This is a genomic window from Mycobacterium sp. KBS0706, assembly GCF_005938675.2.
GTDB lineage: Bacteria > Pseudomonadota > Alphaproteobacteria > DSM-16000 > Inquilinaceae > Inquilinus.
This window is the reverse complement of record NZ_VCCH02000020.1, coordinates 55,883-107,380: the sequence shown is the minus strand read 5'-3', so window position 1 is coordinate 107,380 and position 51,498 is coordinate 55,883. Positions and strand designations below refer to the sequence as shown.

General features: G+C 70.4%; 55 protein-coding genes and 1 tRNA gene (1 of these 56 running past the window's edge). 31 read left to right on the top strand and 25 right to left on the bottom strand.

The genetic code is table 11. The annotated features are described in order from the left end of the window. On the bottom strand, positions 1 to 848 hold an 848-nt coding region (locus FFK22_RS13620), incomplete at its 3' end, for a helix-turn-helix domain-containing protein (RefSeq protein ID WP_143956819.1). Positions 849 to 977: 129 nt separating this feature from the next. Here FFK22_RS13620 and FFK22_RS13615 point away from each other — a divergent pair. After that, on the top strand, positions 978 to 1,874 hold the full coding sequence (locus tag FFK22_RS13615; RefSeq protein WP_138893126.1) for a DMT family transporter: 897 nt from the start codon (positions 978 to 980) through the stop codon (positions 1,872 to 1,874). A 3-nt stretch (positions 1,875 to 1,877) separates the two neighbouring features. On the opposite strand, the gene FFK22_RS13610 is transcribed toward FFK22_RS13615, so the two are convergent. Both FFK22_RS13610 and FFK22_RS42935 read right to left on the bottom strand, forming a co-directional pair. Beyond that, positions 1,878 to 2,309, bottom strand: coding sequence for a GFA family protein (locus tag FFK22_RS13610; RefSeq protein ID WP_221938575.1), 432 nt, complete (start codon positions 2,307 to 2,309; stop codon positions 1,878 to 1,880). After that, a complete protein-coding gene (locus FFK22_RS42935) occupies positions 2,306 to 2,470 on the bottom strand; it encodes a hypothetical protein (RefSeq protein WP_186002454.1) in 165 nt (54 codons plus the stop codon). Before FFK22_RS42935 ends, FFK22_RS13610 begins: the two co-directional genes overlap by 4 nt. Positions 2,471 to 2,568: 98 nt before the next feature. Here FFK22_RS42935 and gcvA point away from each other — a divergent pair, with 98 nt between their 5' ends. The 4 genes from gcvA (at position 2,569) to FFK22_RS13590 (ending at position 6,289) form a co-directional block, all read left to right on the top strand. Then, on the top strand, positions 2,569 to 3,495 hold the full coding sequence (gcvA, locus tag FFK22_RS13605) for a transcriptional regulator GcvA (RefSeq protein ID WP_138893125.1): 927 nt from the start codon (positions 2,569 to 2,571) through the stop codon (positions 3,493 to 3,495). Positions 3,496 to 3,741: 246 nt separating this feature from the next. Continuing rightward, positions 3,742 to 4,041, top strand: a complete 300-nt coding sequence (locus FFK22_RS13600) for a hypothetical protein (RefSeq protein ID WP_138893124.1) — start codon at positions 3,742 to 3,744, stop codon at positions 4,039 to 4,041. Between the two features lie 26 nt (positions 4,042 to 4,067). After that, positions 4,068 to 4,982, top strand: coding sequence for a hypothetical protein (locus FFK22_RS13595; protein ID WP_138893123.1), 915 nt, complete (start codon positions 4,068 to 4,070; stop codon positions 4,980 to 4,982). Positions 4,983 to 5,281: 299 nt separating this feature from the next. After that, entirely contained in the window at positions 5,282 to 6,289 is a 1,008-nt protein-coding gene (locus FFK22_RS13590; protein WP_138893122.1) for a MerR family transcriptional regulator, read from the top strand. On the opposite strand, the gene FFK22_RS13585 is transcribed toward FFK22_RS13590, so the two are convergent. The 3 genes from FFK22_RS13585 to FFK22_RS13575 all read right to left on the bottom strand — a co-directional run bounded on the left by FFK22_RS13585 (position 6,264) and on the right by FFK22_RS13575 (position 8,697). After that, entirely contained in the window at positions 6,264 to 7,244 is a 981-nt protein-coding gene (locus tag FFK22_RS13585) for a DMT family transporter (RefSeq protein WP_138893121.1), read from the bottom strand. The genes FFK22_RS13590 and FFK22_RS13585 overlap by 26 nt on opposite strands. A gap of 127 nt (positions 7,245 to 7,371) precedes the next feature. Next, complete coding sequence (locus FFK22_RS13580) at positions 7,372 to 8,493, bottom strand: murein transglycosylase A (protein ID WP_138893120.1); 1,122 nt, start codon at positions 8,491 to 8,493, stop codon at positions 7,372 to 7,374. After that, positions 8,494 to 8,697: a DUF4169 family protein gene (locus FFK22_RS13575; protein WP_138893119.1), complete on the bottom strand. Its 204-nt coding sequence runs from the start codon at positions 8,695 to 8,697 to the stop codon at positions 8,494 to 8,496. A 171-nt stretch (positions 8,698 to 8,868) separates the two neighbouring features. Between FFK22_RS13575 and FFK22_RS13570 the strand changes: the two genes are divergently transcribed. Together FFK22_RS13570 and FFK22_RS13565 are read left to right on the top strand one after the other, a co-directional pair. Continuing rightward, entirely contained in the window at positions 8,869 to 12,012 is a 3,144-nt protein-coding gene (locus tag FFK22_RS13570; RefSeq protein ID WP_186002453.1) for an AsmA family protein, read from the top strand. Positions 12,013 to 12,198: 186 nt separating this feature from the next. Beyond that, positions 12,199 to 13,023, top strand: a complete 825-nt coding sequence (locus FFK22_RS13565) for a cytochrome c (protein WP_221938574.1) — start codon at positions 12,199 to 12,201, stop codon at positions 13,021 to 13,023. Positions 13,024 to 13,044: 21 nt separating this feature from the next. Here FFK22_RS13565 and FFK22_RS13560 read toward each other — a convergent pair whose 3' ends face one another. Together FFK22_RS13560 and FFK22_RS13555 are read right to left on the bottom strand one after the other, a co-directional pair. Beyond that, positions 13,045 to 13,995, bottom strand: coding sequence for an alpha/beta fold hydrolase (locus FFK22_RS13560; protein ID WP_186002452.1), 951 nt, complete (start codon positions 13,993 to 13,995; stop codon positions 13,045 to 13,047). A 201-nt stretch (positions 13,996 to 14,196) separates the two neighbouring features. Further along, positions 14,197 to 14,682 carry a hypothetical protein gene (locus FFK22_RS13555; RefSeq protein ID WP_143956818.1) on the bottom strand — a complete coding sequence of 162 codons (486 nt, stop codon included), beginning with the start codon at positions 14,680 to 14,682 and terminating at the stop codon, positions 14,197 to 14,199. A 412-nt stretch (positions 14,683 to 15,094) separates the two neighbouring features. Between FFK22_RS13555 and FFK22_RS13550 the strand changes: the two genes are divergently transcribed. Beyond that, positions 15,095 to 15,904, top strand: a complete 810-nt coding sequence (locus FFK22_RS13550) for a hypothetical protein (protein ID WP_138888000.1) — start codon at positions 15,095 to 15,097, stop codon at positions 15,902 to 15,904. On the opposite strand, the gene FFK22_RS13545 is transcribed toward FFK22_RS13550, so the two are convergent. Continuing rightward, positions 15,882 to 16,439 (bottom strand): cupin domain-containing protein, encoded by a 558-nt coding sequence (locus FFK22_RS13545; RefSeq protein ID WP_138887999.1) that lies wholly within the window; start codon positions 16,437 to 16,439, stop codon positions 15,882 to 15,884. The two genes, FFK22_RS13550 and FFK22_RS13545, sit on opposite strands and share 23 nt — an antisense overlap. 143 nt (positions 16,440 to 16,582) lie before the next feature. Between FFK22_RS13545 and FFK22_RS13540 the strand changes: the two genes are divergently transcribed. The 4 genes from FFK22_RS13540 to FFK22_RS13525 are packed head-to-tail and all read left to right on the top strand — an operon-like array spanning position 16,583 to position 20,047. After that, positions 16,583 to 17,356 carry an ABC transporter substrate-binding protein gene (locus FFK22_RS13540; RefSeq protein ID WP_138887998.1) on the top strand — a complete coding sequence of 258 codons (774 nt, stop codon included), beginning with the start codon at positions 16,583 to 16,585 and terminating at the stop codon, positions 17,354 to 17,356. An 8-nt stretch (positions 17,357 to 17,364) separates the two neighbouring features. Beyond that, positions 17,365 to 18,018 (top strand): amino acid ABC transporter permease, encoded by a 654-nt coding sequence (locus FFK22_RS13535; protein WP_138887997.1) that lies wholly within the window; start codon positions 17,365 to 17,367, stop codon positions 18,016 to 18,018. Next, positions 18,015 to 18,746: an amino acid ABC transporter ATP-binding protein gene (locus FFK22_RS13530; protein WP_138887996.1), complete on the top strand. Its 732-nt coding sequence runs from the start codon at positions 18,015 to 18,017 to the stop codon at positions 18,744 to 18,746. Before FFK22_RS13535 ends, FFK22_RS13530 begins: the two co-directional genes overlap by 4 nt. Positions 18,747 to 18,760: 14 nt before the next feature. Then, positions 18,761 to 20,047, top strand: a complete 1,287-nt coding sequence (locus FFK22_RS13525) for an FAD-binding oxidoreductase (RefSeq protein ID WP_138887995.1) — start codon at positions 18,761 to 18,763, stop codon at positions 20,045 to 20,047. Here the strand turns inward: FFK22_RS13525 and FFK22_RS13520 are convergent. Continuing rightward, the gene (locus FFK22_RS13520; RefSeq protein WP_138887994.1) at positions 20,044 to 20,919 is read right to left on the bottom strand and encodes an SMP-30/gluconolactonase/LRE family protein; all 876 of its coding nucleotides are present in this window, start codon (positions 20,917 to 20,919) and stop codon (positions 20,044 to 20,046) included. The two genes, FFK22_RS13525 and FFK22_RS13520, sit on opposite strands and share 4 nt — an antisense overlap. A 62-nt stretch (positions 20,920 to 20,981) precedes the next feature. Then, positions 20,982 to 23,174, bottom strand: coding sequence for a peptidoglycan-binding protein (locus FFK22_RS13515; protein WP_138887993.1), 2,193 nt, complete (start codon positions 23,172 to 23,174; stop codon positions 20,982 to 20,984). Between the two features lie 168 nt (positions 23,175 to 23,342). Between FFK22_RS13515 and FFK22_RS13510 the strand changes: the two genes are divergently transcribed. Together FFK22_RS13510 and FFK22_RS13505 are read left to right on the top strand one after the other, a co-directional pair. Beyond that, positions 23,343 to 23,416: transfer RNA gene (locus FFK22_RS13510), tRNA-Gln, on the top strand. A 112-nt stretch (positions 23,417 to 23,528) separates the two neighbouring features. Next, positions 23,529 to 23,729, top strand: a complete 201-nt coding sequence (locus FFK22_RS13505; protein WP_138887992.1) for a hypothetical protein — start codon at positions 23,529 to 23,531, stop codon at positions 23,727 to 23,729. Positions 23,730 to 23,733: 4 nt separating this feature from the next. Here FFK22_RS13505 and FFK22_RS13500 read toward each other — a convergent pair whose 3' ends face one another. Beyond that, complete coding sequence (locus FFK22_RS13500; RefSeq protein WP_138887991.1) at positions 23,734 to 25,863, bottom strand: CHASE2 domain-containing protein; 2,130 nt, start codon at positions 25,861 to 25,863, stop codon at positions 23,734 to 23,736. 4 nt (positions 25,864 to 25,867) lie between these two features. Next, positions 25,868 to 26,584: a Crp/Fnr family transcriptional regulator gene (locus FFK22_RS13495; RefSeq protein ID WP_186002451.1), complete on the bottom strand. Its 717-nt coding sequence runs from the start codon at positions 26,582 to 26,584 to the stop codon at positions 25,868 to 25,870. A gap of 137 nt (positions 26,585 to 26,721) precedes the next feature. Here FFK22_RS13495 and FFK22_RS13490 point away from each other — a divergent pair, with 137 nt between their 5' ends. Further along, positions 26,722 to 27,351 (top strand): FecR domain-containing protein, encoded by a 630-nt coding sequence (locus FFK22_RS13490; RefSeq protein ID WP_138887989.1) that lies wholly within the window; start codon positions 26,722 to 26,724, stop codon positions 27,349 to 27,351. A gap of 15 nt (positions 27,352 to 27,366) precedes the next feature. Here FFK22_RS13490 and FFK22_RS13485 read toward each other — a convergent pair whose 3' ends face one another. Further along, complete coding sequence (locus tag FFK22_RS13485; RefSeq protein WP_138887988.1) at positions 27,367 to 27,624, bottom strand: hypothetical protein; 258 nt, start codon at positions 27,622 to 27,624, stop codon at positions 27,367 to 27,369. Positions 27,625 to 27,771: 147 nt separating this feature from the next. Here FFK22_RS13485 and gpt point away from each other — a divergent pair, with 147 nt between their 5' ends. Continuing rightward, the gene (gene gpt / locus FFK22_RS13480) at positions 27,772 to 28,266 is read left to right on the top strand and encodes a xanthine phosphoribosyltransferase (RefSeq protein WP_138887987.1); all 495 of its coding nucleotides are present in this window, start codon (positions 27,772 to 27,774) and stop codon (positions 28,264 to 28,266) included. Positions 28,267 to 28,279: 13 nt separating this feature from the next. Next, on the top strand, positions 28,280 to 29,440 hold the full coding sequence (locus FFK22_RS13475) for a Xaa-Pro peptidase family protein (protein ID WP_138887986.1): 1,161 nt from the start codon (positions 28,280 to 28,282) through the stop codon (positions 29,438 to 29,440). On the opposite strand, the gene FFK22_RS13470 is transcribed toward FFK22_RS13475, so the two are convergent. The 5 genes from FFK22_RS13470 to FFK22_RS13450 form a co-directional block, all read right to left on the bottom strand. Beyond that, the gene (locus FFK22_RS13470) at positions 29,437 to 30,054 is read right to left on the bottom strand and encodes a glutathione S-transferase (RefSeq protein WP_138887985.1); all 618 of its coding nucleotides are present in this window, start codon (positions 30,052 to 30,054) and stop codon (positions 29,437 to 29,439) included. The two genes, FFK22_RS13475 and FFK22_RS13470, sit on opposite strands and share 4 nt — an antisense overlap. 95 nt (positions 30,055 to 30,149) lie before the next feature. After that, complete coding sequence (locus FFK22_RS13465) at positions 30,150 to 30,980, bottom strand: ABC transporter permease (RefSeq protein WP_138887984.1); 831 nt, start codon at positions 30,978 to 30,980, stop codon at positions 30,150 to 30,152. A 2-nt stretch (positions 30,981 to 30,982) separates the two neighbouring features. Beyond that, a complete protein-coding gene (locus FFK22_RS13460) occupies positions 30,983 to 31,930 on the bottom strand; it encodes an ABC transporter permease (protein WP_138887983.1) in 948 nt (315 codons plus the stop codon). A gap of 334 nt (positions 31,931 to 32,264) precedes the next feature. Beyond that, positions 32,265 to 33,737 carry an ABC transporter substrate-binding protein gene (locus FFK22_RS13455; RefSeq protein WP_221938573.1) on the bottom strand — a complete coding sequence of 491 codons (1,473 nt, stop codon included), beginning with the start codon at positions 33,735 to 33,737 and terminating at the stop codon, positions 32,265 to 32,267. A gap of 96 nt (positions 33,738 to 33,833) precedes the next feature. After that, a complete protein-coding gene (locus tag FFK22_RS13450; RefSeq protein ID WP_138887981.1) occupies positions 33,834 to 34,853 on the bottom strand; it encodes a P1 family peptidase in 1,020 nt (339 codons plus the stop codon). A gap of 106 nt (positions 34,854 to 34,959) precedes the next feature. Between FFK22_RS13450 and FFK22_RS13445 the strand changes: the two genes are divergently transcribed. Further along, positions 34,960 to 36,147, top strand: coding sequence for a class I SAM-dependent rRNA methyltransferase (locus FFK22_RS13445; protein WP_138887980.1), 1,188 nt, complete (start codon positions 34,960 to 34,962; stop codon positions 36,145 to 36,147). Positions 36,148 to 36,214: 67 nt separating this feature from the next. Beyond that, positions 36,215 to 37,474 carry an ABC transporter substrate-binding protein gene (locus FFK22_RS13440; RefSeq protein ID WP_138887979.1) on the top strand — a complete coding sequence of 420 codons (1,260 nt, stop codon included), beginning with the start codon at positions 36,215 to 36,217 and terminating at the stop codon, positions 37,472 to 37,474. 39 nt (positions 37,475 to 37,513) lie between these two features. On the opposite strand, the gene FFK22_RS13435 is transcribed toward FFK22_RS13440, so the two are convergent. Next, positions 37,514 to 38,032 carry a DinB family protein gene (locus FFK22_RS13435; protein WP_138887978.1) on the bottom strand — a complete coding sequence of 173 codons (519 nt, stop codon included), beginning with the start codon at positions 38,030 to 38,032 and terminating at the stop codon, positions 37,514 to 37,516. A 189-nt stretch (positions 38,033 to 38,221) separates the two neighbouring features. Between FFK22_RS13435 and FFK22_RS13430 the strand changes: the two genes are divergently transcribed. Next, positions 38,222 to 38,497: an AbrB/MazE/SpoVT family DNA-binding domain-containing protein gene (locus FFK22_RS13430; protein ID WP_138887977.1), complete on the top strand. Its 276-nt coding sequence runs from the start codon at positions 38,222 to 38,224 to the stop codon at positions 38,495 to 38,497. Continuing rightward, positions 38,484 to 38,873, top strand: a complete 390-nt coding sequence (locus FFK22_RS13425) for a type II toxin-antitoxin system VapC family toxin (protein WP_138887976.1) — start codon at positions 38,484 to 38,486, stop codon at positions 38,871 to 38,873. The genes FFK22_RS13430 and FFK22_RS13425 overlap by 14 nt, the downstream gene beginning before the upstream one ends. 24 nt (positions 38,874 to 38,897) lie before the next feature. Here the strand turns inward: FFK22_RS13425 and FFK22_RS13420 are convergent, their stop codons facing one another. After that, a complete protein-coding gene (locus FFK22_RS13420) occupies positions 38,898 to 39,662 on the bottom strand; it encodes a methyltransferase domain-containing protein (RefSeq protein ID WP_138887975.1) in 765 nt (254 codons plus the stop codon). Between the two features lie 149 nt (positions 39,663 to 39,811). Here FFK22_RS13420 and rpmH point away from each other — a divergent pair, with 149 nt between their 5' ends. The 6 genes from rpmH to argB all read left to right on the top strand — a co-directional run bounded on the left by rpmH (position 39,812) and on the right by argB (position 44,236). Beyond that, positions 39,812 to 39,946: a 50S ribosomal protein L34 gene (gene rpmH / locus FFK22_RS13415; protein ID WP_138887974.1), complete on the top strand. Its 135-nt coding sequence runs from the start codon at positions 39,812 to 39,814 to the stop codon at positions 39,944 to 39,946. Positions 39,947 to 39,973: 27 nt separating this feature from the next. Beyond that, a complete protein-coding gene (gene rnpA, locus FFK22_RS13410) occupies positions 39,974 to 40,399 on the top strand; it encodes a ribonuclease P protein component (protein WP_138887973.1) in 426 nt (141 codons plus the stop codon). After that, a complete protein-coding gene (gene yidD, locus FFK22_RS13405) occupies positions 40,396 to 40,683 on the top strand; it encodes a membrane protein insertion efficiency factor YidD (RefSeq protein ID WP_138887972.1) in 288 nt (95 codons plus the stop codon). The genes rnpA and yidD overlap by 4 nt, the downstream gene beginning before the upstream one ends. 63 nt (positions 40,684 to 40,746) lie before the next feature. Next, complete coding sequence (yidC, locus tag FFK22_RS13400) at positions 40,747 to 42,591, top strand: membrane protein insertase YidC (protein ID WP_138887971.1); 1,845 nt, start codon at positions 40,747 to 40,749, stop codon at positions 42,589 to 42,591. Continuing rightward, positions 42,588 to 43,250 (top strand): ribosome biogenesis GTP-binding protein YihA/YsxC, encoded by a 663-nt coding sequence (yihA, locus tag FFK22_RS13395; protein WP_138887970.1) that lies wholly within the window; start codon positions 42,588 to 42,590, stop codon positions 43,248 to 43,250. The genes yidC and yihA overlap by 4 nt, the downstream gene beginning before the upstream one ends. Before the next feature lie 71 nt (positions 43,251 to 43,321). After that, positions 43,322 to 44,236 carry an acetylglutamate kinase gene (gene argB / locus FFK22_RS13390; RefSeq protein ID WP_138887969.1) on the top strand — a complete coding sequence of 305 codons (915 nt, stop codon included), beginning with the start codon at positions 43,322 to 43,324 and terminating at the stop codon, positions 44,234 to 44,236. 156 nt (positions 44,237 to 44,392) lie between these two features. Here argB and FFK22_RS13385 read toward each other — a convergent pair whose 3' ends face one another. Continuing rightward, a complete protein-coding gene (locus tag FFK22_RS13385; protein ID WP_138887968.1) occupies positions 44,393 to 45,622 on the bottom strand; it encodes a Zn-dependent hydrolase in 1,230 nt (409 codons plus the stop codon). Between the two features lie 153 nt (positions 45,623 to 45,775). On the opposite strand from FFK22_RS13385, the gene FFK22_RS13380 reads away from it, so the two are divergent. The 3 genes from FFK22_RS13380 to FFK22_RS13370 all read left to right on the top strand — a co-directional run bounded on the left by FFK22_RS13380 (position 45,776) and on the right by FFK22_RS13370 (position 48,818). Then, positions 45,776 to 46,903 carry an iron-containing alcohol dehydrogenase gene (locus tag FFK22_RS13380; RefSeq protein WP_138887967.1) on the top strand — a complete coding sequence of 376 codons (1,128 nt, stop codon included), beginning with the start codon at positions 45,776 to 45,778 and terminating at the stop codon, positions 46,901 to 46,903. Positions 46,904 to 47,175: 272 nt separating this feature from the next. Beyond that, positions 47,176 to 48,264, top strand: coding sequence for a P1 family peptidase (locus FFK22_RS13375; protein ID WP_138887966.1), 1,089 nt, complete (start codon positions 47,176 to 47,178; stop codon positions 48,262 to 48,264). 56 nt (positions 48,265 to 48,320) lie between these two features. Further along, complete coding sequence (locus FFK22_RS13370) at positions 48,321 to 48,818, top strand: SH3 domain-containing protein (RefSeq protein WP_138887965.1); 498 nt, start codon at positions 48,321 to 48,323, stop codon at positions 48,816 to 48,818. Positions 48,819 to 48,829: 11 nt separating this feature from the next. On the opposite strand, the gene pyrF is transcribed toward FFK22_RS13370, so the two are convergent. Beyond that, a complete protein-coding gene (gene pyrF, locus FFK22_RS13365; protein WP_138887964.1) occupies positions 48,830 to 49,657 on the bottom strand; it encodes an orotidine-5'-phosphate decarboxylase in 828 nt (275 codons plus the stop codon). Between the two features lie 96 nt (positions 49,658 to 49,753). Between pyrF and FFK22_RS13360 the strand changes: the two genes are divergently transcribed. Beyond that, a complete protein-coding gene (locus FFK22_RS13360) occupies positions 49,754 to 50,638 on the top strand; it encodes a LysR substrate-binding domain-containing protein (RefSeq protein WP_138887963.1) in 885 nt (294 codons plus the stop codon). Between the two features lie 45 nt (positions 50,639 to 50,683). Here the strand turns inward: FFK22_RS13360 and trxA are convergent, their stop codons facing one another. Further along, a complete protein-coding gene (trxA, locus tag FFK22_RS13355; protein WP_138887962.1) occupies positions 50,684 to 51,004 on the bottom strand; it encodes a thioredoxin TrxA in 321 nt (106 codons plus the stop codon). Positions 51,005 to 51,079: 75 nt separating this feature from the next. Beyond that, a protein-coding gene (gene addA / locus FFK22_RS13350) for a double-strand break repair helicase AddA (RefSeq protein WP_138887961.1) crosses the window boundary here: on the bottom strand, positions 51,080 to 51,498 show its end. It continues 3,022 nt past the right edge of the window; only the last 419 of its 3,441 coding nucleotides appear in the window; its start codon lies off the right edge, out of view — the gene reads right to left on this strand; it ends in the stop codon at positions 51,080 to 51,082.

Sequence of the window (51,498 nt, the reverse complement as noted above, 5' to 3'; positions counted from 1 at the left end):
GTCAGGTGGCTCGGATGGGTGAAGCCGCAGGCGGCGGCAATCTCGGCCAGCGGCCGGTCGCTCCCGGCCAGCAGCCTGCGGGCGCGGTCCAGTCGCCGGGCCAGCACATAGGCGTGCGGCGGCAGCCCGACCGAGGCGCGGAACATCCGGGCGAAGTGGAACTCCGACTGCCCCGCCGCCGCGGCCAGCCGGCCCAGCGTCAACGGCTCGTCCAGCGCCGCCTCGATCAGCTCCAGCACCCGGCGGCGGATATGCGGCGCCAAGCCGCCGTCGAGGGCGGGTGAGGGGCGGCGGCGCAGCCTGCGGCCGGCCAGATGGGCCAGGAGTTCGTGCCCGCTCTGGGTCGCCGCCAGCCGGGAGGCCGCGTCGCCCCAGTCCAGCCGGATCAGCCCGGCCATCAGCCGGGCCGCATCCGGGTCGTCGAAGAAGGTGTCGTCCGGCAGCGTGGTCTCGCGGATGTCGGCATCATGCGCAGCGGCGCCGGCTGCGGCCAGGGCGCCGCGGTCGAAATAGAAATGCAGGAAGCGCATCGGCCGGGTCAGGATCCAGTGCGATTCATGCTCGGCCGGCAGCAGGCAGAACCGGCCGGGCCCGCCGATCCGCCCGGGAAAGCCGATGCGCCGGGTGCCCTCGCCGCCCTCCAGATACAGGCTCAGCGTGTGGTGGCCGGGGGCGTGGTAGCCGGTGGTGTCATGGGCGTTCCACCACTCGGCCAGGGTGAAGCCGTCGCCGATCTCGACCGTGCGCTCCAGCACCGCGCGCGACGACGCCAGCGCCGCGGCCACGCCATAGCGCGCCGCCAGCCGCTGCAGCGGGGTCTCGTCGATCCTCGGTCCGGGCCGGTTCATGGTGTCGGAACCTTAGTCCCGCGCCCCGCCGCGAGCCAGAGGCCGCGCGGAAACTGCGCAAGGACGTGCAATCCTGGCGCCGCTGGCAGGCGCAGGGTGAGGCCCAGACTCCGGAACCCCCGAACCCCCATGACCGCCGCCCTGTACCTGCTCGTCGTCCTGATCTGGGGCACCACCTGGATCGCCATCCACTACCAGATCGGCCCGGTGCCGGTGGAGCTGTCGATCCTCTACCGCTTCGCCCTGGCCGCCGTGGTGATGTTCGCGCTGGTGCTGGTCACCCGCCGGCGCGAGATCCTGCGCCCGCGCGACCATCTGGTCTGCCTCGGCCAGGGGCTGGCGCTGTTCAGCGGCAATTTCCTGCTGGTCTATCACGCCTCGGCCTATGTCCCGAGCGGCCTAGTGGCCGTCGCCTTTTCCACCGGCAGCGTCTGGACCGCGCTGTTCAGCCGGGTCGCGCTCGGCCAGCCGCTGAAGCCGCGGGTCCTGGCCGGCGGCGCGGTCGGTCTGGCCGGGCTGTGGCTGCTGTTCGGCATCGATCCGGCGCAGCTCGACCTCAAGATGCTCTACGGCCTCGGCCTGGCCCTGGCCGGCACCATGGGCTTCGGCATCGGCAGCGTCTTCGCCGTGGTCCATCGCCGCCGCGGCCTGACCCCCTGGACCACCACCGCCTGGGGCATGATGTACGGCGCGCTGATCCTCTTGGCCGTGACGCTGGTCCAGGGCCTGCCCTGGCGCTTCGATCCGTCGCCGACCTATGTCGGGGCGCTGCTGTACCTCGCCATCCCGGGCTCGGTGATCGCCTTCCTGGCCTATCTGACGCTGGTCGGCCGCATCGGAGCGGACAAGGCGGCGTATTCCAGCGTGCTGTTCCCGCTGGTGGCGCTGAACATTTCGGCCGTGCTGGAGGGCTATGTCTGGACCGCGTCGGCAATGGCCGGGGTGGCGCTGGTGCTGCTCGGCAACGTCCTGGTCTTCGCCCGGCTGCCGGGCCGCCGCAACGGTGCGGCGCCGGCGAAGGCGTAGCGGTCAGATGCCGCTGTCCGGCCCCTCATCCTCATACTGCGGCAGCATCTCGTCGATCGCATGCCAGGGGATGCGGGTGCCGATCCAGGCGTGCTGGCGCGGCCGCAGCGCCGCCGGGTCGTCCAGCGTCGCCAGGGTGATGCCCATGGTCTTGCCCTCGGGCTCGAAGCCCTCGAAGGCCAGCGGCGAGCCGCAACCGGCGCAGAACCAGCGCCGCCCGACCGGCGAGGAGCGGAAGCCGCGCGGCTCGCCCTTCGTCCAATGGAAGCCCGTGAACGGGCCGGTCGCCCAGGCCACGGCCGGGGTGCCGGTGCCCTTCTGGCACATCCGGCAATGGCAATAGTCGACCGAGGCGACCGGTCCGTCGATACGGTAGCGCACGGCGCCGCACAGGCAGCCGCCCTCGAGCGGGAAGGAGGGCGCGCCCTCGGTCACGGCCGGCCGATCACCATCGGCCGCCGCGACGGGCGGCTGCGGCGCCGGCCGATCGGCAGCGGCGGCAGGGTCTCCGCGCGAACCTCCTCCGGCAGAACCGGGGCGCGGCGTGGGGCGGGGGCGAAGACGGTGAGATAGGCGTCGAGCAGACGGTGGAACATGGTCGCCTCCTGGGCATGAGGAGACTCTGCCGCTTCGCCCGACCCGGCACAAACGCCGTTCCCTTGCAGTATCTGTAAGGAAAAGTTACAGATGGCCGATGCGCCCGCTGCCGCCGCTCAACGCCGTCCGCGCCTTCGAGGCCGCCGCCCGCCGCGGCAGCTTCACCGCCGCCGCGGCCGAGCTCGGCGTCAGCCATGCCGCGATCAGCCGCCATGTCCGCGGCCTGGAGGCGCGGCTGGGCGTGCCGCTCTTGCTGCGTGAGGGCCGCGGCCTGGCGCCGACCGAGGCCGGGCGGGCTTTCGCCGCGGTGGTCGCCGACGCCTTCGACCGGCTGTCCCAGGGAATGGTCGCGATCGCCGCCGAAACCGGGCGCGGCCGGCTGCGCCTGTCGGTCGAGCCCGCCTTCGCCGGGCGCTGGCTGGTGCCGCGGCTGGGGAATTTCCGGCAGAGCCATCCCGGCATCGACATCGAGCTTGACCCGACCCTGCGCCTGGCCGATTTCCGCAGCGACCAGACCGACCTGGCGATCCGCTACGGCCGCGGCGGCTGGCCCGGCGTGGCGGCGGAAAGGCTGGTCCGGGTGATGGACTATCCGGTCTGCGCCCCGGCCCTGGCGGCAACGCTCAGGACGCCGACGGATCTGCGCGGCCAGACCCTGCTGCATGACGAAAGCGCCCAGACCTGGTCGTTGTGGCTGGCCGAGGTCGGGGTCGAGGGCATCGACGCCACCCGCGGCCCGCGCTTCCATGACGTGGCGCTGGCGCTGGACGCCGCGATGGCGGGGCAGGGCGTGGCGATGGGCGACGACGTGCTCTGCGCCCGCGACATCGCCGCCGGCCGGCTGGTGCGGCTGTTCGACGTCACGGTGCCGCGCAGCTGGTACTGGCTGGCGATGCCGGAAGACCGCCGCCTCTCCCCCGCCGCCGGCGCCTTCCGCGCCTGGCTGCTGGAGTGCCTGCCACCGGTGGAGGAGGAGGGCGGAGATCGGCCATTTGCGGAAGCCGGGGTGAGCAGGCCCGAATGACCGGTTCATCCCAAGGCTATTCCAACGTCCGCTTAGGGTGTGCCCCGGAGAGTGGTATAGTCGGGCATATTGGGCTGTCAGAAGCCGCAGGTCGTTACTCACCGAGAACAGAGATGATCGACGCCGCAATGGAGGTCCGTGGCTCGGCAATGTGAAGACCGAAATTGGTTCAAGATAAAATACAGATCATAGAATTCTAAATTTTCTGAAACAATGATTGTATAATATTGCATGGGAAGAAGCATCATGATGGCGAATATCATAGAGTATTTATATTCTCTAATGCAGATTTTAGAATTGTTCATAGTTATTTTTGTTCCGGCAATAGCCATATCAATTCCAATATGGTACTTTCTAATATACAGTCTTGAAGAGAGAAAATTAGAGATTGCGAACGAATTTAGTGATGATGCGATTGATCAATATTATCGTTTCATTTATCAAAATAATAGAAATACTGATAAAGGTCGATTAAGAAAGACATTTGAAAATCATATTATAAAAGATTTGGAAAACAAAAATACGCAGTTCCCTATTTGCTTCTGATTTCGTTAATTATAATTATATCCATCATGATTGCCCTGTCAGCAACTTCTTGCCTGATTGCAGACCCATTAAGTCAATACCTGCGCCCCTGGCCGGATCTCGCGGCGCTGATTTCTAATTTAATCACAGGTCCATCAAGTCAATACATACTACCTTGGCCAGCTCTTGCGGCCTTGTCGGGCGCATATGTCTGGCTTTTGAATGACTTTATTGCGAAGGCGCGATATCGGGATGTCGCGCCATCTGATCTTCTTTGGGGGGCAGCCCGGCTGGTTGCGTGCGTGCCGTTGGGCTATGCCGTTGGGGTAATAGCAAATAAAGAAATAATGCCGTTCCTGGCTTTTGGTCTCGGCGCATTTCCGACCGACATGATGGCCAAGCTAATTCGTCGCATTGTGGAAAGCCAATTGAAGATCGATAAATCTGATGAAGGAGCATTGGATCCAATATCGCAGTTGCAAGGGATGCAACGGCCGATTGTCGAGCGATTTAACAGTGAGGGGATATTTAGCGTAACAAAATTGGCATACTCAGATCCGGTTCTGTTGGCGATGCGAACGAGCTATTCTTTTAATTTTGTCGTAGACTGTGTGAGCCAGTCGCTCGTTTGGATATATCTTGAGACCCGGACGGCGGTAATTCGGCAATTTAGCCTACGGGGCGCATACGAAATTTGGGAATTTGTAAAAGAGCTTGATAGTACCAATATTGTAACAAAAAGCAAGGCAAATAAAAGATTGGAGGCAATCGCGAAAGCAACCCAGATTGATATCGTTTTGCTCGAATTTAGTTTACGCAAAATCTCCGATGACGAATATACAATATTCATCAGAAAGATATGGACATCTGTTTTCAAGGAAGAAGTTGAGATAAAAGCGGACATCGCGCCGCCTCGCGGCCAGCTTGATAGCTGGGCTCACTACCGCGAGCCGGATTTGTGACATTCTACACTGCCGGCCCGAGCTATCGATCCGTCATTGCGAGTTTAGCACCGGCCGGAGGCCGACCCGCCCTTGATGTAACGAGCCGCCTGAGCGGTCAGTTACTTGTTAGTCCTGAAGGGGCGTGGCAATCCGCGGATCGCGCTGCCGGACCGCCACGTCCTTCGTCTCGGGTCGGGGTACTCGCGATGCCGGAATTCACCGTGCTGGCCGGGCCATGCCGCAGCGCCAATCCCTGTTGACCCGGCCCCTGGGACCGCTCCGATAAGAGGGGCGGTCAACCCGCAACGAGGTGAGTCGTGACGACCCGGTTCCTGAACGCCTCCGAAGCCGCCCGCCGGCTCGGCGTGTCCACCAAGGCCCTCCGGCTCTATGAGCAGCGCGGCCTGCTCGCCCCGGTGCGCAGCGCCGCCGGCTGGCGCGCCTACGGCCCCGACGAGATGCGCCGCGCCGGCGAGATCGCCGCCCTGCGCGCGCTCGGCCTCAGCCTGGCCCAGGTGGCGCGGGTGCTGCAGGGCGATCCGCAGGGGCTGGAGCCGGCACTGGCGGCGCATCAGGCGGCGCTGGAAGGCCGGCTGCGCCAGCTCGCCGGCGCGATCGAGCGGGTCCATGGCCTGCGCGACGACCTCGCCCGCGGCCGGGCGCCGACCGCCGGGGAACTGGCGAACCTGCTGTCGCCCTCCGGGTCCGGCATCGCCTTCGACCTGCCCTGGCCCTGGGGCGGCGAGCGGTTCGAGCTCGGACCGGTGCGGCCGCTGACCTACATCATCGGCCCGCTCGGCAGCGGCAAGACGCGGCTGGCGCTGCGCCTGGCCGAAACCCTGCCCGGCGCCATCTTCCTCGGCCTCGACCGGCTGGACGATGGCGGGGCCGCGGCCAAGTCCCGGCTGGACGCCGATCCGGATCTCCGTGCCCGAATCGACCGGGCCCTGGCCTGGCTGGCCGAGGACGGCGCCACGGCCTCGGATGCGCTGGTCGCCCTGCTGGCCGGGCTGGAGGCCGAGGGGCCGGTGGTGGTCGACATGGTCGAACAGGCGCTGGACCGGGCGACGCAGGAGGCGCTGATCGCCCATCTGCGCCGCCGCGGCCCCGATAGCCGCCCGCTGTTCCTGATGACCCGCTCCTGCGCCATCCTGGACCTGGCGGCGGTCGGCCCGGACGAGGCGATCCTGCTCTGCCCGGCCAATCACAGCCCGCCGGCCTATGTCGCGCCCTGGCCCGGCGCGCCCGGCTACGAGGCCGTCGCCACCTGCCTGGCCACGCCCGCGGTGCGCGAACGGCTCAGCCGTGGTCCGGCGACGTCCTGATCGGCGAAGACACCGAGGCGACGGTGGCGGCCGGGGTCGCGCCCTGTGCCACCGGCGCCTGGCGCACCGTCTCGCGGTGCAGGATGTAGAGGCCGCTGGCGATGACGATGCCGCAGCCGACCAGCATGGTCGGGTCCGGCACGTCGCGCCACAGCAGGTAGCCGGAGACCACGCCCCAGATCATCTGGCTGTACTGGAACGGCGCCACCACCGCGGCCGGCGCCTGGCGATAGGCGTTGGTGACGAACAGATAGGCGGTGCCGCCCAGCACGCCGCCGATGGCGATCGCCAGCAGGTCGCGCAGCTCCGGCATCACCCCGCCGAAGGCCAGCATCATCAGGCCGGTGACGATGGCGGTGGTCGAATTGGCGTAGAAGCCGAAGGAGATCCGGTTCTCGCTGGCGATGAAGCGGCGCAACAGCAGGAAGCCGACCGCGTTGACGATGGCGGAGAACAGCGCGCCCAGCACCGCCGGGTTGGCCATGCCGGCGCCCGGCCGCAGCATCACCATGACGCCGATAAAGCCGACCCCGACCGCGGTCCAGCGCCGCCAGCCGACGGATTCGCCGAGGATCGGCACCGACAGCGCGGTGATCAAGAGCGGCGCGCAGAACAGCACGGCGTAGACGTCGGCGATCGGCATCTCGGCATAGGCGTGGAAGCAGGTGAAAGACCCCGCCAGCCCCATCGCCGACCGGGCGATGTGCAGCCACGGCCGCCGGGTCCGCATCTGGCCGACGCCGCCGGTCAGCTGGGCATAGGCCAGCATCGGCAGGAGGCCGAAGGCGGAGTTGAAGAAGATCACCTGGTACAGCGGGAAGCCCGCCGACACCCATTTCACCGCAGTGTCCATGCAGGTGTAGAGGGCGAAGCCGAGACAGGCGAAGCCGATGCCCGCGGCGACGGAGGCGCGGGGCTGGGCGAGCGTGAGGGTCATGGTGGCGGCGGCCGGCATAGGACGGCCTCGGGGCCGCGATCCTTACCTTACGTCGGCCGAATCGGCGGCGCCATTGCGCGCCTTGCATCGCCTGCCTTCGATTCGTGCAGGACTGGATGCCTGAATTTCGCCGTTGTTGCCCGCCTCAGCGGCCGGCGGTCAAGCCCAGCGTCGCCCGCGGCACCAGCATATAGGCCCGGCCCTCGGCGTTCATGGCGCTGGCCATGTCGCCGGCGGCGTGGCCCTCGCCCCAGTACAGGTCGCCGCGGATCGGGCCGCGGATGGCGCCGCCGATGTCCTGGGCCAGCACCAGCCGGCGCAATGTCCGGTTCGGCACCGTCGGGTCGTCCTCGATGTCGAGCCAGACCGGCGTGCCCAGCGAGATGTAGTCGCGGTCGACCGCCAGGCTGCGCCCCGCCGTCAGCGGCACGTCATGCGCCCCGATCACGTCCTCGGCCGTCTTTTCGCGGAAATAGACGTAGCTCGGATTCTGATTCATCAGCCACTGCGCCCGGTCGGGGTTGGCGATCATCCAGTTGCGGATATAGCCCATCGACATCTCGTCCAGCGTGGCGATGCCGGCATCGACCAGCACCCGGCCGACCGCCTTGTAGCGCTGGCCGTTCTGGCCGTCGAACTTCAGGCCGATGACGCTGCCGTCGTCCAGCCGGACCTTGCCGGAGCCCTGGATCTCCAGGAAGAAGGCGTCGATCGGGTCGTCGACCCAGGCGATCTCGTAACCGCGCCCTTCCAGCGCGCCGCGGGCGATCTCGGCCCGGCTCTTGCGGCGGTCTCGGGCGTTGGACGGGGTGCTGTACAGCGGCGTCTGGTAGGCGCCGCGGCGCACCCGGCTGCCGTTCAGCTCGGGTGCGAAATAGCCGGTGAAGCGGCCGAACTGGCCGTTGTCGAAGCCGGCCAGGGCGACCGGGGTGAACCAGGTCTCGAAGAACTGCCGGGCCTGGGCCTCGTCGCGGCCGCCCAGGCGGTGGGCGGCGTCGCAGATCGGCACCCAGTCCTCGACCGGCCCGTCGATGCCGTTGTAGTTCAGCCGCGTCCCCGGCGACTTGCCGGCATAGACGCTGCAGGTGTTCCACACCGCCGGCAGGGCGGCGGCGACGCCGTCCTCCCGCCAGCCCGGCAGGTGCTGGAAATCGGTGGCCACGCCGCCGGTGCCGCCGCCCTTGGGCGGCCGGGCGGGGCCGGCGCAGCCGGCCAGTATCAGCCCGAGCAATGCAGCCAGGACCGCGACGCGCGAGACGGAGCGCATCTAGGCAGCGCCTCCGTCCGGATCCTCATCCTCGTCGATGCGGTGGCCGTCGTGCCGGCGGGTCTCGCGCTCCGCCGCGTCGGCATCCTGCCGCTTCTCCGCCCCGGTGCGGCCGAAGCGGGCGCGGTTCTCCTGCGCCTGCGCCTCTTTCCCGGCGCGGGCCCTGGCCTTGCGCGCCTGCCGCAGATTGATCACCTCGCCCATCGTCCGCATCCCTCCGTGCGGTCGAGACTAACCGAAACCGCGGTGGCGCATAAGGCCACTGTGGCGCAATTGCACCGGCCTTGTGTCTCAATACTGATTTGTATTGTGATTCCGGCACTCTATTTCCGATCATGCGCCGGAGTCGCAACCTCGGACGACGCCTGCAGCGCCGTGAAAAAGCTCGCTTTCGGTCTCCTCATCCTCCTCGTCCTGCTGGTCGCCGCGGTGCTCGTGGTGCCCGGGCAGCTCGACTGGACGCCCTATCGCGCCCGCATCGCCCAGGAGATCGGCGGCCTGACCGGCCGTGCCGTCACCATCGACGGGCCGGTCTCGTTCGAGATGCTGCCGATGCCGCGCCTCGTGGCCGGCGACGTCCGCGTCGCCAGCGTGCCGGGGGCCACCGTGCCGGACCTGCTGGCCGCGAACGGCGTCGACCTCCGGGTCGCGTTCCTGCCGCTGCTGCTCGGCCGCATCGAGGTGGTGGGCGTTTCCTTCGACCAGCCGAGCGTGGCCCTGGAGACGCTGCCGGACGGCCGGCGCTCCTGGGACGGGCTGGGCGAGGGCATCGGCCGCCGGCTCGATTCCGTCCGCGCCGCGATCCGCCAGGGCTCGATCCTGTGGCTCGACCGCCGCAGCGGCCGCCAGCTCGAGGTCGAGACGGCGGATGTCCGGCTCAGCGCGCCGGGCCAGGGCGGGCCGGTCTCGATCAGCGGCGCCGGCGTCCTCGCCGGCGTGCCGATGACGCTCGACCTGGCAGTGCAGCCGCGCTCGCCGCTCGGCGCCCTGCCTTTGACGGCGACGGTCGGGCTCGATTCCACCGAGGCGCGGTTCGGCGGCCTGCTGCAGCCCGCCGGCGGGCTGCAGGGCGACCTGTCGGTGGTCGGCAAGGATCTCGACGCCAGCCTGGCGCGGATCGGCGTCAAGCTGCCGGCATCGGCGTCCCGGCCCGGCGTCTTCGCCCTGCGCGCCACGGTGCAGGCCCGGGCCGACGAGGCCGGGGCCGAGCGGGTCGAGCTGACCGACCTGACCGTCGATCTCGGCGACATGCGCGGCGCCGGCGGCGTCGCCGTCACCCTGGCCGCGGTGCCGCGGGTCGAGGCGACGCTCGGCTTCAACCGTCTGGCCCTGGCCGACTGGGCAGGCGATGGCGCCGACCCGGCGACTCTGGCCGGGCGCCTGGCCGCGGCGCTGTCGCGCAAGGCGACGCTGCCGGTGGCCGGCACGCTCGACCTCTCGGTCGCGGCTTTGGCGGTGCGCGACGGGCTGGTGCGCGACCTGCGGCTGCAGGCGACGCTGGATCCCGCCCGGATCGGCCTGACCCGCCTCGCCTTCGGCCTGCCCGGCGGCGCCTCGGCCGCGGCCTCCGGCGCCATCCGGCTCGATGGCGACCGGCCGGCGGCGGAGCAGCTCTCGGTCCAGCTCGCGGCCGAGGACCTGCGCGGCGCGCTCGACTGGGCCGATATCGATCCCGGCGCGGTCCCGGCGACGGCGCTGCGCCGCGGCCGGATCGCCGGCATGCTGAACGGCGACATCGCCAATCTGCGGGTGTCCGGCCTCGACGCCGATCTCGACGGCAATCGGCTTTCTGGCGCCCTGACCTATGTCGGCGGCGACCGGCCGGGCCTCGGCGCCCGGCTGACCCTCAGCCGGCTCGACATCGACGCCTACCGCCCCGCCGGCGCGCCGCCGCTTTCCGCCCTGCTGCGATCCGACCCCGCGCTGCGCGACCGGGTCCTGGCGGCGCTGACCGGGGCCGACGTCAATCTCGACGCCACGGTCGATGCCGTCGCAGTCGACGGTGCCGCCTTCACCGGGCTGCGGCTTGAGGCGACCCTGGCCCAGGGCGCGCTCACCCTCCACAGCGGCCGCGTCGAAGGGCCGGGCGGGGCGGGGCTTAGCCTGAACGGCGCTATCGGCCAGCTCGCCGGCCTCGGCGACATCGATCTGCAGGCGACGCTCGACGCCCAGGACCCCGCGGCGCTGCTGCGCGCGCTCGGCCTGCACGGGGCGGTGCCGACGCCGCCCGCCGGTCCGCTCAAGGCCTCGCTGCGGCTGCGCGGCGACCCCGCGGCGCTGTCGGTCGACGGCACGGTCGACGCGCTCGGCGGCACGGTGGCGCTCGGCGGCAGCCTGTCCGACGCGGCGACGGCGCCGCATGTCGCTCTCGGCCTGCGCCTGACCCATCCGGACCTGCCGGGGCTGCTGCAGCGGGTCGACGAAGGCGGGCTGGCGGCACCCGATCTCGGCGGCGTCGACCTCTATGCCGATGCCGACTGGGCCCGCGGCCGGCTGCGCCTCGACAAGCTGCAGGGCACGGTCGGCCCGGTGTCGCTGGGCGGCACGGTCGAGCTCGACGCCGGCGGGGCCCGGCCGCGCCTCGCCGTGTCGCTGCGGACGACGGCGCTGCCGCTCGACCGGCTGCTGGCCGGGCTGGCCCCGTCCGGCGGCGCCGCGGGCCAATGGCCGGCGCGGCCCTTCGACCTCGGCGGCCTGGCCCGGATCGACGGCAATCTCGATCTCGACGCCGCGGCGGTCTCGCTCGCCGGCTGGACGCTCGACCAGGCGGAGCTGCATGCGCGGCTCGACCAGGCCGGGCTCAATCTCGACCGGCTCTCGGCCGGCGTGGCCGGCGGCCGGCTCGGCCTGAACGGCCGGATCGACTGGGGCGACGCCCAGGCGCCGCGCTGGTCCGGCCATGCCGATCTGGTCGATGCCGATCTCGCCGCCATCCTGCGCCTGTCGGCCGGGCCGCAGGGCCTGGCCGGCCGGCTCGATCTCGGCCTCGACGCCTCCGCGGCCGGCAACAGCGTCGCCGGCCTGGTCTACGGGCTGGACGGCAAGGGGCTGGTGGCGGTGCGCGACGCCGCGTTGTCCGGCATCGACCTCGCCGCGGCCGGGCGGCTGCTGGCCGATCCGGGGCTGCCCGGCGCCTTCCTCGAAGGGCTGCGCGCCGCCTTCGCCGGCGGCAGCACCGCGGTGCCGGCGATCAACGCCACCTTCGCCATCGCCGACGGCATTGCGACCTCGACCGATCTGCGCCTGGCCACCGACACGGCGGTCGGTACCGGCGGCTTCACCCTCGACCTGCCGCGCTGGCGGCTCGACCTCGGCCTCGATGTTGGCTTCCGCGCCCATCCCGACGTGCCGGCGGTGGGGCTGCGCTTCGACGGCACCCCCTCGGCCCCGGTGCGGCGGTTGGAGACCAAGGCGCTGGAGGACTGGGCCGCCGCCCGCGCCGCCATCCGCCCGACCGAGCCGACGCCGGAGGCTCCGGCGGCCCCGGACGCGCCGGCCGAGCCGCCACCGGGCCCCTGAGCAGACAGCCGCCCCGCTGGCCTTCCATCCCGCGGGGTTGTTGCATCCGTAGCCAGACCAGGTCCGCTCCGTCATCGAACCGCAATGCCGCGGATGTAGACGGGATGGCCGCGACCGTGCGGTCAACGGACAGGTTGGTGCATGAAGAGCCGATCCGGGTTAGCCGCCGTCTCCTTGGCGGCTCATTTGCTCGCCGTCATGGCCGGGCTGGCCGCCGCCGAGACGCCGGTCGAGCGCGGCGGATATCTGGTGAACGGCATTGGCAGCTGCGGCAACTGCCATTCGCCGCAGGAGCCGGACGGGACGCTGGCGGGGCCGGCGCTCTCCGGTGGCGGCCCTCTCATCGGCCGGCAGTTCACCGCCTACCCGCCGAACCTGACTCCGGACCCGGTCACGGGGCTCGGCACCTGGACCGAGGATCAGATCGTCACCGCGCTTCGCGAAGGACGGACACCCGACGGCAGCGTCCTGCGGCCGCCGATGCCGATCGCCTTCTATCGCGGCATCTCGGACCGCGATGCCCATGCGATCGCCGCTTATCTGCGGTCGCTGGCGCCGGTCCGGAATGCGGTGCCGGCCGCCCACTATGACCAGGCGACCCCCGCCGGCTATGGCGGGCCGGTCGGAACCGTGCCGGATCCGGACCCTGCCGATCGTGTCGCCTATGGCCGCTACCTGGCGCAGATGGGGCATTGCATGCTGTGCCACAGCCCGCGGGACTCGAGCGGACGCCCGGATCTCAGCAGGATGGGGGCCGGCGGCGTCGTGCTGGACAGCGTTCGCGGAGAGATCGCGACCCCGAACATCACCCCCGATCCCAAGACCGGGATCGGCGCATGGACCGACCAGCAGATCAGGGATGCGCTGACCAAAGGCGTCCGGCCGGACGGCTCGCGCCTGGCGGCGCCGATGCCCTGGCCCTACCTGGCCACCATGCGCGGTGACGATATCGACGCGATCGTGGCCTATCTCCGCACCCTCAAGCCGATTGCCGGGCAGGGGGCGGGATAGGTAGGCTCGGCGAAGCCGCGTCTACCGGATGGAAGACCGAGCCTCCGCTATGGCCTGTTTCGGGTCCTGCAGATGTGGATAGTGACCAATTCCGGGAAGAAGCGTGATCCCGGTATTCGCTTTCCTGGCGAACTCGACGCCCATCGCCTTGTTGATGTAGAGATCGCTCTCGCCCCACACCACTCTCACTGAACTCTTCAGCCGGGCCAGGTTGTCCTCAAGATAATCCTGATCGCGCGTGAAGTGGGAGTAGTAGTGGTAAAAGGCGTCCGCCGACGTCATCCCGCCATGGTTCCAGCCTTGGGCCATGTCGTCCTTGAAGGCCGGGGAAATCTCGAACTGCGCTTCCTGGGGCAGGCCCCTCCTGAAGGCGTTCTCGAGAATCTCGTCGCGGGTCTTGTTCATATTCGCACGGGTCTGATCCGCCGTCTGCGGCGACTTCAGGTTCTGCAGGCTTTCGTACATGTATTGCGGCCGGTTGAAGGGCGCGAAGTCTCCTACGATGATCGCTCTGGCGATGTCGGGTTCTTCCAGAGCCAGAAGGAGGGCCGGCAGCGCTCCGATATCCGTCGCGTAGATCGTGAGCTTCGATCGGTCGATTGCCGCGGCGCGTATGTAATCCTTCAGGACGCGCGCATAGTCGCGGGGCGCATAGGGGAACTTGTCGGCCGCCGGCCTTGATGAAAGGCCATAGCCGGGCCAGTCGAAGGCATGGACCTCGACATCATCGGCGAGCGCCAGGGCGATGTCCTGCCACGCATAAAGCGTCTCCGGAAAGCCGTGCAGGAAGAGGACCACCCCTTTGGACTCCGGACTGCGGACCACCATCCGTCTGAGGGTGATATCCGGATCGATCGCAACGAAGCCGATCTCGGCCTTCGGCTTTTCCGCTTTGGCAGACCCGGCCGAAAGCGGCGACATCGAAGATCCAGACGCCGACGCACTCAGGTTTTGAACCAACGGTGTCGACATGTGTCTCGTCCTCTGGTTCCGGCTCATGGAGTGGGCCGGTCACCCGGGAGGCTGTCGGCCATGCAGGCCATCCGCGCCACGGACGGCTTGCGGGAAAGGCGTCGCGAAGACGATCGATGGCCGATCGATGCCTGCCGGAGCGCAGTGGCGCGAACTCAGCCTGATCCTGGCGGCGCTTACGCCGGCGCCGGCATGAAACGATCACGCGCCGCGAGAGCTCTTCTTCCCTGAGCTCTTTGCCGGACCCGCGGCCTTCGCAGCCGGCCTCTTGGCGGGCGTCTTCGACTTAGCCGGCACCGTAGCGAGCGTGCTGACCGCCTGGGTGGTGGCACGGGTCTTGGGAGCGCTCTTCTTCTCTGGGCTCTCTGCCGGACCGGTGGCTTTTGCAGCGGGTTTCTTGGCGGGCGTCTTCGACTTGGCCGGCACCGAAGCGAGGGTGCTGACCGCCTGGGTGGTGGCGCGGGCCTTGGGAGCGCTCTTCTTCTCTGGGCTCTCTGCCGGACCGGTGGCTTTTGCAGCGGGTTTCTTTGCGATCTTCTTGGAGGTGGATGGTTTCGAAGAAAGCGTTCTGACCGCTTGCGCCGTCGCGAGGGTCTTGGGAGCTTTCATTTTTTCTGAGCTCTTGGTCGCGCCGGCGGTGTCAGCGGAACCCTTCTTCGAGGACGAGGTCTCCTTACTCTTGGCCATGATCGCTCCCCTTTGGTCCGGCCCGTCTTCTCATAGGAATTTCGGGCAATGCGCGCCGAAAGGCTGCTGTTCTTTCGCTCTCGAACAAGTAAACTAATGGAGTGCGGTTGCGAGAGCAACCAATACGCATTTGTTCCGAAGGTTTCCTGTCTTTTTGATCGGGAACGTGTCGGCATCTAGTTCGTGGATTTTGGTTCGCGGCGGGAAGCCGACGCCAGTTCGGCGAAACCGCAGAGTGTCGGGTTCGTCCGAGGCGAGCCGACCGACGCAGCCTCCCGGGTCGTCAAGTAAACACAATGTTCATTGCGCGACGGGCACCAATTCGTTCATGATATGTTCCATGAAAACAAACGCGGACTCCGACCGCGACATCCAGGCCTACTGCCGCAGCCTCGCGCTGCAGCAGGTCCAGATGCTCACGCGCCTGGCCGAGATCGCCATGCAGCTGGCCGAGGCCGAAGGCGTCCGCGCCGTCGCCGCCCAGGCTCGCGCCGCGGCACCCAAGGCCGGCGAGGCCACGGTTCAGGCTGCGAGGGCCGAAGCGCAGGAGGCCGGCCGGGCCTTCAGCCGCTTCTCGAACTCGGTGCAGCGCTCCCTGGCCCAGCGCGCCCGTGCCGCTGGCGACCTCTGCGCCCGCGACAAGGCCGACCGGCGAGCCCGCCGCGCCCGCCAGCGCAACCATGTCACCGACGCCCTCCACGCCCTGATCTGGGCCCCGGACCTGTCGACCGAGGAGCACGACAAGGCCGAGGAGCGCACCAACGACCTGCAAGAGCGGCTCAACGCGCTCTATGCCGACGAGGACGACCGGGTCGAGGACCGGCCGGTCGGCGCGGTTATCGCCGGCCTGGCCTGCAGCCTCGAACTCTCCGACGAATGGCGCCGCCGGGCCTCGGACTGGTCGGACCCGCCATGCCCGCCGCCGCCGGCACCGCGGCCCGATTGCAGGAGCCCGATGTCCCGGCGATGCTCGACGCCGAGCCCCCGATGCGGGTCGCCGAACGCCTCTGCCGATCGCTCGGCCTCGAACCCTATCCCCACCTCGACTGGGCCGACAAACCCGACACCGGGTAACCGGCGCTCTTTCCCCTGCCAAAAATCGTCATCCCCGCGAAAGCGGGATCTCGACACAGCCTCACCGGCAGGAGATTCCCGCTTTCGCGGGAATGACGAGAGGGTGGTCATGCCGGCGGCCCAGGTCACCGCCCGATCACGCAGTTGATCCACAGCACCACGGCCTGGGACTCGGCCGAGGGGTTGGCGAAACGGTGCGGCCGGCGGCTGGCGAAGCGGAAGCCGTCGCCGGCCTGCAGCGTCCAGCTCTCCGCATCCACCGTCAGCGCCATCCCGCCCTCCAGCACCGTGCCGGCCTCCTCGCCGGCATGGGTGTAGAACTCGTCGCCGGTGCTGGCGCCGGGCTCCATCGTCACCAGGAACAGGCTCAGGCCGCCGTCGCCGGACGGGCTCAGCAGCTGCTTGGTGATGCCGGAGCGCCACAGGTTCAGCCCCGGCCGCTCGGCCCGGCGCATCACCACCGTGCCTTCGGCCGGCGCCGGGCCGAACAGCCCGGCCAGCCCGACGCCGAGCACGTCGCCGAGGGCGGTCAGCACCTTCAGCGACGGCGAGGACAGGCCGCGCTCGACCTGGCTGACGAAGCCGATCGACAGGCCGGATCGCGTGGCGACCGTCTCCAGCGACAGCCCCCGGTCATGGCGCAGCGCCCGGATGCGGGCGCCCACGGTCAGGTCGATGCTCATGCGGGATCCGATTTCATATAGGTGAAAATCGCTTGCCAAACCCGCCCGATTATGCCGATTTCATATCGGTGAAACCACTTCGGTGTACCAGAACACCGGCCGGCCGCGGAACGGCCGGATCCAATCCAACACAGGGGCAGGCGATGCGGATCAGGACGCTCATCCAGGCTGCGGCGGCCGTGGCGGCGCTCGCGGCGGCGATGCCGGCGGCGGCTCCGGCGGCGGCGGAGGTGCTGAAGGTCGGGTCGACCCCGACCGGCGTACCCTTCACCTTCCTCGACACCAAGACCAACACCATCCAGGGCATCATGGTCGACCTGATCGGGGCGGTCGGGAAGGAGGCCGGCTTCGAGGTGCAGATCGAGCCGATGGCGTTCTCGACCCTGATCGCGTCGCTGACCTCGAACAAGATCGACCTGATCGCGGCGGCGATGTTCATCAGCCCGAAGCGGCAGGAGGTGATCGACTTCTCCGCCCCGATCTACACCTATGGCGAAGGGCTGATCGTCCCCAAGGACGACACCAGGGACTACGCCACGCTGGCCGACCTAAAGGGCCTGACGGTCGGGGCCCAGGTCGGCACCACCTTCGTCGACGCGCTGCAGGCCAGCGGCCTGTTCGCCGAGGTCAAGGCCTACGACACCATCCCCGACATCCTGCGCGACGTGAATGCCGGGCGGATCGCGGCCGGCTTCGCCGACTATCCGATCCTGGCCTACAACCTGAAGGACGGCGCCATTCCCGGCGTCCGGCTGGTCGAGAGCTACAAGCCGACCTCGATCGGCTCGGTCGGCATCGGCCTGCGCAAGGGTGACCAGGCGCTGCGCGACAAGGTCGACGCCGCGCTCGCCAAGCTCAAGGCCGACGGCAGCATCGACCGCATCCTCGGCAAATGGGGGGTGAAGCCGGCCTCCTGAGCCTGACGATGCAGAGCTTCCTCCGCGACGCCGCCGAGTTCCTGCCGATCCTGCTGCAGGGCGTCGGGCTGACGCTGCTGGTCACGGTCGGCGCGCTGGTGCTGTCGACCCTGCTCGGGCTGGTCTGGGCCATCATGCGGGTCTCCGGCATCGGCCTGCTGTCGGGGTTCAGCGCCACCCTGGTCAACGTGATCCGCGGCATCCCGATCATCGTCCAGCTGTTCTATCTCTACTTCGTGATGCCGGATCTCGGCGTGTCGCTGACCGCGCTGCAGGCCGCGATCATCGGCCTCGGCGTCGCCTATTCGGCCTATCAGGCGGAAAATTTCCGCGCCGGCATCCAGGCGATCGACAAGGGCCAGATCGAGGCGGCGCAGTCGATCGGCATGGGGTGGTGGCTGACCATGCGCCGGGTGATCCTGCCGCAGGCGGTGCACATCGTGCTGCCGCCCTACGGCAACATCATGATCATGATGCTGAAGGACTCGTCGCAGGCCTCGACCATCACGGTCGCGGAGCTGGCGCTGCAGGGCAAGCTGATCGCCTCGGCTTCGTTCAAGAACACCAGCGTCTTCACCCTGGTGGCGCTGATGTACCTGGCGATGAGCATCCCGCTGATCCTGCTGGTGCGGCACTTCGAGAAGAAGGCGGGCAAGCCGTGATCGAGCTCAAGGGCGTCCGCAAGCGGTTTGGTGCAGTCGAGGTGCTGAAGGGCATCGACACCTCGGTGGCCAAGGGCGAGGTGGTCTGCGTCATCGGCCCCTCCGGCTCCGGCAAATCGACCATCCTGCGCTGCATCAACGGGCTGGAGACGTACGAGGCCGGCGAGATCACGGTCGAGGGCCGGCGGGTCGACCGGTCTGCGCGGTCGATCGTCGAGATTCGCACCCGGGTCTCGATGGTGTTCCAGCGCTTCAACCTGTTCCCGCACCGCACGGTGCTGGAGAACGTGATCGAAGGCCCGGTCTTCGTGAAGCGGCAGCCGCGGGCCGAGGCGGCGGAGCGTGGCCGGGCGCTGCTGGCCCGGGTCGGCCTGGCCGACAAGGCCGAGGCCAGGCCGTCCCAGTTGTCCGGCGGGCAGCAGCAGCGCGTCGCCATCGCCCGGGCCCTGGCGATGCAGCCGCAGGCGATCCTGTTCGACGAGCCGACCTCGGCCCTCGACCCCGAGCTGGTGGGCGAGGTGCTGGCGGTGATGCGCGGACTGGCCGAGGACGGCATGACCATGGTCGTGGTCACCCATGAGATGGGCTTCGCCCGCGAGGTCGCCGACCGGGTGCTGTTCATCGACGGCGGCGTGATCGTCGAGCAGGGGCCGGCGAAGACGGTGCTGACCCAGCCGAGCCATCCGCGTACCCAGGACTTCCTGCGCCGGGTGCTCCACCCGCTCTGACATCGAGGCGAGACGTGGCCGATTTCTTTCCGCTCGAACCCTCGCTCTGGGCCGCCACCGCGGCGCCCGCGCCCGAGACGCCGCCGCTCGACACGTCGCTCACGGCGGATGTCGCCATCATCGGCGGCGGCTATGCCGGGCTGTCGGCGGCGCTGCACCTGGCCGAGCACGGCGTGCAGCCGGTGGTGCTGGAAGCGAAGCAGATCGGCTTCGGCGGCTCCGGCCGCAACGGCGGCCAGGTCATCCCGGGGCTGAAGCACGATCCGGACGCGCTGGTTGCGATGTTCGGGGCCGAGCGCGGCGGCCGGCTGGCCGAGTTCGGCGGCGGCACGGCCGACTTGGTGTTCGGCCTGATCGAACGCCACGGCATGGATGTGCCGCACCGGCGCGCCGGCTGGATCCAGGGCGCCCATTCGCCCGAGGGCCTGGCCGAGGGCGAGGCGCGGGCGGCGCAATGGGCCCGCCTGGGGGCGCCGGTGCGGCCGCTGGACAGGGCGGCGATCGGGCAGGCGTTGGGCACCGACCGCTATCTCGGCGGCTGGCTCGACGAGCGGGGCGGCGGCATCCAGCCGCTCGACTACGCCCGCGGCCTGGCCCGGGCGGCGCTCAAGGCCGGGGCCGCGATCCACACCGGCAGGCCGGTCACCGCGCTCGACCGGGCGGAGGGGCGCTGGAGGCTGCGCACGGCCGGCGGCGCCACGGTGACCGCCGATCGCGTCCTGCTCTGCACCAACGGCTACACCCGCGGGCTGTGGCCGCGGCTGGAGCAGACCATCATCGCCGCCAACTCCTTCCAGGTGGCGACCCGGCCGCTGACCGACCGCGAGCGCGAGACGGTGCTGCCCGGCGGCCAAGTCAGCTCCGACACCCGCAAGCTCTTGCTCTACTTCCGGCTCGACCATCAGGGCCGGCTGCTGATGGGCGGACGCGGCCCGTTCCGCGAACCGAAGGGCGCCTCCGACTGGGCGCATCTCGAGCGTGTCGTCGGCAAGCTGTTCCCGCAGCTCGCCGGCATCGCCTTCGAGCATCGCTGGTGCGGCCGGGTCGCGGTCACGCGGGACTACCTGCCGCATCTGCACGAGCCGGCGCCGGGCCTCTTGGTCGACATCGGCTGCCAGGGCCGCGGCGTCGGGCTGCAGACGGCGATGGGCCGGGCGATGGCCGAGTACGTCGCCACCGGCGACGCAGAGGCGCTGCCGCTGCCGCCCGTGCCGATCCAACCATTGCCGCTGCACGCCCTGCACCGGCTCTACGTCTCCGCCGTCATCACCTGGTACCGGATGAACGACGGGGGGCTTTAGCCCGCGAAGTGGCTGCCCGGCAGGCCGCGGCCGGCGTCCTCGATCGCGAACAGCCCTCCCGCCAGCGGGTGCTGGCGCAGCGCCGCCTCCGACATCCCGGTCCGGGCGGTGGTGACATAGAGCGTGGTCAGGCCGGGGCCGCCGAAGGTGCAGCTGGTGACATGCGGCGCCGGGATGGCGATGGCGCGGTCCAGCGTGCCGTCGGGGTGGAAGCGGCTGACCCGCGACCCGCCCCAGTGCGCCACCCACAGATGGCCGTCGCGGTCGACCGTCATGCCGTCCGGCACGCCGTCATCCTCGGCGAAGATCACGAAGGGCCGGCGGTTGGAGATCGCGCCGCCGGTCAGGTCGAGGTCGTAGGCGTAGACGACCCGCCGGTCCGAATCCGCCTCGTACAGGATCCCGCCGTCGGGCGAGAAGGCGGGGCCGTTGGTGACGATGTAGCCGTCATCCATGCGGTGCCAGCGATGGTCGGGATCGAGGCGATAGAAGGCACCGGTCGGCTCGGTGCAGCCGAACTCCACGGTCCCGGCCCACAGCCGGCCCATCGGGTCGACCTTGCCGTCGTTGAAGCGGTTGCCGGGTCGGTCCGGCTCCGGATTGCCGATCGGGGTGACCCGGCCCTCGGGCAGGTCGACCAGGTGGAAGCCGCTGCGCAGCCCAGCCACCAGCCCGCCGCGCCGGCGCGGCGCGATGAAGCCGATCGGCTCCGGCATCGGCCACTCCGCCTGCGCCCCGGTCGCCGGGTCGAGGCGCAGGACCCGCGGCTGCAGGATATCGACCCAGTACAGCGCCTGCTCCTCGGCCAGCCACAGCGCCCCTTCGCCCAGCGTCGTCCCGGCCGCCCAGATGCACACCGCGTCCTGACCCATCGCCTTGCCTTCCCGCTTCGTGCCCGGCCGAATCGCCCGGCCGTCTCCGATGGCGATTGTTGTCAGAAATGCCCCGGGGTCCAGTCCGGCGTCTCGGCCCCGGCCGCGCTGCGCAGCGCCTCCAGCAGCGCCGGCGATGGCCGGTTGGTGACCGGCAGCTTCCGCTGCCGCTGGAAGGCGCCGATGGCGTTCCGGGTCTTACCGCCGAGCTGTCCGTCCGCCGGGCCGGCATCGAAGTTCATCATCGTCAGCAACTGCTGGATCTCCCGGACCTGCGCGTCGCCCGCCGGCTGGCCCTCCGCGGCGGCCGGCGCGGCCGGGGCCGCAGGAGCGACAGGGGCAGCCGTCGCGGGGGCCGTGGCGACCTGCCGCGGCGGCTGTGCCGGTTGCGCGAGCATGCTGCGCCGAGGCGGCGAGCCGGGGGCCCTGGCCGAATCCTCGGGGGTCGTCGACGCCTCCGCGGCGGGCGCTACCGGCTCCGGCCGGGGCTGCCGGGCGGTGGACGGCGGCGAGCCCGGAGCCCGGCCTTCCGGCGCGGCCGATTGCTCCGCTGCCGGTGGCTCCACTGGCGTTGCCGCGGCGGTCTGCTCCGCCGCGGCCGTCCCGGTCGTTCCCGGCGCGGTCGGGCGGCGGCCCGGCACCGGGGTGGCGGGAGCCGCATCTGCCGCCGCCGTCGCCCCGGCCGGCTGGGTCGTGACGGGGGCCGTACTCTCGGGCGCGGCCGCCGGCGCCGTCGCGGTCTCAACCGCCGGGGCCGCGGCCGGCTCGGCCGGCGGCGTCGGGCGCTGGCCGGGGATCGGGGGCTGGATCGGGGCCTCGGCGATGGCCGCCGGCGGCGCCTCCGCTGGTGCGCTTGCTGCCGCTTCCGGCGGGGTGAGCTGGGACGCCAACGCTCCCAGGGCCTGGTCGGCGCTGGCGTCGGCGGGGGAGGGCTCGGCCAGCGCCGCGACCGTCGCGTCCGGATCCAGGGTGACGAAGCCGTTGCGCGGGGCGGCGTCCTGCAGTCGGGCCAGCGCCGTCTTGGCGTCGGAGCTGCCGGCATCGGCGGCGACCCGGTACCAGCCGGCGGCGGTGCGCGGGTCGGGGGCGCCGACCGCGCCGGTCTCGTACAGCCGGCCCATGTTGTAGGCGCCGCGCGGATTGCCGTTGGCGCTGGCCTGGCGGAACCATTTCAGCGCCTCGGCCGGGTCGCGGGTGACGCCGCTGCCGTTGAGATAGGCCAGGCCGAGCGCGTTCTGCGAGTCGGGGTGGCCGGCCTCGGCCGCCTTGCGGAAATAGGTCGTTGCCGTCACCGAATCCTGCGCCATGCCGAGGCCCCGCTCCAGCAGCACGCCGAGATTGTAGGCGGCGTTGGTGACGCCGTGGTCGGCGGCCTTGCGATACCAGTAGGCGGCCCGCTCGAAGCTGCGCGGCACTTGTAGGCCGAGGGCGTAGAAGGTGCCGAGATCGTGCTCGGCGTCGGGAGAGCCCGCGATTGCCCGGCGGGCCAGGGCGCGCAGCTCGGCCGAGGCATCATTGGGCAGCGGTGCCTGCGCCGCCGGATTGTCGGACGTGGCGGCCTGGTCCGGCGATGCCGCGGGCGCGGCCGGGGGCTGGCTCTCCGCAGCCGGCGGTGTCGCGGCCAAATCGGCCTGCGGCGCGGGGGCAGTGCCTGATCCGGTGTCCGGCGGAGCCGCCGCCGGGGCCGCCTGCGGTTCCGAAGCCGGCGTCGTCGGGGCGTCTGCGTCGGGCTGCGCAGCCGCTGCCACCGGTGTCTCGGCCTGCGGCGACGGCGGCGTTGCCGCCGGGGCTGTGGGTTCCGGAGCGGTCGTCGTGCCGATCTGTGCCATGGTCGCCGGTTCCGCCGACGGCGATGCCGGGGCGGGAGCGGCGGTTTCGGGTGGTATCGCCGCGGCGGGAAGGATCGGGGCGGGGGAAGCGGTCGGCGCGGGGGCAGGGTTCGGGCTGGCTGCGGTCGGCGCCGGCGTTACTGCCGGTGCGGATGACGGTTCACGTGCCGCCGGCTCGCGCGAGCCGAAGCCCATCAGAGCGATGCCGCCAACGCCGAGAACGGCGATCAGCGCCGCCGCGACCCAGCCGAACAGCCCGCCGCGACGCGGCTGCGCCGCCGCCGTCTCGGCCAGCCGCTCGTGCAGCGTGTCGATCTCGCCGCGGGCGTTGCGCAACTCCTGCTGCAGTTGCATCACGCTGTCGTTCAACGCGTTGAGCCGAGCCTCGTCTTGTGTCTCGGGCGCGGTCTGCGCCGGAAACTGCAAGGAGTCGTCCTGGGGCCGTTCGCCGCTCATGCCGTGACCTGCCTCGACCGTTAGCCGTGATCCGCGCTGCCCCCGCATACGCGATTAGTCTTCTATTATGCCGGAACCGGGGCGACAACGCGCGGTTGCGATGCTGCAACGGCTGAGCTATCTATCCCGCCCGTCGATTGGGGCGTAGCCAAGCGGTAAGGCAGCGGGTTTTGGTCCCGCCATCCTAGGTTCGAATCCTAGCGCCCCAGCCAGCCTCCTCTCAATTCCGATCCGCAGCATACGCCGCTTGCGACGTTTGCGCCTGCCTCCGTCCGCGCGGGAACCGGCGGGGCTGCCCGATCGTTTCTGGATCAGGAGGTACGGATGATGCTCGCGGCTCTCATCGGCGGTCTCGTTCTCGCCCTCTTATACGGTCTCGCCCTGTGTCGTGCCGCCCGGCAGGACGACGACATGGAGCAGCCGACCCAGATCTCGTATCGCTGGGTGGCCCAACCGCCGCGCTGGACGGTGTGGGCGCCGACCCGGCAGACGGTCGACATCCGCTTGCCGCGCCGCCGCCGCTGATCTTTCAGTCAATCCCGATCAGGTCGTCCTTGGCGCCTTCGGACAGGCGCCTTGTGTGCAGTCGTGCCAGCGGATCCTCCGGATGGTCCGCCGTCAGCATCGCGAACAGCACTGCGGCCCCGGCCTCACCCCGGCGCAGCGCCGCAAAGGCCGCGGCATAGGCCTCGGCGGGGGCGGGGCACAGCTCGTCCGGGATCACCGCTTCGACCGGGGCGCCGACGCCGCGCAGCAGCAGCCTCCCGATCGGCCGGAACTGCCGGTCCGGGCAAGCCTTGGCCGTGGCGGCGGAAACACAGAGCGGCGTGCCCAGCGCCTTGTTGGCGTTCTCGAGCCGCGCCGTCAGGTTCACCGCATCGCTGTAGGCGGTGTAGTCGAAATGGTGGCGGCTGCCGAAATTGCCGACCACGGAGCCGCCGGTGGCGACGCCGATCCGGGTCCGGCCGAAGGGCATGCCCTCGGCCCGGCGGGCGGCAGCGAAGCCGGTGGCGAAGCGGTGGATCGCCAGGGCGCAGGCGACGGCACGCTCGGCATGGTCGGGCTGGTCCAGCGGCGCGCCGAACATCGCGTGCAGCGCGTCGCCCACCATCTTGTCGATGGTGCCGCCGGCCTCCAAGACACAGCCGCAGATGCCGTCGAAATAAGCGTTCAGCGTCGCCACAAGCCGGTCCGGCGGCACCGTCTCGCTCAGGCTGGTGAAGCCGGCGATGTCGGTGAAGATGAACGACATCTGCCGCCATTCGCCGCCCAGCCGCAGTTGCTCCGGACGCTCCACCAGCCGCGCCACCAGGGCGGGGGCGAGATATTGCGCAAAGGCCGCGCGGATGGCGCGGCGGTCGCGCTCGACCCGCCATTGCGCCGTTGCCGCGACCGCGCCATGGGTCAGCAGCAGGCCGAGCGTCGGCAGGGTCGGGTCGAGCAGCAACCCGGCCTGCCGATAGGCCAGGAAGGCCCCGGCGGCGATCGGCACGATGGCCAGCACAACGAGCCCGCCCGAGACGATCGCCGGCAGCCGCCGCCAGGACGCGATCAAAGCGAGGCCGAGCACCAGCAGCAGGCCGATCTCGAGCGCCATGGCCCAGGCCGGCCGGGTCAGGTGGTGGCCGAGCAGGATCTGCTCCAGCGCCTCGGCATGGGCGGTGACCCCGGCGATGCGGTCGCGCAGCGGCGTCAGCATGGTGTCGCCGAAGCCGGTGGCGGTGACGCCGATCAGCGCGATCCGCCCGCGCAGCGCCGCCGCCAGCTCGGAGTCCGGAGTGGCGGCGTCGAGCACCCGCCACGCCGCCATCTGGCGGGCCGGCGTGTCCGGCGAGAATTGCAGCCAGAACTGGCCGTCCGGTGCCACCGGCAGGATCACCTCGCCGATCCGGATCGCGTCCAACCCCGGGCCGTCGGGCGCGGCCCGCAGCGTCACGGTGCCGGCGCCCTGGGCGACCCGCAGCGCCTCGACCGCGAGCGACGGGATCAGGGCGTCGCCGAGCCGGGCCACGGCGGGCAGTCGCCGCAGCACCTCATCGCGGCCGAACGGCGCGCCGATGCTGCCATTGCCCGCGGCCGCAGCCTCGAATTCCGGCAGGCTGGGCACCGCCGAGGCGAGATGGTCCAGCCGCTGTCGCGCCGGCCCGATCTCGGCGAAGCCGGCCTTGATCAGCGGCGCCCGGCCCGGATCCTCGGCCGGGGCGAAGGCGACCACGCTGGGGACGTGGCCGAGCGCCGCGGCGAGGTCGCGATCGGGGTCCGGCAGATCCTTGGTCAACGCCGCCAGCACGGCCGGGTCGGCGCGGCCGGCCAGCAGTTCGCCGATCCGCGCCGGCGCGCCGCGGTCCGGCTCGGCCAGGACAAGGTCGAGCACGACCGTCGCTGCCCCGGCCTGCGCCAGCCGGTCGACCAGCCGGGCCAGGCGGTCGCGCGGCCAGGGCCACTGCCCGAGCCGGCGCAGCGATTCGTCATCGATCGCGACCACGCGGACCGGCACGTCGGGGTCGTAGGCGCGCGGCGCCAGCCGCTGCAGCAGGTCGAAGCCCTGCAGCCGCAGCGCCGCCATCGGTGCCGGGTCGGCCAGGCGCAGCGCCACCAGCGCGGCCAGGACCAGGAGCCCGGGCAGGATCGGGCCGAAGCGGCGCCACAGGCGGTGCATCGGGTCAGGGCGCCCCGGCGTCGGCGATGTCGGCGAGCCCGTCCGTGTCGCAGATCACCAGCGCCCCTTCCTGGCGCCGCAGCAACCCTTCGGCCGACCAGCGGCCGAGCTGCAGGTTGACCTTCTCGCGGCTGGCGCCGATCAGCTGGCCGAGGTCGCGCTGCGACAGGGCCAGCGGCAGCAGCACCTCGCCCTCCGCGTTCTGCCGGGCGCCATGGGTATCGCTCAGCGTCAGCAGCAGCCGAGCCAGCCGCGACGGCAGGGTCATCAGGGCCACGCCCTCGAGCTGGTCGCTGGTGCGCCGCAGCCGGGTCGACAGCAGTTCCAGGAGCCGGATGCAGGCCTCGGGCGAATCCTGCAGCACCGGCAGCATGTCGCGGCGGTCCAGGCTCAGCAGTCGGCACGGGCCGAAGGCTACGGCATCGGCGCTGCGGCCGCGACCGTCCAGGAGCGACATCTCGCCGAAGATCTCGCCCGGTTCGAGGATGGCGAGCAGGATCTCGCGCCCCTGCGGCGAGGTCAGGCGCAGTGCCACCCGGCCGGACGCCACGATCATCAGGCTGGTGCTCTCGTCGCCACGCAGGAAGATGGTGTCGCCGTCCTCGTGGCTGCGCTCGTTCAGGCGCGCGGCCAGGGCGTCGCGCTGGGCCGGCGGGAAGGCGGCGAAGAACGGGGTCTCGGACAGAAGGCGACGCTTCTCCGCCGGCGAAACGCTGGCCACTGACACTCTCCTGCCTGGACTACGCTAAGATAGGAGTTGTCTTCCGCCACGGGAAGGCCCGGTCGCGCTGCGCAATGACCCAGGTAACACCGGCCGGTCCCGTCCCGAACCATGATCTCTCGGAAAGGGAGATTGCGATGTCACGACGTTCACGCTCCGCGGGGCTGGTCTTCGCCTGCCTGCTGCTGCCGGCCGCGGCCCTAGCCCAGGACCGCCCTAAGATCGGGCAGGTCGACCGGCTCGAACCGGCGGCCGGCGCCTTCTACCAGGGCCAGGACCGGCTGCTCGACCCCGCTTCGTCGGTGTTCCTCGACGACACGCTGTGGACCGGCCCGCAGTCGCGGCTGCAGGTCAAGCTCGACGACGGCACCGAGCTGACGCTCGGGCCTGCGGCGCGCCTGCTGGTCGACCGCTTCGCCTATGGCGGGGCGGATGGCGGCGCCACCCTGGCGCTGCGCCGGCTGCAGGGCGCCTTCCAGTTCGTCGGCGGCGGCGTCGAGCAGGCGCCCAACCACAGCGTCACCATCGAGACCGGGGTGGCCACGCTCGGGGTGCGCGGCACCCGCTTCTTCGCCGGCCCGATCGACGGCGCCTTCGGCGTCCTGGTCCTCGACGGCGCGGTCGAGGTCTCGACCGATGCCGGCTCGGTGACGCTCGGCCCCGGCGAGGGGACGGCGGTGACCAGCCGCAAGGAGCCGCCGGGCGCGGTCAAGCGCTGGCCGGCCGAGAAGGTCCAGCGGGCGTTGGCGATGGTCGGCTTCCGCTGAGGGACGCCGAGGCCCCTACAGGCCGAGGTCGCGCTTGATCTCGGCCAGGACGGCGCAGGCCTTGTTCGGATCCTGGGCGCTGATCGAGGGCAGCGACTGGATCTTGCCCGAGATCTCGGACAGCTTGGCCTCGGGCAACGACCCGTCGCGCACCTTGGCGCCCCAGGCCGCGACCACGGCCGCGGATTCGGCGTTCACGTCGCAGGATTCGGCGGCCAAAGCGGGGCCGGCGACAACGGCGAGGAGGGCGGCGGTCAGGACGAGGCGGAACATACGATTCTCTGTGCAGCGCAGCCGCAGAGGGCTGCAGGGCGGAGAATCGCGGGCAAGCATGGCGAGATCAAGGCCGGCACACCCTTCCGGTGCCGGTCCGGTTGCGCTATGAAGCGCGAATTCCCCAGGGGTGTTGGAGAACCGTAGATGGCCGAGCACGCGTCGTTCCGGAAGGATTTCCCGGTCTCCTGGGAGGAGCTGCACCGCAACGCCCGTGCCCTGGCCTGGCGCCTGGCCGAGCTGGGGCCGTGGAAGGGCATCGTCGCCATCACCCGCGGCGGGCTGGTGCCGGCCGCGATCCTGGCGCGCGAGCTCGACGTCCGGCTGATCGACACGGTCTGCGTCTCGACTTACGACCACCAGGACATGCGGGAATCCAAGATCCTGAAGGCGCCGGTCGAGGGTGACGGCGAGGGCTGGCTGATCGTCGACGACCTGGTCGACACCGGCCGCACCGCCCGGGTGGTGCGCGACCTGCTGCCGAAGGCGCATTTCGCCACGGTCTACGCCAAGCCGGCCGGCCGGCCGCTGGTCGACACCTTCATCACCGAGGTCAGCCAGGACACCTGGATCTTCTTCCCCTGGGACATCGAATACCGCTACGCCGAGCCGATCGCCGAGATCCGCGCCCAGAAACGCTGAAGCGAGCGCCGCCATGCCGATCCATTTCGAGGCGTCGGAGCTGGTGGACCGCCGCCGCCGCGTCTGTGCCGAGATCGTCGCCCGCGGCCTCGACGGCCTGCTGGTGTTCCGCCAGGAGTCGCTGTACTGGCTGACCGGCTACGACACCTTCGGCTACGTCTATTTCCAGTGCCTGTGGCTGGGCGTGGACGGGCGGATGACGCTGCTGACCCGCTCCGCCGACGAACGCCAAGCGTACTTCACCTCGGTGATCGAGGATGTCCGGGTCTGGGTCGATCGGGCGGGGTCGGAGCCGGCGGACGACCTGCTGAAGATCCTTGATGAATACGATGTCCGCGGCAACAAGGTCGGCGTCGAATGGGACGCCTACGGCCTCACGGCTGCGCTGGGCTTCCGGCTCAAGGCCAAGCTCGACGGCTACGCGCAGCACGAGGATGCCTCCGACCTCGTCTCCCGCTTCCGGCTGATCAAGAGCCCGGCCGAGCTGGTCTATGTCCGCGAGGCGGCGAAGTTGGCCGACGCGGCCTATGATGAGGCGGTGAAGCTGACCAGGCCCGGCGCCTTCGAGGGCGACATCCTGGCGGCGATGCAGGGCGCGGTGTGGCGCGGCGGCGGCGACGACCCGGCCAACGAGTTCATCATCGGTTCCGGCCCCGGCGCCCTGATGTGCCGCTACTTCACCGGCCGGCGGCACCTGTCGGCCGAGGACCAGCTGACGCTGGAATTCGCCGGCACCTATCGCCACTACCACGCCTGCCTGATGCGGACCCTGCTGGTCGGCAAGGCCTCGCCGGAGCATCGGGCGATGCACCGGGCGGCGGTCGACGCGCTGGAGGCGGCGAAGGCGGCGCTGAAGCCGGGCCACCCGCTCGGCGACGTGTTCGACGCCCACGCAAGGGTGGCCGATGCCGCCGGCCTGCGCCACGCCCGGCTGAATGCCTGCGGCTATTCGCTCGGCACCACCTTCGCGCCGAACTGGATGGACTCGCCCAGCCTGTCGATGTTCTTCCACGGCAACCCGACGCTGGCGGCGCCCGGGATGGTGTTCTTCATCCACATCATCCTCTACGACAGCGACCGCGGCCTGGCCATGACCTCGGGCCAGACCGTGCTGGTCACCGACACCGGCTGCGAGCCGCTGACCCTGGCGCCGACGGACCTCGTGGTGGCCTAGTCGTGGGTCTCGCCTGACAGCGGCGTCGCCAGCATCGACGGGCGGCGGCTGAAGGCGTCGAACCAGGCGGACAGGCGCGGCCGGCCGGGGCGGAACTCCGGCAGGCCGCGGAACTCCAGCCAGCTCAGCGCCGTGGCCAGGGCGATCTGGCCCAGCTCGACCGGGCCGTCGAGATCGACCTCGCGCTCGATGAAGTCGTAGCCCGCCTGCAGCTTCGCCGCCTGGCCCTCGGCCAGGGCCGGGTAGCGCAGCGCCTCTGGCCGCCGTTCCGTCTCCCAGCGCAGGGCGATGCCGGCATCGGCCAACCCCTGGGCCAGGGCCTGCAGCCGCAGGGCCAGGGCGCGCGCCCGGCCGGCGGGCGGGATCAGCTTCGGCCCGTCATGCAGCCCGTCCAGATGGTCGCAGATCGCCACGCTGTCGAACAGCGCCAGCCCGTCTTCGCAGATCAGCACCGGCACCTTGCCCAGCGGGTTGGCGGCGAACACCGCCTCGTTGCGCCGGGTCGGGCTGGTCTCGTGATGGATCACCTCGATCCGGCCGGCCAGGCCAGCCTCATGCGCCATCACCAGCACCTTGCGGGCGTAGGGGGAATGGGTCTGGTACAGCAGCTGCATGGTCGGGTCCCGGCGTGGGTGGAGGTGCCGTGACCCTATCCGCCCGCCTGCGGGAGGTGCGCGCGATGATCGCGCCTGCACGCAAGGTTTTTGCGTCAGCCGATCCGGCCGACCTTCATCCGCGGGTCCAACAGGTCGCGCAGGCCGTCGCCGATCAGGTTCAGGCCCAGCACCGCCACGGCGATGGCCAGCCCCGGGAACACCGCCTGCAACGGCGCCTGGGCCAGCAGCGTCTGCGCGTCCAGCAGCATCTTGCCCCAGCTGGCCTGCGGCGGCTGGGTGCCGAGGCCGAGATAGCCCAAGGCCGCCTCCGCCAGGATGGCGATTGCGAACTGGATCGTCGCCTGCACGATCAGGGCGTTGGCCATGTTCGGCAGCACGTGGCGCAGCGCGATGTCCAGCCGCGACCGGCCCAGCGACTGGGCGGCGCGGACGAAGTCGCGGCCATAGACCACCAGGGCGGCGCCGCGCGACACCCGGGCGAAGACGGCGATGTTGAAGATGCCGATCGCCAGGATGGCGTTGACCGCGCCAGGGCCCAGCAGGGCGGTGATCAGGATGGCGCTGAGGATCGCCGGGAAGGCGAAGGTCAGGTCGATGGCGCGGCCCAGGATCTCGTCGGTCCAACCGCGCCGGGCCGCGGCCCACAGGCCGAGCGGCACGCCGATGACGAGGCCGATCACGACCGCGACCACCCCGACCGCGACCGAGGTGCGGGCGCCGACCATGATGCGCGACAGCGTGTCCCGCCCCAGCTGGTCGGTGCCCAGCCAGTGCAGTGCGCCCGGCCCCTGCAGCTTCTGGGGGATCGAGATGGCGTTCGGCGGAAAGGGCGTCCAGACCAGGCTGACCACCGCCATGCCGATGAACACAAGGCACAGGATCAGGCCGAGGGCGAAGCCGCGATGGGCGAGCAGCCGGAGCATCGTCACCCCGCCTGCTTCGGCCGCGGGTCGATCACGGCATAGACCACATCGACCAGGAAGTTGACGGTGACGACGATGGCGGCCAGCAGCACCACGACGTCCTTGACCACGATCAGGTCGCGCTGGGCGATGGCCTGGAAGGCCAGGCGGCCCAGCCCGGGCAGGGTGAACACGTTCTCCACCACCACCGCGCCGGCCATCAGGAAGCCGAACTGCAGCCCGATGATGGTGGCGACCGGGATCAGGGCGTTGCGCAGCACGTGGCGGCGCAGCACCTCGCCCCGGCTCAGCCCCTTGGCCCGGGCGGTGCGGACATAGTCCTCGCGCATCGTCTCCAGCATCGCCGAGCGGACGATGCGGGCCAGGATCGCCGCCTCGGTCAGGGCCAGGGCTGCGGCCGGCAGAACCAGCGCCTGCAGCGCCGCGCCCCAGCCGGCGGACCAGCCGGGGAAACCGCCGGCGCCGAACCAGCCGAGCTGCAGCGCGAACAGCCAGATCAGCATGATGCCGACCCAGAAGCTGGGCACGGCGAGGCCGAGCTGGCTGAACCCCATCACCCCCCAGTCGCCGACCCGGTTGTGCTTCACCGCGGCCAGCATGCCGAGCGGGATGGCCAGCGTGGTCGACAGCAGCAGGGCCAGCAGCGCCAGCGGGGCGGTCACCGCCAGCCGGTCGCCGACCAGCTTCGCCACCGGCATCTTGTAGGTGTAGCTGGTGCCGAAATCGCCGGTCAGGGCGCCGCCGACCCAGTCTAGGTAGCGGACCGGCGCCGGCCGGTCGAGGCCCATCTGGCTGCGCAGCGCCGCCAGCGTGTCCTCGCGCGCCTCGGTGCCCAGCATCAGGAGCGCCGGGTCGCCGGGCAACACCTCGAGCACGGTGAACACCACGACCGAGGCGGCGAACAGCGTGAACAGCAGCGTCACCACCCGCCGCCCCAGGAAGCCGAGCATCAGGCGCTCCGGGCCGCAGAGAGAGAGCAACCCTTCCTAGTCCCCCCTCCGTAAGGGCTACGGCACTCACGCGTCGTCTCTTTTGAGTCCCCCCTCCCCTTGCGGGAGGGAGGTAGGGGGAGGGGGTTCTCTCGGATCGAGCCGGCCCAGACTGTCGCAAACCGGCACGGACGGCGAATTCGGTGCCCTGCCCATCCGCGCGCGGACGCGCGCAGACCCCTCCTCCTGCCCCCCTCCCGCAAGGGGAGGGGGGACTTAAAAAAGCTCACTTCAAAGATGTGTGAATCCGATAGCCCGCGAGGGGAGGGGGGACTCGATCTGCGCCGGCTTCCCCTCATTCCGCCCAATAGGCCTTGGTCATGTCGTTGGCGGCGATCGGGCTGTTCTTCCACATCCCCATCAGCTTGGCGTTGCGCACGCCGGTCTTGGGCAGCTGAAACAGGAACACCGCCGCCTCGTCATCGGACAGGATCTGCTGCGCCTGCTGGTACAGGGCCTTGCGCTGCTCCGGGTCCACCGTGCTGTTCAGCTGCTGGATCACCTGGTCGAAGGCCGGGTTGTCGTAGCCGAAATAGTACTTGTCCTTGCCGCGGGCGTAGATGTCGATGTCCAGCGCCTCGGTGTGGGCGACGATGGTCATGTCGTAGTCGAAGCCCTTGAACACCTGCTCCAGCCACTGCGCCCATTCCACCGGCACCAGCTCGACCTGGACTCCGATCTCGGCCAGCTGCGCCTGGATGATCTCGCCGCTGCGGCGGGCATAGCCGGGCGGGGGCAGCTTCAGGGTCGCCTTGAAGCCGTCCGGATAGCCGGCCTCGGCCAGCAGCGCCTTGGCCTTGGCCGGGTCGTAGGGATAGGCGCCGGTCAGGTCCTTGTAGGCGGCCTCATAGGGGGCGAAATGGCTGCCGATCGGGGTGCCGTAGCCGAACATCGCGCCGTCGATCAGCGCCTGGCGGTCGATCGCCATGGCCAGCGCCCGCCGCACCTTGACGTCGCCGAACGGCTTGCGGCGCTGGTTCACCGCCATCACGGTCTCGCCGGCGGTGGTGCCGATCTCGACCGCGAAGCGCGGATCGGCCTTGAACTGGTCCAGCGTCTCGGGCGCCGGCATGTTCGGGAAGGCGTCGATGTCGCCCGACATCACCGCGGCCGAGGCCGCCGCCGGGTCGGCGACGAAGCGGAAGATCAGCCGGTTCAGCTTCGGCTTCTCGCCGGCATAGGCGTCGGTGCGATCGAGCGTGACATGGTCGCCCGGCACCCATTCGACGAATTTGAACGGGCCGGTGCCGATCGGGTGGGTGCCGTTGTCGGCGGCGGAGTTCGGCGCCACGATCAGCGCCGCCGCCTGGCCGAGATGGAACAGGAACAGCCCGTCCGGATGCGACAGGGTGATCACCACCTGGTCCGCCGCCGGGGTGTCGACCGACTGGATCGGCTCGAAGAAGACCTTCTGCGGATTGGTCGAATCGGCGGCGCGGGCGCGGTCCAGCGAGAACTTCACCGCCTCGCTGTCGAATTTGGTGCCGTCATGGAAGGTGGTGCCGCGGCGCAGGGTGAAGGTGTAGGTCAGCCCGTCGTCGGACACCTTCCATTCGGTGGCCAGCCCCGGCTGCACCTGGCCGTTCTCATCGATCCGGGTCAGGCCCTCGAACAGGTTGGCATAGACCACCTCGGCGATGGCCGCGGCGGCGCCGCCGGTCGGGTCCAGGTTCGGCGGCTCCAGCACCATGCCGATCACGGCCTGGTCCTTGGCGGCCAGCGCCGGCGTTGCGATCAGCCCGGCCGCCAGCATGGCGGCTGCGAGCATGCCCCTGATCCCCATCGCATTCTCCCTGTGCCGGTGGACCGAATCCCCCGGCCCTTCGCGTTCGCGGCGAATGATGGCAGCGCCGCCGGGGCGGGTTCAAGGCTTGCTGTATTTCTCCCGCCAGCCCTGGTGCTGGTCCAGCGTTTCGGCATGCCAGACGCCCCGGGCGATGGCGCGGGCGACGCAGTCGGCGGCGATGGCGCCGATCCGGGCCAGGGCCACGGCTCGCGGCTCCGGCAACGGCACGGCGCCGGTGGCCAGGGCGAAGATGGTGTCGCCGTCCATCGGCGTGTGCACCGGGCGGATGGCGCGGGCCAGGCCGTCCTGGGCCATGATCGCCAGCCGCTGCGCCTCGACCTTGGTCAGGGCGGCGTCGACCGCCACGATGCCGATCGTGGTGTTGCCGCCGGCGGCCGGTTCGGCCGCGGCGGGATGGCGGAACAGCACCGGCTCCGGTCCTGCGGGGCCGGTCGGGCGGTGCGGGCCGCCGAACTCGCCCTCCTGCTCCCAGGGCCAGGCCCAGAAGGTGCCGTCCGGCATGGTCACGGCGCCGACCGGGTTGGCGGCGACCAGCGCGCCGATGGTGGCGCCGATCTCGGGATCTACCGCCGAGGCGGTGCCCAGCCCGCCCTTGCAGGTCGCGGTCTTGGCCCCGGTGCCGGCCCCGGCATTGCCCTGGCGCACCCAGGTGCCGGCGGCGTCGCAGGCGGCCAGCGCCAGGGCGCGATAGGGCGGGGTGTCGCCCCAGCCCTTGTCGCCGCCATTGGTCAGGTCGAACAGGATTGCGGCCGGCACGATCGGCACCCGGACGTTGCCCACCGGATGACCGCGGCCGCGCGCGGCGAGCCAGGCGACGACGCCCGACGCAGCCTCCAGCCCATGCACCGACCCGCCGGACAGCACGACGGCGTCGATCGCCTCGACCAGGCAGGTCGGGTCGAGGGCATCGGTGTCGCGGGTGCCGGGGGCGCCGCCGCGGACATCCACGGCAGCGGTGCAGTGGATCTCGGGCAGCAGCACGGTCACGCCGGTGCGCACGGCCATGTCTTCGGCCTGGCCGACCAGCAGACCGGCGATGTCGGTAATGGAATTGTGCGGGCCTGGGCGTATGGTCATGGGGGTCTCTGCTGCGGCGGCACGGCCAGCAGACTAGACGGGCCGGTGCGGCGTCAACGCCGATCGTGGTTCCCGTCCTGCGGCCACCACCCTATGCTCCGCCGCCATGACCGACCTGCCGCTCATCCGCCTGCAGCCCGGCCGCGACAAGCGCGTCGCCGCCGGCCATCCCTGGATCTTCTCGAATGAGATCGCCATGACGCCGGAGCTGCGCGAGGTGCCGCTCGGCGCCCCGGTGCGGGTCGAGGCGGCCAGCGGCAAATCTCTCGGTATCGGCGGTTTCAACCGGCACGCGCTGATCGCGGTGCGCATGCTCGACCGCAGCCCGGACACGGCGATCGACACTGGTTTCCTGCGCCGGCGCCTGGCCGCGGCGCTGGCGCTGCGTGACACGCTGTTCGACCGGCCCTTCTACCGCCTGGTCCATGCCGAGGCCGACGGGCTGCCGGGATTGATCATCGACCGCTACGGCGACGTGCTGGTGCTGCAGAGCAACACGGCGCTGATGGATCGGCTGGAGGCGTCGCTCTGCGATGCGCTGGAGGATCTGCTGCAGCCCCGCGCCATCGTGCTGCGCAACGACAGCGCCGTGCGCGGCCTGGAAGGGCTGGCGGAGGAGGTGCGTGTCGCCCGCGGCACCCTCGACGGCCCGGTCGCGGTGGAGGAGAACGGCGCGAGCTTCGAGGCCGACCCGCTCGGCGGCCAGAAGACCGGCTGGTTCTTCGACCAGCGCGACAACCGCGCCTTCGTGGCGAAGCTGGCCCGCGGCCGGCGGCTGCTCGACGTCTACACCCATACCGGCGGCTTCGGCATCCAGGCGGCGCTGGCCGGCGCCGAGGCGGTGACGCTGGTCGACCGCTCGGCCCCGTCGCTGGAGCTGGCGGCGAAGGCCGCGGCCGCCAACGGCGTCGCCGACCGGGTCGCGACGGCCCGCGGCGAAGCCTTCGCCGAGCTGGAGCGCCGCGGCGCCGAGGGCGAGCGCTGGCCGGTGGTGGTGGTCGACCCGCCGGCCTTCGTCAAGTCGAAGAAGGACCTCGCCGCCGGCGCGCGGGGCTATGCCAAGCTGGCCCGCCTCGCGGCGCGGATCACCGAGCGCGGCGGCTTCCTCTGCGCCTTTTCCTGCAGCCATCACGTCGACCCGGCGCTGTTCGCCGAGCAGGTGGCGCGCGGCCTGGTCGATGCCGGGCGGATGGGCCGGATCCTACGCCAGTCCGGTGCCGGGCCGGACCATCCAGTGCATCCGCTGCTGCCGGAGAGCGCGTATCTGAAGGGAATCGTCCTGCAACTGGACTGACCGGCGGGGTTGACAATCCGGGCCGCTCCCGCTGGTCTAGACCAGCCAAAAGGGGAGGCCCGAGACAATGACCACCATCCTGACCCGCGCCCTGCTGATGGGCGCGGCGCTCGCCGCGCTGGCCGGCACGGCCCGCGCCGAGGACGTCACCCTGACGATCGAGAGCTGGCGCAACGACGACCTCAAGATCTGGCAGGACAAGATCATCCCGGCCTTCGAGTCGGCGCATCCGGGGATCAAGCTGAACTTCGCGCCCTCGGCGCCGACCGAGTACAACGCCGCGCTGAACGCCAAGATGGAGGGCGGGGTCGCCGGCGACATCGTCGCCTGCCGCGCCTTCGACGCCTCGCTGGCCTTGTTCCAGAAGGGCCATCTGGCGCCGGTCAACGACCTCAAGGGCATCGACGCCTTCCCGGAGGCATCGCGGACGGCCTGGAGCACGGATGACGGCAAGACCACCTATTGCGTGCCGGTCGGCTCGGTGATCGGCGGCTTCATCTACAACAAGCAGATCTTCGACAAGCTCGGCCTGACCCCGCCGCAGACCGAGGCCGAGTTCTTCGCCCTGCTCGACAAGATCAAGGCCGCGGGCGAGATCCCGCTGTCGATCGGCAGCGCCGACCAGTGGGAGGCCGCGACCATGGGCTTCCAGAACATCGGCCCGAACCACTGGCAGGGCGACCCCGGCCGCAAGGCGCTGATCGCCGGCACCGCCAAGTTCACCGACGCGCCCTATGTCGCCGCCTGGGCCGAGCTGGCGAAGTGGAAGCCCTATCTGGCCGACGGCTATGAGGCGCAGTCCTACCCGGACAGCCAGAACCTGTTCACCCTCGGCCGTGCCGCGATCTACCCGGCCGGATCATGGGAGATCCCGCTGTTCGAGGCCCAGGCGGACTTCCCGCTCGGCGCCTTCCCGCCGCCGGTGGCGAAGGCGGGCGACCCGTGCTTCATCTCGAACCACACCGATCTCGGCTTCGGCATGAACGCCCACAGCAAGCATCCGGAGGCGGCGCGCGCCTTCCTGGAATGGGTGGCCTCGGCCGAGTTCGCGACGCTCTACACCAACGCGCTGCCGGGCTTCTTCACCCTGTCGACCCACAAGGTCGAGCTGAAGGACCCGCTGGCGGCGGAATTCCAGGGCTGGAAGGACAAGTGCGGCGGCAACATCCGCCTGGCGCACCAGATCCTGTCGCGCGGCAAGCCCAATGTCGACCAGGCGATCTGGAACGTCTCGGCCCAGGTGCTGAACGGCTCGATGACCGCCGAGCAGGCCGGCGCCAAGGTGCAGGAGACCCTCGACGCCTGGTACAAGCCGCCGGGGGAGTGAGAGGACGGTCGGGCTCGTCGCGGGCGAGCCCGACCTCCGTCACGCCAGGGCCGCCGCGTCGGGCCGGTGGAGATAGCTGGTGAAGGTGTCGCGGAACACGCTCTCGCGCCGCAGCGCGATCGGCATCTGCGACAGGATCTGGCCCGCCTGGCCGCGGTGATAGCCGCCATGGGCGATCACATGGGCCAGCATCTCCTCGCGCGACATCCGCCCAGGCGCGCCGTCGGTGAAGGTGAAGGCGATCACCTCCGCGAGCTCGTCCGGGCTCAGCCGCGCGGCGTAGTCGACATACCAGCGGTCGGTGTCCCGGACGGAGGCAGACAGCTCGTCCAGCGCCGGAGCATGGTCGGGTTCGTTGTCGCTGTGTCCGTGTTCGATCCGCTGCAGGTTGGCGGCGAAGATGCGGTCGACGATGTGGGCGTGATTGAGGATGAGGATGGCCGCGTGCCGTTCCGTCTGGAGGGTCTCGCCATTGAGGGCGGCCATGGCTGTCAGCAGCCGGTCATTCGCCCAGGCCTTGTATTGGAACAGGGATGTCAGGAGCGATTGCGTCGTCATCGTGGTCTGTCCGTGACTTGCGTGGAAGATCTGCAGCCATGCCGACTCGGTCGGACGCCACCCGCCGACAGTCTCGCGCTGATCCCGGCGGAGGTCAAAGCGGGAGCGGCCGGAGGCGCGCGGCAGCTTGAAGTCGGAGCCACCAGTCTCTATCTTACGATCGTCTTACTTTTCCGGGATGAGGGTGTGATGGCCGGCGCGGATCAGCTCACGACCACCGTTTCCACCAAGGGGCAGGTAATCCTGCCCAGCGCCATCCGCCAGCGGCGCGAGTGGCGGCCGGGAACGCGGCTGCTGGTCGAGGAAACGCCCGAAGGCGTGCTGTTGCGGTCCGTCCCGACCTTCCCCGAGACTCGGCCCGAGGACGTGTTCGGGTCGCTTCCCCATAGCGGCAAGCCGAAGTCGCTGGAGGAGATGGACGCAGGGGTGCTCGCCGAGGCCAGGCGGCGGCATGCTCGCGATTGATACCAATCTGATCGTCCGCTACCTGACCGGCGACCATCCCGGCCAGGCTGCCCGCGCCCGTAAGCTGATCGATGGCGAGCCGGTCTTCGCCTCGGTCACGGTCATGCTCGAAGTCGAATGGGTGCTGCGCAGCACCTACGGCTATCGCCCAGCGGATATTGCGCACGCGCTGCGGGCGTTCGCTGGCCTTCCCACGGTAACGGTCGAGGACGGAGCCATCGTCGCCGCCACCCTCGATCTTGCCGAGAAGGGAATGGATTTTGCCGACGCGCTCCATCTCGGCCGATCCGCGCATTGCGAAGGCTTTGCGACCTTCGACCGCAAATTCGTCAAGGCCGCGAAGGCCGCCGGCTGCGAGGGTGTTCGAGAGCCTTGAGGACGGCGATAACCGAATTCTCCCTCAAGCCCCCACCCGGGCCAGCAGCAGCAGGCGGCGGAAGGGGAACAGGGTGCTGCCGTCCGGCTGCGGCGGATAGGCCTGGGCCAGCCGGGCCGAATAGGTGGCGATGAACGCGTCGAGCTCCGGCCCCGACAGCGCCGCCATCACCGGCAGCAGCGCCGTGCCGCGCACCCAGTGCAGCACCGGGTTGTCGCCCTTCAGCACATGCAGGTATTCGGTCTCCCAGATGTCGAGCGCGGCGGTGCGCGGCGCCAGCAGGTCGTAATAGGCGGCCGGGGTGCCGACCGGCGGGCGGCGCAGCGGGATCCGGCCGGACCAGGGCGACTCCGAGGCCAGAGCCCGCATCAGCACATGGCTCGGCGCATCGAAGTTGCGCGGCATCTGCACCGCAAGCACGCCGCCGGGGGCCAGGAAGGACAGCAGGCGCGGCACCAGCGCGTCATGCCCCTCCAGCCATTGCAGCGCGGCGTTGGAGAAGATCACGTCGACCGGCTCCGCCGGGGCCCAGTCGGCGATATCGCCCTCGACCCACTCCAGGTCCGGATGGGTTGCTCGCGCCTCGCGCAGGGCGTTGCGATCGCGGTCCAAACCGGTGACCGTCGCGCGCGGCCAGCGCTCGGACAGCTGCGCCGCCAGGGCGCCAGTGCCGCAGCCGAGGTCGACGATGCGCCGCGCCTCGATATCCGGCAGCCGGGTGATGAGGTCGAGCCCGGGCTGCAGCCGCGGGCCGGCGAATTTCAGCGTGTTCGTCGGATTCCATGTCATGGCGCCCAATCTACCGGAAGATCCGCGTCGAGCGCATCCCCGCACCGAATCCGCGGGCGGATCGATTGACTCGGGCGCCGGTCGTGCCTATAACCCGCGACCGTTTTGCGTCCGGAAGGGCGCAGTAGAGCCTATCCGGAGTTCCGATCGTGAAGAGAACCTTTCAGCCCAGCAAGCTGGTGCGTGCGCGCCGCCATGGTTTCCGCGCCCGCATGGCCACCGTCGGCGGCCGCCGCGTGCTGTCCAATCGTCGCGCCAAGGGCCGGAAGCGCCTCTCCGCGTAATCCGGCACTCGCGGCCGGGGTGACCGGATGCGCGTCCGCCTTGACGATCCTTCCCTGATCCGCCTCGGCCGGCTGAAGAAGCGGGCCGAGTTTTTGGCCGTGGCCGGCACGCGCCGCAAATGGGCGCAGCCGGGCGTGATCGTGCAACTGCGCCGCTGGGACCAGGCCGGGACCGACGCCGAGGCGACGGCCGGCTGCGACCTCCGCGTCGGCTACACCGCCAGCCGCAAGGTCGGCAACTCGGTCGCCCGCAACCGGGCGCGCCGCCGCCTGCGCGCCGCCGCCGCCGAGGTGCTGGGCCGCCGGGCAGCGCCGGGCCTCGACCTGGTGCTGATCGCCCGTGGCGAGACCGTCCGCCGGCCCTTCGCCGATCTCGTTGCCGATCTCGACCGCGCGCTGCAGAAGCTGGACGCCGTGCGTCTGGTGGCGGAGGCGGGCGGGGCCGCGGCATGAGCCCGCTGGCCCATGGTCTGCGCGCCCTGGTGATCGGCTACCGCTACAGCCTGTCGGCGCTGATCGGACGCCAATGCCGGTTCGCGCCCACTTGCTCCGCATACGCGATCGAGGCTATTGAGCGGCACGGTGCGATCGCCGGGGGCTGGCTGGCCCTGCGGCGCATCGCGCGTTGCCACCCCTGGGGTGGGTCGGGGTATGACCCCGTGCCCGAGACCCTGACTGCCGGTGAACCCGGTCGTGACGCCTGCTGCGGCGGTGCGGCCCGGCACACCGACAACTGATCGTATTCGACTGACCGGCCGGCCAGATTAAAGGGCAGAGGCCGGGACCGGAGCCCTGATGCGATGACCGACCAGAAGAACCTGATCCTGGCGATCGCCCTTTCGCTGGCCATCCTTCTCGGCTTCCAGTTCCTGTTCCCGACGGCGAAGCCCACCACCCCGTCGGGTCAGCAGCAGACCACCGCCCCCGCCGCCACCACCTCGACGGCCTCGCCCCAGGCCCCGACCACGGTCGGCGGCGCGGCCCAGGCGCCGATGGACCGCGCCCAGGCCCTGGCCCAGAGCCAGCGGGTCAAGATCGAGGCGCCGCGCGTGCACGGCTCGATCAACCTGACCGGCGGCAGGATCGACGACGTCACCCTGCGCGACTACCGCGAGACGGTCGATCCGAACAGTCCCGAGATCGTGCTGCTGACGCCGCTGGGCGGCCCCTCGGCCTATTATGCGGATTACGGCTGGGCCCCGGCCGACACCTCGGTCGTGGTGCCGGGCGCCAGCACGGTGTGGACCGCCGACCGCGAGACGCTGACCGCGGACGCGCCGGTGACGCTGACCTGGGATAACGGCCAGGGGCTGGTGTTCAAGCGCACCATTTCGATCGACGCCAACTACATGTTCACGGTGGTCCAGAGCGTCGTGAACAACACCGACAAGCCGGTGCAACTGGCGCCCTACGGCCGGGTGCTGCGCTTCGGCACGCCGGTGACCCAGGGCTACTACGTGCTGCATGAGGGGCCTTACGGCGTGTTCAACGGCACGCTGGAGGAGAAGACCTACAAAGACATCCAGGACGACAAGGCGGTCAAGAACACCACCACCGGCGGCTGGCTGGGCTTCACCGACAAATACTGGCTGGCGGCGCTGATCCCGGACCAGTCGGTCAAGGTCGACACCCAGTTCCTGCACCAGTCGGACGGCGAGGGCCGCTATCTCGCGACCTACCAGGCCGACGCCGTGACGGTGGCGCCGGGCCAGACCATGGAATCGACCGGCCGGCTGTTCGCCGGTGCCAAGGAGGTCGACCTGATCAGCAGCTATGCCGACACGCTGCACATCACCAAGTTCGACTTCGCCATCGATTTCGGCTGGTTCTGGTTCCTGACCAAGCCGTTCTTCAAGATCCTGGCCTGGATCCACAGCGTCGTCGGCAATTTCGGCGTCGCGATCCTGATCTTCACCCTGGCGCTGAAGCTGCTGTTCTACCCGCTGGCGGACAAGTCCTACCGCTCGATGGCGAAGATGAAGGCGCTGCAGCCGGAGATGGTGAAGCTGCGCGAGCGCTTTGCCGACGACAAGGCCAAGCAGCAGCAGGAGCTGATGGCGCTGTACAAGCGCGAGAAGGTCAACCCGGCCGCCGGCTGCCTGCCGATCATCATCCAGATCCCGGTGTTCTTCGCCCTCTACAAGGTGCTGCTGGTCACCATCGAGATGCGGCACGCGCCGTTCTTCGGCTGGATGCACGACCTGTCGGCGCCCGACCCGACCACGGTGTTCAACCTGTTCGGCCTGATCCCGTGGTCGCCGCCGGCGATGCTGATGATCGGCGCCGCGCCGATCATCATGGGCTTCACCATGTTCCTGCAGCAGAAGCTGAACCCGGCGCCGGCCGACCCGGTCCAGGCCAAGGTGTTCATGCTGCTGCCGATCGTGTTCACCTTCATGCTGGCGCATTTCCCGGTCGGCCTGGTGGTCTACTGGGCGTGGAACAACACGCTGACGATCCTGCAGCAGTGGTCGATCATGAAGCGCATGCATGTGAAGATCTCGGGCGGGGTCGAGGAAGGCGCCGAATCGCCGGTCGCCCTGCCGCCCTCGGTCACCCGCAAGAAGAGCGGCGACGGTGCGTCGAAGCCCCCCACCACTCCGAAGACCGGCGCCACCCGCAAGCCGGCGGGCCGCAAGGGGTGACGGAGCCGCAGGCGGCCGAGCGGGAGGCATTCGGGCCGGAGGCGATTGAGGCGGGGCGGCTGCTGTTCGCGCAGGAATGCCGCTTCACATGGGGCGCCGCGACACTGGACGGGCTGCCGCCCGCGGGGCTGCCGGAGATCGCCTTCGCCGGCCGTTCCAATGTCGGCAAGTCCAGCCTGGTCAACGCCCTGACCGGGCGCAAGACCCTGGCCCGCACCAGCCACACCCCGGGCCGCACCCAGCAGCTGAACTTCTTCGACCTCGGCGGCCGGCTGGCGCTGGTCGACCTGCCGGGCTACGGCTACGCCAAGGTGTCGAAGTCGCTGTCCCAGGGCTGGACCGAGACGCTGAAGGCCTATCTGCGCGGCCGGGCGACGCTGCGCCGGGCTCTGGTGCTGGTCGACGGCCGGCACGGCATCAAGGAGTCCGACGCCGAGATCCTGAAGCTGCTCGACGACACCGCGGTGGCCACCCAGGTGGTGCTGACCAAGATGGACAAGGTCGGCAAGGGCGAGCGCGAGCGCCGGATCCCGGAGGTCGAGATGGTGCTGAAGCGCCACCCGGCCGCTTTCCCGCGGGTGTTCCTGACCAGCAGCGACAGCGGCGAGGGCATCCCCGAGCTGCGCGCCTTCCTCACCGAGATCGCCAAGAACGGCTGACCGCGGTTGATCGCGGCTGCGCGCTGGGGCATGAGAGGGGCGCCGGCAACCGCTCGCAGGAATCGAGCCCGATGACCAAGCCCTTCGCCGCCCCGCCCAAGCTGCCCGCCGCCTCGCTCGACAAGGCCCAGACCCTGGTCGAGGCTCTGCCGTTCATGCGCCGCTACGCCGGCGCTACCTTCGTCATCAAATACGGCGGCAACGCCATGGGCGACGATTCGCTGACCGAGAGCTTCGCCCGCGACGTCGTGCTGCTGAAGCAGGTCGGCATCAACCCGGTCGTGGTCCATGGCGGCGGGCCGCAGATCGGCGCCATGCTGGAGCGGCTGCAGATCAAGTCGGAATTCATCGACGGGCTGCGTGTCACCGACCGCAACACCGTTGACGTGGTCGAGATGGTGCTGTCCGGCAACATCAACAAGCAGATCGTCTCGGCCATCCAGTCGGTCGGCGGCAAGGCGGTCGGCGTCTCCGGCAAGGATGGCGGCCTGATCTCGGCCCGCAAGCTGCAGCGCACCAAGCGCGACCCAGACAGCAACATCGAGCGCATCCTCGACCTCGGCTTCGTCGGTGAGCCGGCGGCGGTGAACCCGGAGATCCTCGAGGCGTTCGAGGACAGCGACTTCATCCCGGTGATCGCGCCGATCGGCGTCGGCCCGCGCGGCGAGAGCTACAACATCAACGCCGACACCGCGGCCGGGGCCATCGCCGCGGCGCTGAACGCCACCCGCTTCTTCCTGCTGACCGACGTCGCCGGCGTGCTGGACAAGGAGAAGACCTTGATCCAGGAGCTGCCGCTGGCCCGGGCGCGCGAGCTGATGACCGACGGCACCATCTCCGGCGGCATGATCCCGAAGCTCGAGACCTGCATCTCGGCGGTCGAGCAGGGGGTCGAGGGCGCGGTGATCATGGACGGCCGGGTGCCGCACGCCGTGCTGCTCGAGGTCTTCACCGAAGGCGGCATCGGGACGTTGATCCGGGCGTAAGCCTCGGGGTAAGGCCAATCCTTTCCTGTCATTGCCGGGCTTGACCCGGCAATCCAGGGGCCACCCGGAGCGGCATCGGCATGGATGCCCGGGTCAAGCCCGGGCATGACAGGATGGGGATTGCGGGAAGGAAGCTAGGGACGCCGAGCGTCGTCCTTACGCTCCCACCAGCCCGGCCACCACGTCCAGCAGCACCTCGGCGCCGGCAGCCAGCTGCTCGGGCGCGGTGAACTCCGCCGGGTTGTGGCTGATGCCGCCGCAGCTGGGCACGAAGATCATCGCCGACGGCGCGATCCGGGCGATCATCTGGGCGTCATGGCCGGCGCCGGAGGTGATGCGCCGCCAGCCATGGCCGCGCCGCTCCGCCGCCTCGGCGACCAGCCGCACCAGCTCCGGGTCGAACCGGACCGGGCTGAACCGGGCCAGCCGCTCGGTCGCGACCTCGACGCCCTCGGCCGCCGCTAGCGTTTCGAGACAGTCGGCCAGCGCGGCTTCGGCGGCCTGCAGCCGTTCCTCGTCCGGGTCGCGCAGGTCGACGGTGAACACCGCCCGGGACGGGATCACGTTGATCGCGTCCGGCTCCAGCCGCAGCGACCCGACCGTGGCCAGAGTGCCGGCATTGGCTCCGGCCACCCGGTCGCGCAGATGGGCGATCACCCGGGCGGCGGCCAGGCCGGCGTCGCGGCGGGCCGTGATCGGCGTGGTGCCGGCATGGTTGGCCGCGCCGGTGATGGTGACGCGCTGCCAGGAGATGCCCTGCAGCGAATCGACGGCGCCGATGGCCAGCCCCTCGGCCTCCAGCACCGGGCCTTGCTCGATATGCAGCTCCAGATAGCAGGCCGGGCGGATTGATCCGGGTTCGAGATTGCCGGCATAGCCGATCCGCGCCAGCTCCTCGCCCAGCACGGCGCCGTCGGTGCCGACCGCGGCCAGGGCGGCGCCGAGCTCCAGCCCGCCGGCATGGACCAGCGACCCCATCATGTCGGGCTGGAACCGCACGCCCTCCTCATTGGTGAAGGCGGCGACCGCGATCGGCCGCGCCGGCGCAGCGCCGGCGGCCCGCAGCGCCTCGACCACCGCCAGCCCTGCCAGAACACCATAGCAGCCGTCATAGATGCCGGCGTCGATCACCGTGTCGATATGCGACCCGATCATCACCGGGTCGGCGTCGCCGGGGGCGGGCCACAGGCCGAAGATGTTGCCGATGCGATCGACGCGCACCTCCAGCCCGGCCTCGCGCATCCATCCCGCCAGCAGGTCGCGGCCCTTGCGGTCGGAGTCGGTCAGCGCCAGCCGGGTCGGCCCGCCGGACGGGCCGCGTCCGACCGCCCCCAGGCGCTGCAGCCGGTCCAGCAGGCGGGCATAGTCGAGGACAGGGGCGGTCATGGCGGATCCCGGGTCGTTGCCGCGGCAGCATATCGCCGGCCGGGGTCGATCGGTTTGCGTATCGCGCGCCGCCGCGCAAAGCCTTTGCGCCGGCTTCCGATGCCGGGCGGCATCCTCTAGGCTTTCCACCGACGCCGCAAAAGGACCGCACCGATGGCCGACACCATCACCTATCTGACCACCACCCGCTTCGGGTCGGGCGCGGTCGAGCTGCTGCCGCAGGAGCTGGCCGAGCTCGGCATCCGCAAGCCGCTGCTGGTCACCGACCAGGGCATCGCCCGGCTGCCGCTGCTCGACCGGGTGCGGCGCATGCTGCCGGCAGAGCACGCGGTGTTCGCCGAGACGCCGGGCAACCCGACCGAGGCCGCAGTCGACAAGGCCTTCGCGGCCTACAAGCACGCCGCCTGCGACGGGCTGCTCGCACTCGGCGGTGGCTCGGCCATGGACCTGGCCAAGGCGGTGGGCCTGCGCGCCACCCATGCCGGGCAGCTGGCCGAATACGCGCTGATCGAGGGCGGCGCCGGCCGCATCGGCCCGGTGGCGCCGCTGATCGCCGTGCCGACCACCGCCGGCACCGGCAGCGAGGTCGGCCGCGCCGCCCTGATCACCCTGCGCGACGGCCGCAAGCTGGCGCTGATCAGCGGACACCTGATCCCGGCCCGCGCCATCTGCGACCCCGAGCTGACGCTCGGCCTGCCGCCGCTGCTGACCGCCGCGACCGGCATGGACGCGCTGACCCATTGCATCGAGACCTTCCTGTCGCCGCGCCACAACCCGCCGGCCGACGCCATCGCGCTGGACGGCGCCGAACGCGCCATGCGCTTCCTGCCGCGGGCGGTGGCCGACGGCAGCGACCGCGAGGCGCGAGCCGAGATGATGATGGCGGCGCTGGAGGGCGGGCTGACCTTCCAGAAGGGGCTGGGCGCGGTGCACGGCCTGTCGCATGCGCTGGGCGCCATTCCGGCCCCTGTGCTGCATCACGGCACGCTGAACGCCGTGATCCTGCCGGCGGTGCTGCGCTTCAACGCCCCGGCGGCGGCGGAGAAATATCCCCGGCTGGCCCGCGCCATGGGCCTGGCGGAGGAGGCCGACCTCGCCGCCGCGATCGAGGATCTCAATGCACGGCTCGGCCTGCCGAAGAGCCTGCGCGAGATGGGCGTCACCGAGGCGCATCGCGACCGCGCGGTCGCCGGCGCCGTGGTCGACCACTCCACCGCCAGCAACGCCCGGTCGGTGTCGCGGGCGGATTACGAGGCCCTGTTCGACGCCGCGCTCGGGTGACGCCGGGGCCTGTCTCGCTTACAGGATAGGCAAATTTCAACGGCGCTGACACGTCAGGCAAAATTTTTCAAGGGGGTGGGAACCTCCCCCCAGGCAAGGGGTTCTAGGGATGCACGTCCGCATCGTGCATGAACCTCCCTGTTCAACTCGGGCCGGCCATCGGGTCGGCCCATTTTCTTGTGCCTATCCACCCCAATCGGGGCGTAGATCGGCCCGGCCCGGCTTGCTACCCAGGCATGGGGGCGAAACTCCGGCGTTACGGCGAGGGTGGGATGGCGCGCGCGAGGCTGCGGGATCTGGGGCTGTCGATCGGTACGCTGCCGCCCGGCCCGAAGAACGGCATCACCGATGTTCCCGGCGTGCTGGTCGGCCAGGTCACCCTGGTCGAGGAGGCGCCGCATGTCATTCGCACCGGCATCACCGCGATCGTGCCGCAGGACGGCGAGATCTGGCGCCGCAACCTGTTCGCCGCCGGCCATGTGCTGAACGGCAACAGCGAGGTCACCGGCCTGACCTGGATCAACGAGTTCGGCCTGCTCTGCGGTCCGCTGTCCCTGACCGGCACCTTCTCGATCGGCGCCGTGCATGAGGGCATGGTCGACGCCGAGGTGACGCTGGCGACTGGTGCCGACTTCAAGATGCCGCTGGTGTCCGAGACCTATGACGGCTGGCTGTCCGAGAGCGAGCATTTCGTGGTGCGGCCGCACCACGCGCTGGAGGCGCTGCGCCGCGCCACCGCCGACCCGGTGGCCGAGGGCTGCGCCGGCGGCGGCACCGGCACCAACGCGCATGAGTTCAAGGCCGGCACCGGCACTGCCTCCCGCATCGTCGCCCAGGGCGGCGACAGCTGGACCGTCGGCATCCTGGTGCAGACCAATTACGGCGACCGCGACCGGCTGCTGCTCGACGGCGTGCCGGTCGGGCGCGAGATCCCGGTCACCGACGTGCCCAGCTGCTTCGCCCAGCGCCGGGTCGAAGGCTCGATCCTGGTCGTGGTCGCCACCGATGCGCCGCTGTTCCCGCACCAGCTGAAGCGGCTGGCCCAGCGGGCCGGCCTGGGCCTGGCCCGCTGCGGCGGCCTGGGCTGGCCGGGCAGCGGCGACGTGTTCATCGCCTTCTCCACCGGCAACGATCTCGGGCAGGCCACCGACACCAGCCGGGCACTGCCCTTCGAGAACCTGCGCATGCTGCCCGATTTCGCGCTGCAGCCGCTGATGGCGGCCGTGGTCGAGGCGACGGAGGAGGCGATCTGGAACTCGCTCTGCGCTGCCGAGACCACGGCCGGCCGCAACGGCCGGGTCAGCCACGCCTTGCCGATCGAGCGCCTGCCGGAGATCATGCGCCGCTACGGACGCACTTGACGGCGGCGGCGACCGGGATTCTTGTGTCGGCATCGACCGCCGCCAGCCGGAGCCCCATGCACCGCCTCTTCGCCGCCCTCCTCCTCGTCGTGGCCGTGCCGCTGGCTGCCCAAGCCGCCGGCAGCGGCCAGCCGGTGCCGCGATTCGTGTCGCTGCGGTCGGACGAGGTCAATCTCCGCACCGGGCCGGGCGAGCGCTATCCGGTCGAATGGGTGGTCAGCAAGAAGGGCCTGCCGGTCGAGGTGATCGCGGAGTTCGACACCTGGCGCCGGGTGCGCGACTGGGAGGGGATCGAGGGCTGGGTGCACCAGGCCCTGCTGACCCGCCGGCGCAGCCTGGTGGTCACCGGCAAGGAGGACCAGCCGATCTACAACGAGCCGAGCGAGGGCTCCGGCCTGATGGCGAAGGCCGAGCCCGGCGTGATCGGCTCGCTGCTGCGCTGCCCGGGCGACGGGGCGCAGGCCGACTGGTGCTATGTCGACCTCAAGGGCTATCGCGGCTGGATGCGCCGGGCGGCGTTCTGGGGCGCCTATCCGGGCGAGAAGGTGGAGTAGCAGGGCCGCGTTCAGGCCGGCCAGGCGGCCTCACGGTAGCGCAGGATCGAGTCGCGCAGCGCCGTGGAGCTCGGCCCCTGGCCGAGGACGGCGCGGGACACCACAGGCAGGACCCGCCCGCGCGCGGACCGAAACTTCGTCCCCAACTCGGCCATCTCCGCGCCCTGCGGGCCGATCCCGGGCGCCAGGATCAGGGATTGCTGCAGGCGGTCGAGGATGGCCGCCGGATCGGTCGTCGCGCCGACCACGGCACCCAGCACGCCGACGCCGGGTCCCCGGGCCGCGTTGAAGGCGCTGATCTCGTCGGCCAGGGCCTCCGACACGGTGCGGCCGTCGGGATGGCGGGCCTGCTGCAGCGCGCGGCCCTCCGGGTTCGAGGGCTGCACCACGACGAACACGCCCGTCCCCGTCGCCACGGCGCGGTCGAACACGGGACGCAGCGCGTCGAACCCGAGAAAGGCGCTGACGGTCACGGCGTCGCCGCCGAAGCCGGATCCGGCCCCGAGCATCGCGGCCGCGTAGCCCGCCATGGTTCCGGCCAGGTCGCCGCGCTTGGCGTCGATCAGGCACAGCGCCCCTTGGGCCTGGATCTGCGCGACCGTCGCGGCGAGCTCGGCCATGCCCGCGGCCCCGAAGCGCTCGAAGAAGCCGGTCTGGGGCTTGATCACGGCGACCAGTTCGCCCGCCGCCTCCAGCGTCGTCCGGCAGAACCGGCGCAGGCCGGCGATGTCATTGGCCAGCCCCCAGGTCCGGAACAGCTCCTCCGACGGGTCCAGGCCGAGGCAGAGTGGCGACCGGCTGGCGGAAAGATCGGCGAAGCGCTGGGCAAAACTGGCCATGGCATGACTCCGGTTGAATGACCCTTGCTTGATCGGGCCTTGGCCTTTCCCGGGCAATCGACTAAGCCGGTCGGGGATGTGAGCTGGAGTCACAGGATGAGGCGTCGGCTTCCTTCGCTGAAGGGCCTGCAGGCCTTCGAGGCCTTCGCTCGCGCCGGCTCGATGGTGCGCGCGGCCGACGAGCTCTGCGTCACCCACGGCGCCGTCAGCCGCCAGATCAAGGCGCTGGAACAGCAGCTCGGCGCGAAGCTTCTGGCAGGGCCGCGGCACGATCTGGTCCTCACGCCGGCGGGACGCGAGCTCGCCGCCAGTCTGGCCGCGGCGTTCGACCGGATCGCGGCGGGGCTGCCCGGGGCCGGGGCGGGGGAGGAGCTCGTCGTCTCCTCGCCGGGCACCTTCGCCATGAAATGGCTGATCCCGCGCCTCGCCGGCTTCATCGACGCCAATCCCGGAATCCAGGTCCGGATCCTCGAGGATGGGGGGGCGGCAAGCTTCGGCGCCGTCCAGGCGGCGATCCGGCTGCACCGGGGCGCGGCGCCGCCCGGCATGACGGCGACGCCCTTCCTCGATCACGCCTATGGTCCGGTGCTGTCTTCCGCCCTGTCAGGCGCGGCGGACCGTAAGGCGGCTCTGTTCCTGCCGCGGCTGCACAGCGAGACCTTCGCGGGTGGCTGGGCCCGATGGGCCGCGGATGCGGGCGTCGAGCTGCCCCCGCCACGGGCCGAGCGGTCGTTCGAGCACAATTCCTACATGATCGAGGCGGCGGCGGCAGGCCTCGGGATCGCGGTCACCGCCTGGGCCTTCGCGCAGACCGACATCGAGACCGGCCGGCTGATCGCGCCATGGGGCTTCAGGCCCCTGGCGACCCGCTTCACCTGCCTCAGGCCCGCGTTGGCAAGCCATCCCGCGGCGGAGCGCTTCGCCCTGTGGCTGGTGGCGGAAGGCCGCCGGGCCAAGCGGCCACCGGCCGCAACGCCATGAAAAAGCCCCGCCGAAGCAGGGCTTTCCGTCACGATCGCAGCTGGATCAGAGGTTGCTCTCGACCCAGTCCTGCAGGCTCTTCTTCGGCACCGCGCCGATCTTGGTGGCGGCGACCTGGCCGTCCTTGAACAGCATCAGGGTCGGGATGCCGCGGACGCCGTATTTCGGCGGCGTCATCGGGTTCTCGTCGATGTTCAGCTTGACCACGCTGACCTTGCCGCCCAGCTCGGCGGAGATCTCCTCCAGCGAGGGGCCGATCATCTTGCAGGGGCCGCACCATTCGGCCCAGAAGTCCACCAGGACGGGACCCGAGGCCTTCAGGACGTCGGTTTCGAAGCTGGTATCCGAGACGGGCTTCGTGCTCATGGAAATTCCTTGCCTTAGGGGCGGGGACGCCACCTCACCACGTGGAGATAGGGTAGGGACGAGAACGGAACAAGGTCAAGCCGATGCGCCGGGGGCATGCCGGTCCAGCGTCGCGGGCGGGAGTTCCATCAGCCTCGGTCCCTCGGTCCACAACAGCGCGCAGCGCACTGTCCGGCCTGGATAAACCAGCCGCAGCGCGGCGCGATAGGCGGCCATCTGCACCAGATAGGCGCGCGGCACCGCCTCGATGCTGACCGGCGGCGGCCGGTTGGTCTTGTAGTCGACCACCAGCACCGAATCGGGAGTCACCACCAGCCGGTCGATCTGGCCGGACAGGGCCCGGCCCTCGACCAGGCCGACCACCGGCACCTCGGCCCTGCTGCCAGGGCCGAACAACGCTTCGAAGCCCGGCTGGTCCAGCACCGCCAGGGTCGTGGCCACGATCTCCGCCTGCTCGGCCTCGTCGCGGCCATGCTGCGGCCGGGCCAAATAGC

Excerpts from the sequence above, each read along its gene's own strand:
- FFK22_RS13585 (WP_138893121.1), bottom strand. The coding sequence starts at position 7,244 with ATGCCGGCCGCCGCCACCATGACCCTCACGCTCGCCCAGCCCCGCGCC.
- FFK22_RS13535 (WP_138887997.1), top strand. The coding sequence starts at position 17,365 with ATGCAGAGCTTCCTCCGCGACGCCGCCGAGTTCCTGCCGATCCTGCTG.
- FFK22_RS13505 (WP_138887992.1), top strand. The coding sequence starts at position 23,529 with ATGATGCTCGCGGCTCTCATCGGCGGTCTCGTTCTCGCCCTCTTATAC.
- FFK22_RS13465 (WP_138887984.1), bottom strand. The coding sequence starts at position 30,980 with ATGCTCCGGCTGCTCGCCCATCGCGGCTTCGCCCTCGGCCTGATCCTG.
- yidC (WP_138887971.1), top strand. The coding sequence starts at position 40,747 with ATGACCGACCAGAAGAACCTGATCCTGGCGATCGCCCTTTCGCTGGCC.
- FFK22_RS13435 (WP_138887978.1), bottom strand. The coding sequence starts at position 38,032 with ATGACGACGCAATCGCTCCTGACATCCCTGTTCCAATACAAGGCCTGG.
- FFK22_RS42935 (WP_186002454.1), bottom strand. The coding sequence starts at position 2,470 with ATGTTCCACCGTCTGCTCGACGCCTATCTCACCGTCTTCGCCCCCGCC.
- FFK22_RS13550 (WP_138888000.1), top strand. The coding sequence starts at position 15,095 with ATGCTCACGCGCCTGGCCGAGATCGCCATGCAGCTGGCCGAGGCCGAA.
- FFK22_RS13370 (WP_138887965.1), top strand. The coding sequence starts at position 48,321 with ATGCACCGCCTCTTCGCCGCCCTCCTCCTCGTCGTGGCCGTGCCGCTG.
- FFK22_RS13375 (WP_138887966.1), top strand. The coding sequence starts at position 47,176 with ATGGCGCGCGCGAGGCTGCGGGATCTGGGGCTGTCGATCGGTACGCTG.
- FFK22_RS13560 (WP_186002452.1), bottom strand. The coding sequence starts at position 13,995 with ATGTCGACACCGTTGGTTCAAAACCTGAGTGCGTCGGCGTCTGGATCT.
- FFK22_RS13460 (WP_138887983.1), bottom strand. The coding sequence starts at position 31,930 with ATGCTCGGCTTCCTGGGGCGGCGGGTGGTGACGCTGCTGTTCACGCTG.
- FFK22_RS13420 (WP_138887975.1), bottom strand. The coding sequence starts at position 39,662 with ATGACATGGAATCCGACGAACACGCTGAAATTCGCCGGCCCGCGGCTG.
- pyrF (WP_138887964.1), bottom strand. The coding sequence starts at position 49,657 with ATGGCCAGTTTTGCCCAGCGCTTCGCCGATCTTTCCGCCAGCCGGTCG.
- FFK22_RS13450 (WP_138887981.1), bottom strand. The coding sequence starts at position 34,853 with ATGACCATACGCCCAGGCCCGCACAATTCCATTACCGACATCGCCGGT.
- argB (WP_138887969.1), top strand. The coding sequence starts at position 43,322 with ATGACCAAGCCCTTCGCCGCCCCGCCCAAGCTGCCCGCCGCCTCGCTC.
- FFK22_RS13470 (WP_138887985.1), bottom strand. The coding sequence starts at position 30,054 with ATGCAGCTGCTGTACCAGACCCATTCCCCCTACGCCCGCAAGGTGCTG.
- FFK22_RS13360 (WP_138887963.1), top strand. The coding sequence starts at position 49,754 with ATGAGGCGTCGGCTTCCTTCGCTGAAGGGCCTGCAGGCCTTCGAGGCC.
- gpt (WP_138887987.1), top strand. The coding sequence starts at position 27,772 with ATGGCCGAGCACGCGTCGTTCCGGAAGGATTTCCCGGTCTCCTGGGAG.
- FFK22_RS13475 (WP_138887986.1), top strand. The coding sequence starts at position 28,280 with ATGCCGATCCATTTCGAGGCGTCGGAGCTGGTGGACCGCCGCCGCCGC.
- FFK22_RS13600 (WP_138893124.1), top strand. The coding sequence starts at position 3,742 with ATGATGGCGAATATCATAGAGTATTTATATTCTCTAATGCAGATTTTA.
- FFK22_RS13580 (WP_138893120.1), bottom strand. The coding sequence starts at position 8,493 with ATGCGCTCCGTCTCGCGCGTCGCGGTCCTGGCTGCATTGCTCGGGCTG.
- FFK22_RS13575 (WP_138893119.1), bottom strand. The coding sequence starts at position 8,697 with ATGGGCGAGGTGATCAATCTGCGGCAGGCGCGCAAGGCCAGGGCCCGC.
- FFK22_RS13490 (WP_138887989.1), top strand. The coding sequence starts at position 26,722 with ATGTCACGACGTTCACGCTCCGCGGGGCTGGTCTTCGCCTGCCTGCTG.
- FFK22_RS13615 (WP_138893126.1), top strand. The coding sequence starts at position 978 with ATGACCGCCGCCCTGTACCTGCTCGTCGTCCTGATCTGGGGCACCACC.
- FFK22_RS13430 (WP_138887977.1), top strand. The coding sequence starts at position 38,222 with ATGGCCGGCGCGGATCAGCTCACGACCACCGTTTCCACCAAGGGGCAG.
- FFK22_RS13555 (WP_143956818.1), bottom strand. The coding sequence starts at position 14,682 with ATGGCCAAGAGTAAGGAGACCTCGTCCTCGAAGAAGGGTTCCGCTGAC.
- rnpA (WP_138887973.1), top strand. The coding sequence starts at position 39,974 with ATGCGCGTCCGCCTTGACGATCCTTCCCTGATCCGCCTCGGCCGGCTG.
- FFK22_RS13485 (WP_138887988.1), bottom strand. The coding sequence starts at position 27,624 with ATGTTCCGCCTCGTCCTGACCGCCGCCCTCCTCGCCGTTGTCGCCGGC.
- FFK22_RS13425 (WP_138887976.1), top strand. The coding sequence starts at position 38,484 with ATGCTCGCGATTGATACCAATCTGATCGTCCGCTACCTGACCGGCGAC.
- FFK22_RS13380 (WP_138887967.1), top strand. The coding sequence starts at position 45,776 with ATGGCCGACACCATCACCTATCTGACCACCACCCGCTTCGGGTCGGGC.
- FFK22_RS13455 (WP_221938573.1), bottom strand. The coding sequence starts at position 33,737 with ATGCTCGCAGCCGCCATGCTGGCGGCCGGGCTGATCGCAACGCCGGCG.
- FFK22_RS13500 (WP_138887991.1), bottom strand. The coding sequence starts at position 25,863 with ATGCACCGCCTGTGGCGCCGCTTCGGCCCGATCCTGCCCGGGCTCCTG.
- FFK22_RS13385 (WP_138887968.1), bottom strand. The coding sequence starts at position 45,622 with ATGACCGCCCCTGTCCTCGACTATGCCCGCCTGCTGGACCGGCTGCAG.
- FFK22_RS13595 (WP_138893123.1), top strand. The coding sequence starts at position 4,068 with ATGATTGCCCTGTCAGCAACTTCTTGCCTGATTGCAGACCCATTAAGT.
- gcvA (WP_138893125.1), top strand. The coding sequence starts at position 2,569 with ATGCGCCCGCTGCCGCCGCTCAACGCCGTCCGCGCCTTCGAGGCCGCC.
- FFK22_RS13520 (WP_138887994.1), bottom strand. The coding sequence starts at position 20,919 with ATGGGTCAGGACGCGGTGTGCATCTGGGCGGCCGGGACGACGCTGGGC.
- FFK22_RS13440 (WP_138887979.1), top strand. The coding sequence starts at position 36,215 with ATGACCACCATCCTGACCCGCGCCCTGCTGATGGGCGCGGCGCTCGCC.
- FFK22_RS13540 (WP_138887998.1), top strand. The coding sequence starts at position 16,583 with ATGCGGATCAGGACGCTCATCCAGGCTGCGGCGGCCGTGGCGGCGCTC.
- FFK22_RS13545 (WP_138887999.1), bottom strand. The coding sequence starts at position 16,439 with ATGAGCATCGACCTGACCGTGGGCGCCCGCATCCGGGCGCTGCGCCAT.
- yidD (WP_138887972.1), top strand. The coding sequence starts at position 40,396 with ATGAGCCCGCTGGCCCATGGTCTGCGCGCCCTGGTGATCGGCTACCGC.
- FFK22_RS13445 (WP_138887980.1), top strand. The coding sequence starts at position 34,960 with ATGACCGACCTGCCGCTCATCCGCCTGCAGCCCGGCCGCGACAAGCGC.
- trxA (WP_138887962.1), bottom strand. The coding sequence starts at position 51,004 with ATGAGCACGAAGCCCGTCTCGGATACCAGCTTCGAAACCGACGTCCTG.